The 52,724-nt window shown below is 71.6% G+C and carries 42 protein-coding genes and 4 pseudogenes; 20 read left to right on the forward strand and 26 right to left on the reverse strand.

Going from position 1 to position 52,724, the window contains the following annotated elements; all coding sequences use genetic code 11:
• Positions 1-44: 44 nt before the first annotated feature.
• Positions 45-539, reverse strand: coding sequence for an LURP-one-related family protein (locus ABZ441_RS24070; RefSeq protein ID WP_358977709.1), 495 nt, complete (start codon positions 537-539; stop codon positions 45-47).
• A 64-nt stretch (positions 540-603) separates the two neighbouring features.
• On the opposite strand from ABZ441_RS24070, the gene ABZ441_RS24075 reads away from it, so the two are divergent.
• Positions 604-2,415: an NHL domain-containing thioredoxin family protein gene (locus tag ABZ441_RS24075; RefSeq protein WP_358977711.1), complete on the forward strand. Its 1,812-nt coding sequence runs from the start codon at positions 604-606 to the stop codon at positions 2,413-2,415.
• Positions 2,416-2,420: 5 nt separating this feature from the next.
• Here the strand turns inward: ABZ441_RS24075 and ABZ441_RS24080 are convergent.
• From ABZ441_RS24080 to ABZ441_RS24100, 5 genes and pseudogenes are all read right to left on the reverse strand, one after another.
• A pseudogene (locus ABZ441_RS24080) lies at positions 2,421-2,495 on the reverse strand (DUF4232 domain-containing protein); the annotation flags it as partial.
• 1 nt (position 2,496) lies between these two features.
• A pseudogene (locus ABZ441_RS24085) lies at positions 2,497-2,808 on the reverse strand (winged helix-turn-helix domain-containing protein); the annotation flags it as partial.
• Between the two features lie 128 nt (positions 2,809-2,936).
• Positions 2,937-3,158, reverse strand: coding sequence for a DUF6458 family protein (locus ABZ441_RS24090; protein ID WP_099173346.1), 222 nt, complete (start codon positions 3,156-3,158; stop codon positions 2,937-2,939).
• A gap of 105 nt (positions 3,159-3,263) precedes the next feature.
• Positions 3,264-4,562, reverse strand: a complete 1,299-nt coding sequence (locus tag ABZ441_RS24095; RefSeq protein ID WP_358977713.1) for a M18 family aminopeptidase — start codon at positions 4,560-4,562, stop codon at positions 3,264-3,266.
• Between the two features lie 145 nt (positions 4,563-4,707).
• Positions 4,708-6,534, reverse strand: coding sequence for an acyl-CoA dehydrogenase (locus tag ABZ441_RS24100; protein ID WP_358977715.1), 1,827 nt, complete (start codon positions 6,532-6,534; stop codon positions 4,708-4,710).
• Positions 6,535-6,703: 169 nt separating this feature from the next.
• Between ABZ441_RS24100 and ABZ441_RS24105 the strand changes: the two genes are divergently transcribed.
• The 3 genes from ABZ441_RS24105 (at position 6,704) to ABZ441_RS24115 (ending at position 9,778) form a co-directional block, all read left to right on the forward strand.
• Positions 6,704-7,144, forward strand: a complete 441-nt coding sequence (locus ABZ441_RS24105; RefSeq protein WP_073750539.1) for an SseB family protein — start codon at positions 6,704-6,706, stop codon at positions 7,142-7,144.
• A gap of 213 nt (positions 7,145-7,357) precedes the next feature.
• Complete coding sequence (locus tag ABZ441_RS24110) at positions 7,358-8,314, forward strand: pirin family protein (protein WP_358977717.1); 957 nt, start codon at positions 7,358-7,360, stop codon at positions 8,312-8,314.
• A gap of 387 nt (positions 8,315-8,701) precedes the next feature.
• Positions 8,702-9,778, forward strand: a complete 1,077-nt coding sequence (locus ABZ441_RS24115) for an AI-2E family transporter (RefSeq protein ID WP_358977719.1) — start codon at positions 8,702-8,704, stop codon at positions 9,776-9,778.
• On the opposite strand, the gene ABZ441_RS24120 is transcribed toward ABZ441_RS24115, so the two are convergent.
• Complete coding sequence (locus ABZ441_RS24120; RefSeq protein WP_358977720.1) at positions 9,773-11,887, reverse strand: SpoIIE family protein phosphatase; 2,115 nt, start codon at positions 11,885-11,887, stop codon at positions 9,773-9,775. The genes ABZ441_RS24115 and ABZ441_RS24120 overlap by 6 nt on opposite strands.
• Positions 11,888-12,073: 186 nt before the next feature.
• Between ABZ441_RS24120 and aspS the strand changes: the two genes are divergently transcribed.
• Together aspS and ABZ441_RS24130 are read left to right on the forward strand one after the other, a co-directional pair.
• Complete coding sequence (gene aspS, locus ABZ441_RS24125; RefSeq protein WP_358977722.1) at positions 12,074-13,891, forward strand: aspartate--tRNA ligase; 1,818 nt, start codon at positions 12,074-12,076, stop codon at positions 13,889-13,891.
• A gap of 313 nt (positions 13,892-14,204) precedes the next feature.
• Positions 14,205-14,966: a hypothetical protein gene (locus ABZ441_RS24130; protein WP_358977724.1), complete on the forward strand. Its 762-nt coding sequence runs from the start codon at positions 14,205-14,207 to the stop codon at positions 14,964-14,966.
• Positions 14,967-15,048: 82 nt separating this feature from the next.
• Here the strand turns inward: ABZ441_RS24130 and metG are convergent, their stop codons facing one another.
• The gene (metG, locus tag ABZ441_RS24135) at positions 15,049-16,662 is read right to left on the reverse strand and encodes a methionine--tRNA ligase (protein WP_358977726.1); all 1,614 of its coding nucleotides are present in this window, start codon (positions 16,660-16,662) and stop codon (positions 15,049-15,051) included.
• 147 nt (positions 16,663-16,809) lie between these two features.
• Here metG and ABZ441_RS24140 point away from each other — a divergent pair.
• Positions 16,810-17,088 (forward strand): annotated as a pseudogene (locus tag ABZ441_RS24140) (response regulator); the annotation flags it as partial.
• A gap of 83 nt (positions 17,089-17,171) precedes the next feature.
• Positions 17,172-17,427 (forward strand): annotated as a pseudogene (locus ABZ441_RS24145) (ATP-binding protein); the annotation flags it as partial.
• Here ABZ441_RS24145 and ABZ441_RS24150 read toward each other — a convergent pair.
• Positions 17,361-18,983 carry a VWA domain-containing protein gene (locus ABZ441_RS24150; protein ID WP_358977728.1) on the reverse strand — a complete coding sequence of 541 codons (1,623 nt, stop codon included), beginning with the start codon at positions 18,981-18,983 and terminating at the stop codon, positions 17,361-17,363. The pseudogene ABZ441_RS24145 and the gene ABZ441_RS24150 overlap by 67 nt on opposite strands.
• Before the next feature lie 291 nt (positions 18,984-19,274).
• On the opposite strand from ABZ441_RS24150, the gene ABZ441_RS24155 reads away from it, so the two are divergent.
• Both ABZ441_RS24155 and ABZ441_RS24160 read left to right on the forward strand, forming a co-directional pair.
• Positions 19,275-21,335 carry a PhoX family protein gene (locus ABZ441_RS24155; RefSeq protein WP_358977730.1) on the forward strand — a complete coding sequence of 687 codons (2,061 nt, stop codon included), beginning with the start codon at positions 19,275-19,277 and terminating at the stop codon, positions 21,333-21,335.
• A gap of 377 nt (positions 21,336-21,712) precedes the next feature.
• Entirely contained in the window at positions 21,713-22,132 is a 420-nt protein-coding gene (locus ABZ441_RS24160) for an RNA-binding S4 domain-containing protein (RefSeq protein WP_358977732.1), read from the forward strand.
• A 46-nt stretch (positions 22,133-22,178) separates the two neighbouring features.
• Here ABZ441_RS24160 and ABZ441_RS24165 read toward each other — a convergent pair whose 3' ends face one another.
• Together ABZ441_RS24165 and ABZ441_RS24170 are read right to left on the reverse strand one after the other, a co-directional pair.
• On the reverse strand, positions 22,179-23,120 hold the full coding sequence (locus tag ABZ441_RS24165) for an NADP-dependent oxidoreductase (RefSeq protein ID WP_358977734.1): 942 nt from the start codon (positions 23,118-23,120) through the stop codon (positions 22,179-22,181).
• Positions 23,121-23,208: 88 nt separating this feature from the next.
• Positions 23,209-24,090 carry a hypothetical protein gene (locus tag ABZ441_RS24170; protein ID WP_358977865.1) on the reverse strand — a complete coding sequence of 294 codons (882 nt, stop codon included), beginning with the start codon at positions 24,088-24,090 and terminating at the stop codon, positions 23,209-23,211.
• A gap of 127 nt (positions 24,091-24,217) precedes the next feature.
• Here ABZ441_RS24170 and ABZ441_RS24175 point away from each other — a divergent pair, with 127 nt between their 5' ends.
• From ABZ441_RS24175 to ABZ441_RS24185, 3 genes are all read left to right on the forward strand, one after another.
• Entirely contained in the window at positions 24,218-24,628 is a 411-nt protein-coding gene (locus ABZ441_RS24175) for a hypothetical protein (protein WP_358977736.1), read from the forward strand.
• A 255-nt stretch (positions 24,629-24,883) separates the two neighbouring features.
• Positions 24,884-26,017: a MerR family transcriptional regulator gene (locus ABZ441_RS24180; protein WP_358977867.1), complete on the forward strand. Its 1,134-nt coding sequence runs from the start codon at positions 24,884-24,886 to the stop codon at positions 26,015-26,017.
• 65 nt (positions 26,018-26,082) lie between these two features.
• Positions 26,083-26,220 (forward strand): hypothetical protein, encoded by a 138-nt coding sequence (locus ABZ441_RS24185; RefSeq protein WP_358977738.1) that lies wholly within the window; start codon positions 26,083-26,085, stop codon positions 26,218-26,220.
• Positions 26,221-26,312: 92 nt separating this feature from the next.
• Here ABZ441_RS24185 and ABZ441_RS24190 read toward each other — a convergent pair whose 3' ends face one another.
• The 3 genes from ABZ441_RS24190 to ABZ441_RS24200 form a co-directional block, all read right to left on the reverse strand.
• On the reverse strand, positions 26,313-26,735 hold the full coding sequence (locus ABZ441_RS24190; protein WP_358977740.1) for a universal stress protein: 423 nt from the start codon (positions 26,733-26,735) through the stop codon (positions 26,313-26,315).
• A gap of 94 nt (positions 26,736-26,829) precedes the next feature.
• Positions 26,830-27,489 carry an FMN reductase gene (locus ABZ441_RS24195; RefSeq protein WP_358977742.1) on the reverse strand — a complete coding sequence of 220 codons (660 nt, stop codon included), beginning with the start codon at positions 27,487-27,489 and terminating at the stop codon, positions 26,830-26,832.
• 5 nt (positions 27,490-27,494) lie between these two features.
• Positions 27,495-28,589, reverse strand: coding sequence for an LLM class flavin-dependent oxidoreductase (locus tag ABZ441_RS24200; protein WP_358977744.1), 1,095 nt, complete (start codon positions 28,587-28,589; stop codon positions 27,495-27,497).
• Positions 28,590-28,965: 376 nt separating this feature from the next.
• Between ABZ441_RS24200 and trpS the strand changes: the two genes are divergently transcribed.
• Positions 28,966-30,024, forward strand: coding sequence for a tryptophan--tRNA ligase (trpS, locus tag ABZ441_RS24205; protein WP_358977747.1), 1,059 nt, complete (start codon positions 28,966-28,968; stop codon positions 30,022-30,024).
• Between the two features lie 108 nt (positions 30,025-30,132).
• Here the strand turns inward: trpS and ABZ441_RS24210 are convergent, their stop codons facing one another.
• The 4 genes from ABZ441_RS24210 to ABZ441_RS24225 form a co-directional block, all read right to left on the reverse strand.
• On the reverse strand, positions 30,133-32,139 hold the full coding sequence (locus tag ABZ441_RS24210; protein WP_358977749.1) for an NAD-binding protein: 2,007 nt from the start codon (positions 32,137-32,139) through the stop codon (positions 30,133-30,135).
• A gap of 17 nt (positions 32,140-32,156) precedes the next feature.
• Positions 32,157-37,043 carry a DNA repair ATPase gene (locus ABZ441_RS24215; RefSeq protein ID WP_358977751.1) on the reverse strand — a complete coding sequence of 1,629 codons (4,887 nt, stop codon included), beginning with the start codon at positions 37,041-37,043 and terminating at the stop codon, positions 32,157-32,159.
• Between the two features lie 162 nt (positions 37,044-37,205).
• On the reverse strand, positions 37,206-39,368 hold the full coding sequence (locus ABZ441_RS24220; RefSeq protein WP_358977753.1) for a flotillin family protein: 2,163 nt from the start codon (positions 39,366-39,368) through the stop codon (positions 37,206-37,208).
• 99 nt (positions 39,369-39,467) lie between these two features.
• Positions 39,468-40,106, reverse strand: a complete 639-nt coding sequence (locus tag ABZ441_RS24225) for a hypothetical protein (protein WP_358977755.1) — start codon at positions 40,104-40,106, stop codon at positions 39,468-39,470.
• Between the two features lie 296 nt (positions 40,107-40,402).
• Here ABZ441_RS24225 and ABZ441_RS24230 point away from each other — a divergent pair, with 296 nt between their 5' ends.
• Complete coding sequence (locus tag ABZ441_RS24230; protein WP_358977757.1) at positions 40,403-41,470, forward strand: helix-turn-helix domain-containing protein; 1,068 nt, start codon at positions 40,403-40,405, stop codon at positions 41,468-41,470.
• A gap of 105 nt (positions 41,471-41,575) precedes the next feature.
• Here ABZ441_RS24230 and ABZ441_RS24235 read toward each other — a convergent pair whose 3' ends face one another.
• A complete protein-coding gene (locus ABZ441_RS24235; protein ID WP_031090594.1) occupies positions 41,576-42,031 on the reverse strand; it encodes a TerB family tellurite resistance protein in 456 nt (151 codons plus the stop codon).
• 136 nt (positions 42,032-42,167) lie between these two features.
• On the opposite strand from ABZ441_RS24235, the gene ABZ441_RS24240 reads away from it, so the two are divergent.
• Together ABZ441_RS24240 and ABZ441_RS24245 are read left to right on the forward strand one after the other, a co-directional pair.
• Entirely contained in the window at positions 42,168-42,644 is a 477-nt protein-coding gene (locus ABZ441_RS24240) for a BlaI/MecI/CopY family transcriptional regulator (protein WP_358977760.1), read from the forward strand.
• A gap of 11 nt (positions 42,645-42,655) precedes the next feature.
• Complete coding sequence (locus ABZ441_RS24245) at positions 42,656-43,609, forward strand: M56 family metallopeptidase (RefSeq protein WP_358977762.1); 954 nt, start codon at positions 42,656-42,658, stop codon at positions 43,607-43,609.
• Between the two features lie 18 nt (positions 43,610-43,627).
• Here the strand turns inward: ABZ441_RS24245 and ABZ441_RS24250 are convergent, their stop codons facing one another.
• The 3 genes from ABZ441_RS24250 to ABZ441_RS24260 form a co-directional block, all read right to left on the reverse strand.
• Positions 43,628-44,884, reverse strand: coding sequence for a cation:proton antiporter (locus tag ABZ441_RS24250; RefSeq protein WP_205019031.1), 1,257 nt, complete (start codon positions 44,882-44,884; stop codon positions 43,628-43,630).
• Between the two features lie 2 nt (positions 44,885-44,886).
• Positions 44,887-45,357, reverse strand: a complete 471-nt coding sequence (locus ABZ441_RS24255; protein ID WP_031090600.1) for a TrkA C-terminal domain-containing protein — start codon at positions 45,355-45,357, stop codon at positions 44,887-44,889.
• A 189-nt stretch (positions 45,358-45,546) separates the two neighbouring features.
• Entirely contained in the window at positions 45,547-45,963 is a 417-nt protein-coding gene (locus ABZ441_RS24260; RefSeq protein ID WP_358977765.1) for an ATP-binding protein, read from the reverse strand.
• A gap of 645 nt (positions 45,964-46,608) precedes the next feature.
• Here ABZ441_RS24260 and ABZ441_RS24265 point away from each other — a divergent pair.
• Complete coding sequence (locus ABZ441_RS24265) at positions 46,609-46,950, forward strand: MerR family transcriptional regulator (protein ID WP_358977767.1); 342 nt, start codon at positions 46,609-46,611, stop codon at positions 46,948-46,950.
• Between the two features lie 187 nt (positions 46,951-47,137).
• Here the strand turns inward: ABZ441_RS24265 and ABZ441_RS24270 are convergent, their stop codons facing one another.
• The 3 genes from ABZ441_RS24270 to ABZ441_RS24280 all read right to left on the reverse strand — a co-directional run bounded on the left by ABZ441_RS24270 (position 47,138) and on the right by ABZ441_RS24280 (position 49,773).
• Positions 47,138-48,577 carry an SPFH domain-containing protein gene (locus ABZ441_RS24270; RefSeq protein WP_358977769.1) on the reverse strand — a complete coding sequence of 480 codons (1,440 nt, stop codon included), beginning with the start codon at positions 48,575-48,577 and terminating at the stop codon, positions 47,138-47,140.
• Positions 48,578-48,660: 83 nt separating this feature from the next.
• Positions 48,661-49,182 carry a hypothetical protein gene (locus ABZ441_RS24275; protein WP_358977771.1) on the reverse strand — a complete coding sequence of 174 codons (522 nt, stop codon included), beginning with the start codon at positions 49,180-49,182 and terminating at the stop codon, positions 48,661-48,663.
• 105 nt (positions 49,183-49,287) lie between these two features.
• A complete protein-coding gene (locus ABZ441_RS24280; protein ID WP_358977773.1) occupies positions 49,288-49,773 on the reverse strand; it encodes a peroxiredoxin in 486 nt (161 codons plus the stop codon).
• A 162-nt stretch (positions 49,774-49,935) separates the two neighbouring features.
• Between ABZ441_RS24280 and ABZ441_RS24285 the strand changes: the two genes are divergently transcribed.
• Both ABZ441_RS24285 and ABZ441_RS24290 read left to right on the forward strand, forming a co-directional pair.
• A complete protein-coding gene (locus ABZ441_RS24285; RefSeq protein WP_358977775.1) occupies positions 49,936-50,679 on the forward strand; it encodes an alpha/beta hydrolase in 744 nt (247 codons plus the stop codon).
• 76 nt (positions 50,680-50,755) lie between these two features.
• Entirely contained in the window at positions 50,756-52,450 is a 1,695-nt protein-coding gene (locus tag ABZ441_RS24290; protein ID WP_358977777.1) for a SpoIIE family protein phosphatase, read from the forward strand.
• On the opposite strand, the gene ABZ441_RS24295 is transcribed toward ABZ441_RS24290, so the two are convergent.
• The gene (locus ABZ441_RS24295) at positions 52,444-52,677 is read right to left on the reverse strand and encodes a hypothetical protein (RefSeq protein ID WP_358977779.1); all 234 of its coding nucleotides are present in this window, start codon (positions 52,675-52,677) and stop codon (positions 52,444-52,446) included. The two genes, ABZ441_RS24290 and ABZ441_RS24295, sit on opposite strands and share 7 nt — an antisense overlap.
• Positions 52,678-52,724 lie beyond the last annotated feature (47 nt).

Below are 52,724 nucleotides of genomic sequence, written 5' to 3' on the forward strand. Positions count from 1 at the left end.
GTCCGGTTTCACGTGAAACCGGACCACCGGGGCGCGTCCGTCCCTCAGTCCTCCCCGTTCTCCTTGTCCGCCAGGACGATCACGCACACCGCCACCGCGAGGAGCAGGGGCACGTCGGCGTCCTCCCGCACGATGTCGACGCCGTAGGTGTCGCGGACGGTCAGCCAGCGCCGGGAGATCTGGGCGAGCAGCTCACCGTCGTAGTCGATGGCGAACTCGCGGTCCAGGATCTTGCCGCTGACGTCCAGCTCGGTGCCGTCCACCAGCGTCACCCGGTAGTGGTTGCGCAGCAGCGACAGGCGCTTCCGTTTGATCTTGGCGAGCTCGTCGCCGTCGCGTTCGATGAGCATGGTGTCGCGGAGGCTGATCAGCTTCTGGCGGATCTCCACCAGCACCCGGCCGTCGGTGTCCTTCAGCTCGAAGGTGTCCCGCAACCGCATGGCCTTGCCGTCGACGAGGAAGAGCTTCCGCCCGTCGGCGTCCTCGATCCAGTAGTCGTCACCGATGCCGAACACGCGCTCACGTACGAGAAGTCTCATGGATCACAGGTTCCCCGACGTTCTGCCGGAATGCGGGCAGGCCACGGTGCTGTTGACTGGTGGCATGACAGCACGTGCACGTGTCCGCGCCCCCGAACTGATCGGCAAGGGCGGCTGGCTCAATACAGGCGACCGGCAGTACACCCTGGCTGACCTGCGGGGACGCATCGTCATCCTGGACTTCTGGACGTTCTGCTGCGTGAACTGTCTGCACGTGCTCGACGAGCTGCGTGAGCTGGAGGAGAAGCACCGCGACACCGTGGTGATCATCGGTGTCCACTCGCCGAAGTTCGTGCACGAGGCGGAGCACCGGGCGGTGGTCGACGCCGTCGAGCGGTACGAGGTGCACCACCCCGTCCTCGACGACCCCGAGCTCGCCACCTGGAAGCAGTACGCCGTCCGGGCCTGGCCCACGCTCGTCGTCGTGGACCCCGAGGGTTACGTCGTCGCGCAGCACGCCGGTGAGGGGCACGCACACGCCATCGGGAAGCTGGTCGAGGAGCTGGAGTCCGAGCACGCGGCGAAGGGAACTCTGCGTCGCGGCGACGGTCCGTACGTCGCTCCGGAGCCGGTCGCCACACACCTGCGGTTCCCGGGCAAGGCGCTCGCCCTGCCCGACGGCGGGTTCCTTGTCTCGGACACCACCCGGCACCGCCTGGTGGAGCTGGACGCCGACGGCGAGACCGTACGGGGCCATTTCGGCGCCGGTGAGCGGGGATTCGCGGACGGGGGCCGCGAGGAGGCCCGGTTCAGCGAGCCGCAGGGCCTCGCTTTCCTGCCCGACGGCCGGATCGCCGTCGCGGACACGGTCAACCACGCGATCAGGGCGCTCGACCTCGCGACGGGCGTGACGACCACGCTCGCCGGGACCGGACGGCAGTGGTGGCAGGGCTCCGCCACGAGTGGACCGGCCGCGGAGGTGGACCTGTCGTCGCCGTGGGACATCGCCTGGTTCGGCGGCCGGCTGTGGATCGCGATGGCGGGCGTGCACCAGCTGTGGACGTACGACCCCGAGCAGGGCACGGTGCGGGTCGCCGCGGGAACGACCAACGAGGGCCTGGTCGACGGGCCCGCGGACGACGCCTGGTTCGCGCAGCCGTCCGGCCTGGCCGCGGCCGGCGACCGGCTCTGGGTCGCCGACTCCGAGACCTCCGCACTGCGCTACGTGGACCTGGAGGGCGCGGTCCACACCGCCGTCGGTACCGGTCTCTTCGACTTCGGCCACCGTGACGGCCCCGCCGGGCAGGCACTCCTCCAGCACCCGCTGGGTGTCACCGCGCTGCCCGACGGATCCGTCGCGGTGAGCGACACCTACAACCACGCGCTGCGGCGCTACGACCCGGAGAACGGTGAGGTCACCACGCTGGCCACGGACCTGCGGGAGCCCAGCGACGCGGTGCTGGTGGAGGGCGACCTGGTCGTCGTCGAGTCCGCTCGCCACCGGCTGACCCGGCTGAGGCTTCCCGAGGAGGCCGTGCGGGTCGCGGGCCGTGCTCACCGCACGCAGCGGGCGGCCACCGAGGTCGCCGCCGGCACGCTGCGGCTGGACGTGGTCTTCCAGGCGCCCGCCGGTCAGAAGCTGGACACCCGGTACGGTCCCTCCACCCGGCTGCTGGTCTCCTCCACCCCGCCGGATCTGCTGGCCGCGGGATCGGGGCCGGGTACGGACCTGAGCCGTGATCTGCTCCTGGCGGACGGGGTCACGGAGGGCGTCCTGCACGTGTCCGCGATGGCGGCGTCCTGCGACGACGACCCGGCGAACGAATACCCGGCCTGCCATGTGCACCAGCAGGACTGGGGCGTCCCCGTGAGAGTCACCGCCACAGGGACGTCCAGGCTTCCGCTGGTGCTGGCCGGGATGGACGAGCAGGGCTGACGGGCTCAGAACTCGTCGGCGCCGTTGCGCAGCTCGGGTGTCCAGTAGCCGGTCGCCCACTTCGCCGGGTCCACGGCGATGCTGGTAGTCCAGCAGGGTTTCCGGGACACGGAGCACGTAGGCGTCGTCGAGTGTGAGCAGTTCCACCCCGCACGCCTCCGCCTCCGCACCGGCCATGAGGGCGCGGAGGCGTGAGACGTGCCCCTGGATGACGCCACGGGCGCTCGGCGGGGATGCCTCGCCCCACAGGGAGTCCGTCAGCCGGGCGACCGGCACGGGGGTGTTGGCCGACAGCAGCAGGGCGGCGAGCAGGCCGCGCCTCTTGGCGGGCCCGAGCGGCAGCGGCCCGGTGCGGGTGTCGACGGAGACCGTGCCGAGCAGCCGGAACTCCACGAGCGGCATTCCTTCCGGGCAGGACGCACCCGGATGGGGGCACGGACAGGTGCCCAGAACATCGGGCCCACGCCGAGCCGACACGCGGTCACGGTCCGCCCGCGGACGGGGGCCGACCCGCCGTCAGGTCACCGGTAGCGGCGCTCGTCCTCCGATACGACAGTGGTGGTGGGCGGCACGACCATGCGGCGGCGACGCGCGATGCTCACGTAGACGAAGACCCCGACGAGGCCGACGAGCATCATGATCCAGCCGACCAGGTCGACGTTGACGGTATCCATCTCCCAGTCGGTGGCGAACGCCAGAATCGCCCCGGCACCTATCAGGAGAATGCATCCTCCGAGCCCCATGATTTCCGCCTCCTCGACGGCCCGGTGAATCCGGGCCGGTGTACGGGTCGCGTACCCGGCCCGGCAACAACCATGTCCGTGCGGGCGGTTGGGACGGTGGTGGGATCAGCCGGCGAGGAACGCCGCGAGCGCGTTGGCCAGGAGATACGGGTCCTCGGCGCCGCAGAGTTCGCGTGCGCTGTGCATCGAAAGGATCGCCACACCGATGTCGACGGTCCGGATGCCGTGCCGTGCCGCGGTGATCGGGCCGATCGTCGTGCCGCAGGGCATCGAGTTGTTGGAGACGAACGTCTGCCAGGGGACGCCCGCCTTCTCGCAGGCGGCGGCGAACACGGCGCGGCCGCCGCCGTCGGTCGCGTAGCGCATGTTGACGTTGACCTTGAGGATCGGCCCGCCGTTGGCCACCGGGTGGTGCGTCGGGTCGTGCCGCTCGGCGTAGTTGGGGTGGACGGCGTGGCCGGTGTCCGAGGAGAGGCAGACGGTTCCGGCGAAGGCCCGGGCGCGGTCCTCGTACGATCCGCCGCGGGCGAACACGGAGCGCTCCAGCACCGTGCCGAGCAGCGGGCCGTCGGCGCCGGTGTCGGACTGCGAACCGTTCTCCTCGTGGTCGAAGGCGGCCAGCACGGGGATGTACGGGATCTCGGCGTCCGGCTGCGTGCTCACGGCTGCGAGCGCGGCCGTCGCGGCGTGCACGGAGAGCAGGTTGTCCATACGGGGGCCGGCGAGCAGCTCGCGGTCCCGGCCCAGGTAGGCCGGAGGCTCGACGGGGTGCGGCATGAGGTCCCAGCCGGTGATCTCCGCGGGGTCGACACCCGCCTCCTCGGCGACGAAGCGGATGAGGTCGCCCTCCTCGACCTCGCCGAGCCCCCAGATCGGCTGCATGTGCTTCTGACGGTCGAGCTTCAGACCGTCGGGGTTGGCCGACCGGTCCAGGTGCACGGCCAGCTGGGGAACCCTCAGCAGGGGCCGGTCGATGTCGATCAGCCGGTGCGTGCCGTCACGCAGGGACAGGCGGCCGGCGAGACCGAGGTCCCGGTCGAGCCAGGTGTTCAGGAGCGTCCCGCCGTAGATCTCTACGGCGATCTGGCGCCAGCCGTAGGCACCCGTGTCGGGCAGCGGCTTGACCCGCAGGTTGGGGGAGTCGGTGTGGGCCCCCACGATCCGGAACGGGGTGTGGGCGCCGGCGCCCTCCGGCACGTACCAGGCCACGATCGCACCGCCCCGCAGGACGTACTTCCCGCCCTCGGAGCCGTCCCACGCATCCGTCTCCTCGACCTGCCGGAATCCGGCCTTCTCCAGGCGCGCGGCGGCCGCGGCGACGGCGTGGTACGGGGAGGGCGCGGCCATCAGGAAGGCCATCAGATCGTCGGTGTGCCCGCGGTCGAAGCGGAGGGGAGAGCTCATGTTCCTCACTGTAACGACGGCGGGCAGGGGCGATTCACTGTGTACGGCGGCCTCCCGCGGTCCGTGTCCGGAAAGTTGCCCCCGACCACGACGACGCCGCCGCCCGGAGGGTTCGGGACGGCGGCGTCGTGGTCGGGCCGAGGGGCTAGAAAGCGGCCTCGTCCAGCTCCATCAGTGAGTTGTCGACGGTCTCGGCCAGCGCGCGCTCGCCGGAGACACCCGGCAGGATGTTCGTGGCGAAGAACTTCGCCGCGGCGATCTTGCCCTGGTAGAAGGCCGCGTCCTTGGCCGAGGCGTTGCGCAGCTTCTCGGAGGCCACGACCGCGCCCTTGAGCAGCAGGTAGCCGACGACGACATCGCCGGAGGCCATCAGCAGGCGGGTGGTGTTGAGGCCCACCTTGTAGATGTTCTTTACGTCCTCGCCGGTCGCGGTGAGGTCGGTGATCATCGTGCCGACGATCGCCTCCAGGTCCACCGCGGCCTTGGCGAGGTTGTCCAGCGCGCCGGACAGTTCCTCGTCGCCCTGGGCGCCCGCGAGGAACTTCTTGATCTCCTCGGAGAGGGCGTTCAGCGAGGCGCCCTGGTCCCGGACGATCTTCCGGAAGAAGAAGTCCTGCCCCTGGATCGCCGTCGTGCCCTCGTACAGGGTGTCGATCTTGGCGTCACGGATGTACTGCTCGACCGGGTACTCCTGGAGGTAGCCGGAGCCGCCGAAGGTCTGGAGCGACTGCGCGAGCTGCTCGTAGGACTTCTCGGAGCCGTAGCCCTTCACGATCGGGAGCAGCAGGTCGTTGAGGCCGTTGAGCGCCTTGGCGTCCCCGCCCGCGGCTTCCTCGGCCTGGATCGCGTCCTGGACCGAGGCCGTGTACAGCACGAGGGAGCGCATGCCCTCGGCGTACGCCTTCTGCGTCATGAGGGAGCGGCGCACGTCGGGGTGGTGCGTGATGGTGACCTTGGGGGCGGTCTTGTCCATGAACTGCGACAGGTCGGTGCCCTGGACGCGCTCCTTGGCGTACTCCAGCGCGTTGAGGTAACCCGTGGACAGGGCCGCGATGGCCTTCGTGCCGACCATCATGCGGGCGAACTCGATGATGCGGAACATCTGGCGGATGCCGTCGTGCTTGTCGCCGATGAGCCAGCCCTTGGCGGGGTGCTGGTCGCCGAAGGTCATCTCGCAGGTGTTCGACGCCTTGAGGCCCATCTTGTGCTCGACGTTCGTCGCGTACACGCCGTTGCGGTCGGCGAGCTCGCCCGTGGTCCAGTCGAAGTGGAACTTCGGGACCATGAAGAGCGACAGGCCCTTCGTGCCCGGTCCGGCACCCTCGGGGCGGGCCAGCACGTAGTGGATGATGTTCTCGGACATGTCGTGCTCACCCGAGGTGATGAAGCGCTTCACACCCTCGATGTGCCAGGAGCCGTCCTCCTGCTCCACCGCCTTGGTGCGGCCGGCGCCGACGTCCGAGCCGGCGTCCGGCTCGGTCAGCACCATGGTCGAGCCCCACTGCTTCTCGACGGCGATCTCGGCGATCTTCTTCTGCGCCTCGTTGCCCTCGTCGAAGAGGATGCCGGCGAAGGCGGGGCCGGAGGAGTACATCCAGACGGCCGGGTTGGCGCCGAGCAGAAGCTCCGCGTAGCCCCAGATCAGGGAGCGCGGGGAGGTCGTGCCGCCGATCTCCTCGGGAAGGCCCAGGCGCCAGTACTCGGAGTCCATGAACGCCTGGTACGACTTCTTGAAGGAAGCCGGGACCGGCGCGGTGTTGGTCTCGGGGTCGAAGACCGGCGGGTTGCGGTCGGCGTCGGCGTACGAGTCGGCGAGCTCGTTCTCCGCGAGGCGGGTGACCTCGTCGAGGATGCTCTTCGCGGTGTCGACGTCCATCTCCGCGAACGGACCGGTGCCGTACAGCTTGTCGCGCCCGAGGACCTCGAAGAGGTTGAACTCGATGTCGCGGAGATTCGACTTGTAGTGCCCCATGGGAAGGCTCCGTAATCAATAGCAGTGGCGCGGCAGCGCCCCGTGGAGGGAGGTTCGGGCGACGGACGGCCTGGCGTGGGTATATCACCTGACCCCCACGATGATGCTACCCGTCAGTAATAAGACGCAACCCCTCAAGGCACAGATGTGTCCGATTACTCTTTGCCGCATGTATGGCTACGACCAGAACCCGGGTGCACAGCAGCAGATGGGCGGCGGCTACGGCGAGCAGCCGTTGTACCCCGAGCCCTCGCCGCCGTCCCTGGCCGACGCGGTACGGGCCTTCACGACCGGTTCGCTGTCCGCGGAGGACTTCCAGCAGATCTTCGCCACGGCGAAGGTCTACTGCCCGCGCGGTGACAACCCCGGCTTCCTGGCCCTCCACAACACCCAGCAGCCGGTGATCCCCATGTTCACCACGCTCAAGGAGCTGCGGAGCTACGCGGGCAAGGAGTCCAAGTACTTCGTGATCACCGGGGCCGAGGTGATCGACCTGCTCCCGACCGGCTACGGCTTCGTCCTGGACATGGAGGGCGACCACCGCATGGTCTTCGACGCCAAGGCCGTGGAGCAGATGGTGGACTTCGCGATGCGCCGTATGTACGGCTGAGGAGCGTCCGCGCCCCCGGGGCCGCCCGTCCGGATCGGGCCGGGCTCGCGTGCCCCGTCTGATCCAGCCGAAAGACGCCGCCTCGTCCGAGGGCCCGCACCGTGCCGGTGCGGGCCCTCGTCGCTGTCCGGGGGCACCGGGAATGAATGTCGCCTTGCGAGATGTTCATCGTTCAACTAAATTGGGATCAGAAGACTCCCGGAGGTGGCTCCCATGCCCGCAGTGACCGTCGAAAACCCGTTGACCCTGCCGAAGGTCGCGGTCCAGGCCGAGGCCGTGGCCCGTCCCGTTCTGACCGTCACGACCGCACCGAGCGGTTTCGAGGGTGAGGGGTTCCCGGTGCGGCGCGCCTTCGCCGGGATCAACTACCGGCACCTCGACCCGTTCATCATGATGGACCAGATGGGCGAGGTGGAGTACGCCGCAGGCGAGCCGAAGGGGACTCCCTGGCACCCGCACCGCGGCTTCGAGACCGTCACGTACATCATCGACGGAAGCTTCATCCACCAGGACAGCAACGGTGGTGGTGGCTCCATCGAGAACGGCGACACCCAGTGGATGACGGCCGGCTCCGGCCTCCTCCACATCGAGACGCCGCCCGAGGCCCTCGTCATGTCCGGCGGCCTCTTCCACGGCCTCCAGCTCTGGGTGAACCTGCCTAAGTCCGACAAGATGATGGCGCCGCGCTACCAGGACATCCGTGGCGGTCAGGTCCAGCTCCTCGCCTCCCCGGACGGCGGCGCGCTGCTGCGCGTCATCGCCGGTGAGCTCGACGGCCACGAGGGCCCGGGCATCACGCACACCCCGATCACCATGGTGCACGCGACGGTCCGGCCGGGTGCCGAGGTGACACTGCCCTGGCGCGAGGACTTCAACGGCCTCGCGTACGTCCTCGCCGGGCGCGGCAGCGTCGGTGCGGAGCGCCGCCCCGTGCACACCGGCCAGACCGCTGTCTTCGGAAAGGGGTCCTCGCTGACCGTCCGCGCCGACGAGGCGCAGGACGGCCACACGCCGGACCTGGAGGTCGTGCTGCTCGGCGGGCGGCCGATCCGTGAGCCCATGGCGCACTACGGACCGTTCGTCATGAACACCCAGGACGAGCTCAAGCAGGCGTTCGAGGACTTCCAGAAGGGTCTGCTGGGCACCGTTCCCGCCGTGCACGGGATGTAGCGGGGCTCGGGGCGCGGACGGCTGCCGCACGTGAAGCGGCAGCCGCCCCCCGCGGCAGGTGACCGAGGCGGCGGGTGACCGAGGCGGTGGACGCCGCCCACGCCGCCCACGGGGATCACCACCGTGTCCGTGCTCCCCCACCGGGTGGGGGCGTACGGCGCCGGAGGGTGGCCGGTTCCGCTCAACCCCGACGTCGCGCACAGGTGTTGACCGCGGTGACGTCGCGTCGGGCCCGCACCCTGCGGGACCGACGCGTCCGGGATACTCCCGGACGGCGGGGCGAGCTGTCCCGTCGACCAGCGCGTGTGACGAGGCGTCCGGCGGGCGACGTCACCCGTACGCCCGTGGGGAAGGGACACCACTCCCGGCCCGTGATCGGGTGGGAGGGTGCCTACCCGCAAGCCCCTCCTGCCCGACGTGGCGCGGCGGACGGCCGCCTGGTGCGGCGTCCTCCTCCTGGCCGCCGGTGTCGCGGCGGTGGCCATCTGGCTGTGCGTCGCGCTCAAGACGGCTGTCACCCCCGTCCTGCTGGCGCTGCTCGGCACGGCGCTGCTCGGCCCCGTCCAACGCTGGCTGACCGCCCACGGGGTGAACCGGTCGGTGGCGGCCGGACTCACCTGCGCCGCGCTCGTCGCGGTGGTCGGGGGCGCCGGCTACATCGTCGTCACCGCGCTGGTCAACAGCGGCGACCAGATCGTGGACTCGCTGAAGGACACCGCGCAGTGGGTCATCGACCACTTCGACATCGCGGGCGTCGCCGATGTGGACGATCTCGCGGACAACGCCAAGAACCTCGTCGGGAAGTTCGGCGCCAGTGCGGCGGGCGGACTGCTCAGCGGGATCAGCCTCATCGGGTCGCTCGTGGCCACGAGCGTGCTGGCGCTGCTGCTGACCTTCTTCTTCCTCCGCGACTCCGACCGGGCCGCGCACCTCGCCCACAGCATCGCCCCGCGCGGCACGGGTGACCTCGTGGAAGCCATGGGGCGCAGGGCCTTCGAGGCCGTCGAGGGGTTCATGCGCGGGACCACCTTCATCGCACTGATCGACGCGCTGTGCATCACGGTGGGCCTGCTGATCCTGCGGGTGCCGGGTGCGGCCGGGCTCGGTGCCCTGGTGTTCGTCGGCGCCTACATCCCCTACCTGGGGGCCTTCCTCTCCGGCGCCGTCGCCGTGCTCGTCGCGCTCGCGGACCGTGGCTTCGTCATCGCGCTCTGGGTGCTGGGCGTGGTGCTCACCGTGCAGGTGCTGGAGGGCCATGTGCTGCAGCCCGTCATCCAGAGCCGGACCGTCCAGATGCACCCCGCCATGATCATGATCGCGCTGACCGCGGGTGCGAGTGTCGCGGGGCTGCTGGGCATGCTGCTGGCGGTGCCTCTGTGCGCAGCGGCCGTCGGGGTGATCGGCGAACTCCGCAAGGGGTACGAGGCCGGCGGCGACGGGCCCGCTGTCCCCGGGGGTTCATGAGCCGACGAAGACACCCGGCTCCGCCGACTCGTAGAGCTCGAACCAGATCGACTTCCCCTCGCCCCTCGGGTCCACCCCCCACGCGTCGGCGAGCATCTCCATCAGCAACAGCCCGCGGCCGCTGGACGCCATCTCCCCCGGCCGCCGCTTGTGCGGCAGTTCGTCGCTGGCGTCGGCCACCTCGACGCGCAGCCGCCGCTCGCCCCGCTCACCCGTCACCTCCGCCACGAGCAGCGCGTCCCCGTCCGTGTGCACGAGCACGTTCGTGGACATCTCGGAGACCATCAGCTCCGCGGAGTCGACCTGCTCCGCGTCGGCCCAGTCGTGCAGCAGCTCCCGCAGCTGCTGCCGGGCGGCCGCGACGCGCTCGGGCTCCGCCTGGGCGATGGTCATGGCCGAGCGCCGCCCCGGGGTCCTGCGCGTGCGCAGTCCGTCGCGGCGCAGCAGCAGCACGGCGATGTCGTCCTCCCGGCGGTCCACCAGCGGGCCGGTCGTGTAGTGCGAGCCCGGACCGTGCACCGCCTGTACGAGGGCGTCCGCGAGCTCCTCCAGATCCTCGCCGTGCTTCTCCAGGACGGGCTTGAGCCTGGTCCATCCGGTCACCATGTCGTGTCCGCCGGTCTCGATGAGCCCGTCCGTGCACAGCATGATCGTCTCGCCGGGCCCCAGGACGACACGGGTCGTCGGGTAGTCGGCGTCCTTCTCCACGCCCAGGGGCAGCCCTCCGGCCGTCTGCCGGATCACCGCGGTGCCGTCGACGCTGACCACCACAGGGTCGGGGTGGCCCGCCCGGGCGACGTCGAGGGTCCCGGTCTCGGGGTCGGCCTCCGCGTAGAGGCAGGTCGCGAAGCGCGTCGCGTCGGACGGCTCCTCGCCGTCGGCCAGGTCGTACGTCTCCGTCAGCCCCGACAGGAAGCGGGAGGCGCGGGAGAGCACGGCGTCGGGGCGGTGACCCTCGGAGGCGTACGCGCGCAGCGCGATCCGCAACTGGCCCATCAGGCCCGCCGCCCGCACGTCGTGGCCCTGGACGTCACCGATGACGAGGGCGATACGGCCGTTGGGGAGCGGGATCGTGTCGTACCAGTCGCCGCCGACCTGGAGTCCGCCCCCCGTCGGGACGTAGCGGGCGGCGACCGCCAGCCCGGGCACTCCGGGGCCCAGGGACGGCCTCATCGCCCTCTGGAGGCCCAGCGACAGCTCACGCTCGGTCTCGGCGGCACCGGCGCGGGTCAGGGCCTGGGCGAGCATCCTGGCCACCGTCGTCAGCACGGAGCGCTCGTCGGGCGAGAAGGCCACGCTGTGCCGGAACCCGGCCATCCAGGCGCCCATGGTGATGCCCGAGGAGATCAGCGGCAGGAAGGCCCAGGAGCGGCGGCCGAAGTCACGTGCGAGGGGCCAGGTCGCCGGGAAGCGCTGACGGTACTCCTCGGGAGACGCCAGATAGATGGGCTGCCCGGTGCGTACGACCTCGGCGGCCGGATAGTCCGTCCGCAGGGGCATGTCGGTGAACGGCTTCTCGTCCCCGACGTTGTGCCCGTGGTGCCCGACGACCGTCAGCCGCTCTCCCGAGACCCCGAAGACGGCGAGCCCGTCGGGCGAGAAGCCGGGCATGGAGAGTGAACCGGCGACCCGCAGGACCTCCTCGGTGGACCCCGCCTCGGCCAGGGCCCGCCCGGCGTCCAGCAGGAACGCCTCGCGCGACCGCCGCCAGTCGCCCGTGAGAGGGGTCTGCGCCGCCGAAGCGTCCGGGGGCTGGGCGACCTCCTGGAGGATGCCCATCAGTACGTACTGGTGGCGGCCGGGCGAGTCGACCGGGACCGGCTTCGACCGGCTGCGCACCGTCCGCACCACCACGCCGTGTTCGTTCACGATCCTCAGGCGGGCCTCGGCGACGGTGTCCTCGGCGACGGCGAAGTTCACCACGCCGTCGATCTCGTTCCAGTCGGCGGGGTGGAAGCGGGGGCGCACCTCCTCGCCGGGGCGTACGACGGGCTCGGCGGGCAGTCCCAACAGCCGGGCGGCCTCGGCGTCGAGCGAGACCGTGCCTGCGGAGCTGTCCCAGCTCCACAGACCCGTTCCGATCGCAGCCAGGATCTCCTCGGTACGCATTGCCCCACTTTAGGAAGATGTTCTCGGCGGTCGCCACCGAGGGAGGGCCTCCGGAGGCGGTCCTCCGGAGGACGCCGGGCGCGTCGCGGAAGGCCGTGCGGCAACAATGGCAATGAAGCGGTGCGTCCACGGGCGGTAGCCTGGGGTGTCAATCCACCCCGAACCGCGAAGACTGGATGAACGACGATGCATCGGTACAGGTCCCACACCTGCGGCGAGCTCCGCGCCTCTGACGTCGGCTCCGACGTCCGGCTGAGCGGCTGGCTGCACAATCGCCGAGACCTGGGCGGCATCCTCTTCATCGATCTGCGCGACCACTACGGTCTGGTGCAGCTCGTCGCCCGCCCGGGCACCCCCGGCAACGACGCCCTGTCGAAGCTGACCAAGGAGACCGTCGTCCGGATCGACGGCAAGGTCTCCGCGCGCGGCGCCGACAACGTCAACCCGGAGCTCCCGACCGGTGAGATCGAGATCGAGGTCACCGAGGTCGAGGTGCTGGGCGAGGCCGCCCCGCTGCCCTTCACGATCAACGCCGAGGACGGGGTCAACGAGGAGCGGCGCCTGGAGTACCGCTTCCTCGACCTCCGCCGTGAGCGGATGCACCGCAACATCATGCTGCGCTCGTCCGTCATCGCCTCCATCCGCTCCAAGATGGTGGCCCTCGGCTTCAACGAGATGGCGACCCCGATCCTCGCCGCGACGTCGCCCGAGGGCGCCCGCGACTTCGTGGTCCCGTCCCGGCTGAACCCGGGCAGGTTCTACGCGCTGCCCCAGGCGCCGCAGCAGTTCAAGCAGCTGCTGATGATTTCCGGCTTCGACCGCTACTTCCAGATCGCTCCGTGCTTCCGCGACGAGGACGCCCGTGCGGACCGCTCGCCCGGCGAGTTCTACCAGCTCGACGTCGAGATGTCGTTCGTCGAGCAGGAGGACATCTTCCGGCCGATCGAGAAGCTGATGACCGAGCTCTTCGAGGAGTTCGGCAACGGCCGCCACGTCACCTCGCCGTTCCCGCGCATCCCGTTCCGCGAGTCGATGCTGAAGTACGGCAACGACAAGCCGGACCTGCGGGCCCGGCTCGAGCTCGTCGACATCTCCGACGTGTTCGCCGACTCCGGGTTCAAGGCCTTCGCCGGCAAGCACGTCCGCGCCCTTCCGGTACCCGACACCGCGGGCCAGTCCCGGAAGTTCTTCGACGGCCTCGGCGAGTACGCCGTCGAGCACGGTGCCAAGGGCCTCGCCTGGGTCCGCGTCGGCGAGGACGGCACGCTGGCGGGACCGATCGCGAAGTTCCTCACCGAGACGGACGTCAAGACCCTCACCGAGCGGCTGTCCCTGGCCCCCGGCCACGCGGTCTTCTTCGGCGCCGGCGACTTCGACGAGGTCTCCAAGATCATGTCCGCCGTGCGTGTCGAGGCCGCCAAGCGCGCCGGCCACTTCGAGGAGGGCGTCTTCCGGTTCTGCTGGGTCGTCGACTTCCCGATGTACGAGAAGGACGAGGACACCGGGAAGATCGACTTCTCGCACAACCCGTTCTCCATGCCCCAGGGCGGCATGAAGGACCTGGAGGAGAAGGACCCGCTCGACATCCTGGCGTGGCAGTACGACATCGTCTGCAACGGCATCGAGCTGTCCTCCGGTGCCATTCGTAACCACGAGCCCGAGGTCATGCTGAAGGCCTTCGCGATCGCCGGTTACGAGGCGGAGACCGTCGAGAGGGAGTTCGCGGGCATGCTGCGCGCGTTCCGCCTCGGCGCCCCGCCGCACGGTGGCATCGCCCCGGGCGTCGACCGCATCGTGATGCTGCTGGCCGACGAGCCCAACATCCGCGAGACGATCGCCTTCCCGCTCAACGGCAACGCCCAGGACCTGATGATGGGCGCCCCGAGCGAGCTCGACGAGACCCGCCTGCGCGAGCTGAACATCCAGCTCCGCAAGCCCGTCGCGACGACGAAGGACAAGGCGGAGGCCAAGGACTCCGTGGCGAGGGACACCGGCGCGAAGTAGGCGTCGGCGGTTTTGCTCCGGTTCCACGTGAAACAGTCCCCGGCCACCCGGCCGGGGACTGTTTCGCTTTCCGGCGCGTTCCTGTGGCCATGTCATGCACACAGGAACGCACAGCAGGGCGCGGACGCGTGGCGGACCTCCGGGACGGTTCCGGGTTCTTCCTGCGTACGGGTGGACCATGCGGAACTTTGCGGACCTCGGGCACCCGAACCGGGTACATCCCGATGGCCCCCGGTTCCGGTTCGGCTCCGTCGGGCCAGGCAAGGGCGGGCACGGGACGTGCTCGTCCGCCCTCACCGAGGAGTTCCGCACCGTGTCCGTCACGCGTCGCCCGTACGCCCTGCTCGTCGTTCTGTTCCTGCTGGTCATCGGCTGTTCCGCAGGAGCGGTGCAGACTTCCGACCCGGCCGGGCCCCGCGCTGCGGCGGGTCCAGGACCCTCGGCCGCGCAGCCTTGGTCCGTGGAACCCCTCCGTCATCCTGCGGAGATTCCGGATATCGGTCCGCAGACCCTGGCACAGATCCCTGCGGAGGCCCGGCAGGCCGTCGTGGTGACCGGGCAGGGACCCGATTCGAACCGCTCCACGGTGGTGCTCTACGACCTCGACGACCCCGCCCTCGGCTGGAGACCAGGGGCAGGCCCCTGGCCCGCCCACAACGGCATGGAGGGCTGGACGGACCACCATCTCGCGGACGACCTCCGGTCCCCCGCCGGGGTCTTCGGCCTCACCGACGCGGGCGGGCGACTGCCCGACCCGGGCTCGCTGCTCCCGTACGACGAGCAGTCCCGCTTCGCGGTGAGCGGCGAGGGCTTCCTGGGGGAGCCCCTCGAAGGCTCCTTCGACTACGTCGTCGCCATCAACTACAACCGCACCCCCGGCACCAGCCCGCTGGACGGTACCCGGCCGCTCGGCGCCGAGCGGGGCGGCGGCATCTGGATCCATGTGGACCACGGCGGCCCCACCCAGGGATGCGTCTCGCTGACCGAGGACCGGATGCGCGAGCTGCTGCTCACCCTGGATCCCGCGAAGTACCCCGTGATCGTGATGGGGGACGCCGCTTCGCTGGCCCGGTGAACCGGGGAACTCGCACCGGAACGTGCCAGGAGCCCGGGCCCCGATGTCTCCGGGGCCCGGGCTCCTGCGCCGTGTGCGCCGCTTACGCGGGCTTCTCCTCCAGGCGGGGGAACAGCACCGCGCCCTTCGTCACCGTGGAGCCGACCGGCAGCCGGCCCCAGTCGCCCGCGTCCTGCACCCGCTGGTCGGCCAGGGCGCCCAGGGACGCCTCGGCGCCCAGGGAGTCCCACAGCTTCTGCGAGGTGTCCGGCATCACCGCGTTGAGCAGGACCGCGACGCCGCGCAGCGACTCGGCCGCCGTGTACAGGATGGTCGCCAGCCGGGCCTGGCCCTCGGACGAGGTGTCCTTGGCGACCTTCCACGGCTCCTGCTCCGTGATGTAGCCGTTGACCTGCTTCACGAAGTCGAAGACCGCCAGGATGCCGCCCTGGAAGTCCAGCTCCTCGCCGATCTTCTGATCGGCGGAGGCGACCGCGCGGGCCAGGCCCTCCTGGACCGCGCGCTCGGCGTCACCGGCCGCCGTGGCCTCCGGGAGCGCACCGCCGAAGTACTTGCCGACCATGGCCGCGACGCGCGAGGCGAGGTTGCCGTAGTCGTTGGCCAGCTCCGAGGTGTAGCGGGCGCTGAAGTCCTCCCAGGAGAACGAGCCGTCGCTGCCGTACGCGATGGCCCGCAGGAAGTACCAGCGGTACGCGTCCACGCCGAAGTGCGAGGTCAGGTCCTGCGGCTTGATGCCGGTCAGGTTCGACTTGGACATCTTCTCGCCGCCGACCATCAGCCAGCCGTTGGCGACGACCTTGCCGGGGACCGGCAGGCCCTGCGCCATCAGCATGGCCGGCCAGATGACCGAGTGGAAGCGCAGGATGTCCTTGCCGATCAGGTGCACGTCCGCCGGGAAGGTGCCGTCGAACTTCTCCTGGTTGGCGCCGTAACCGACCGCCGTCGCGTAGTTGAGCAGCGCGTCGATCCACACGTAGATGACGTGCTTCGGGTCCCACGGCACCGGGACGCCCCAGTCGAACGTGGAGCGGGAGATCGACAGGTCCTGCAGACCCTGCTTCACGAAGTTCACGATCTCGTTGCGGGCCGACTCGGGCTGGATGAAGCCCGGGTTGGCCGCGTAGAACTCCATGAGCTTCGGGCCGTACTCGCTCAGCTTGAAGAAGTAGTTCTCCTCCTTGAGGAGCTCCACCGGCTTCTTGTGGATCGGGCACAGTTTCGTGCCGTCCTCGGACTCGATCAGGTCGCCGGGGAGCTTGTACTCCTCGCAGCCGACGCAGTACGGGCCTTCGTACCCGCCCTTGTAGATCTGGTCCTTGTCGAACAGGTCCTGCACGAACTCCTGCACACGGTCGGTGTGCCGCTTCTCCGTGGTGCGGATGAAGTCGTCGTTCGCGATGTTCAGGTGCTCCCAGAGGGGCTTCCAGGCCTCCTCGACGAGCTTGTCGCACCAGGCCTGGGGCGTGACGTCGTTCGCCTCGGCCGTGCGCATGATCTTCTGACCGTGCTCGTCCGTGCCGGTGAGGTACCACACCTTCTCGCCGCGCTGGCGGTGCCAGCGGGTGAGCACGTCGCCTGCGACGGTCGTGTAGGCGTGGCCCAGGTGAGGAGCGTCGTTGACGTAGTAGATGGGGGTCGATACGTAGAAACTCTTCACGCCGTCGCCCCCTTGCTTCTCGGATCCAGTGGCCGCCATGGTCGAAATCCTAACGGTCCGTGGAAGATCCACTCACATCGGCAAGGGCCGCCCCGGCCGCGGAGAGCTTTGCGAAACATGCCTTCCCGTACCAAAGACGCATCCTGGGAGGAGTGGGCACGCGTGCACGAGGCAGGGGACAACACGATGCGGGTACTGGTCGCCGAGGACGAGGAGATCCTGGCGGAGCCGGTGGCGACCGGGCTGCGTCGGGCGGGATTCGCCGTCGACACCGTGTACAGCGGGGACGCGGCGCTCGCCTGTCTCGGGCTGCACGACTACGACGTCGTCGTCCTGGACCGTGACCTGCCCCGGGTGCACGGCGACGACGTGGCCCGCAGACTCGTCTCCACCGGGTCGCGCACCAGGATCCTGATGCTCACCGCCTCCGGGACCACGGAGGACCGGGTGGAAGGGCTCGGCCTACCCGGGACGGGTGGGACCTGGACCTGTGGCCGAAAAAAAGTTCACCGTGCTGCAGCTGCAGCTCGAGGCCGACGGCGGCACGGGTGGCCGAGGGGGACATAGCCCTGGTTCTTCCAGCCGTTCCGGCGCGGCGAGGGGCGGGACCGGATGGGGCAGGGCTCGGGGCTGGGCCTGTCGATCGTGCGTTCCATCGCGGTGGCCCACGGCGGTACGGCCACGGCGGCACCCGGCCCGGAGGGCGGGCTCGCCGTGACCGTACGGCTGCCGGTGGATCAGTCCTCCGCGACGAATCCTCGGGCGGTGGCCCAGGCGGGGAGTCCGGCGAGTACCTCGCGGTAGAACGTCGCGTCGGGCACCTCGCGCGGGGCGGGGCCCGCGTGGAAGAAGCCGGCGTTCTCGACGTCCAGCCTGCGCAGGAAGTCGAAGCCCTTCGCGTCCTCGTCGCCGAACGCGACGAACTGGAAGAACAGCGGCAGCCGCGCCGCGTCCGCCAGGGCCTGCTTGGCCGCCACCTTGGCGTCCGGGGCGCCGTCCGTCTGGAAGACCACCAGGGCCGGGCCCGTGGCACCGGACTTCTCGTAGTGGGCCACGATCTCCTCGACGGCCCGGTGGTAGTTCGTACGGCCCAGGCGGCCGAGGCCCGCGTTCAGCTCGTCGATCCGGCCGTCGTGGGCGGTGAGGTCGATCGCCCCGGTGCCGTCGATGTCGGTCGAGAAGAAGACGACGGGCACGGTCGCGGCCGTGTCCAGGTGCGCGGCCAGCGCCAGGGTGCGGTCGCCCAGGTGCTGGGCGCTGCCGTCCTTGTAGAACGGCCGCATGGACCCGGACCGGTCGAGCACCAGATACACGGCGGCACGCAGCCCGGTCAGCCCGTGGGCCTTGAGTCCGGCCTGAGCGGCCTTGTACGGGGCGACGAGCCCGGGCGCCGCCGCCTTGACCCGGGCGAGGTCGACGGCGGGCTTCCCGGCGGGGGCGGCGGCCTCGGGTGCGGCTACCGGCTCGGCGACGGTGGAGGCCGGCTCGGCGACGGGCTGGGCGGTGGCTACCGGCTCGGGCGCGGTGACCGGCTCGGCGACCGCGACGGGCTCGGCGGTCGCGGGCTCGGGCGCGGCCGGCGGTTCGGCCTTCGGCGCCTCGGGCACGGCTTCCGGCACGGCTTCCGGCTCGGGTGCGACGACCGGCGCGGCGACGGGCTCAGCGACGGTCTCGGCCTTCGGCTCGGCTGCCGCCTCGGCGGACGCTTCAGCGGCGGGCGCCTCAGTGGACGGAGCCTCAGTGGCGGCAGGCTCCTCGACCGCGGGTGACGCCGTGACGGACGTGACCGTTTCGGTTGCGGCCTCCGGCGCTGCGTCGGAGGCCGGAGTGGTCTCGGCCGCGGCCTCCGCCTCTTCCCTCGCGGGCCCGGCCTTCTCCGCCGCCGGCTCGACCGCTGCGACAGGTGCCGCGACGGACGCCGTCCCGGCCTCCGGCTCCGGGTCCATGTCGATCGTGATCGGCGCCGCGACGACCGGCCCGGTCCCGGTGGCGGTCCCGGCGGCCGTGTCGCTCCCGGCGTCCGCGGTGTCCGCAGGCGCCTCCGGGTCCGACCCCTGGGCCGGAACCCTCGGCGCGGCTGTGGCCCCCGACGTGGCCGCGGAGGTTGCTGTCGACTTGTCGAAGGCCGCAGCCACCAGGTCCGACGCCTGGCCGCTGTCGTGCTCGGCTCCGGCCGAGCGGTCCGAGGAGGAGGCCGGGGCCGGTACCGAGGCCTTCGCGGGCTCGGCCGCCGAAGTGGCGGTCTCCGGTTCCGTCTCCGTGGGCTGGGTGCGCTCGGCCTGGGGCGGGACGGTGGCCGTGGTCGGCTCGTCCTGCTCCGTCCGGCCGAACACCTTACGCAGCAAGCTCCGAATGCCCATGGGCGAGGCCTTTCGCATGAGTTGGTTGCAATAAATGTCCGTACTGCGGGAATTGATCCCTGGCCAGGGCGGATACGTAAGGTTAGCGGCCGGATCCGGCCGTTCGGTGGCGCGGCCCGCCCCTGTGTCAACCGAGCTCCAACCGAGTCGTCACCGAGTCCTGGGCGGCGGCCCGGACGGCCGGGAGCGCATCGGTGTCCCGGACTTCACCCTCTGTTCACCGGCCGTCCCACGTACCGCGTGGATGCGCACCTACCGTCACGCGTGACACACAGACGGAGGGACGAAAACGTGCGCGATCTGCTGCCGCTCATCGGCTCGCACCCGGGCGGGCGCTCTGCGCTGACCTGCCGCTACCGCTGCGGTGACGCCTGCTTCCAGGAGGTCCCCAACACCAGCGACAACGAGTACGCCGGCGACATCATCGCCGGTGCCCTGTCACGCCGTTCGCTGATGCGCGCCGCCGCCGTGGTCACCGTGGCCACCGCCGCCGGGACCGCCGCTCTCGCCGGCCCGGCGGCGCCGGTCGCCGAGGCGGCGCCGCTCGCCGGCCGTCCCGGCCGCAAGCCGAAGCCCACCCCTTCGGGTGCCCGGGGCCTGCGCTTCACGGCCGTGGCGCCCAACAAGGACGACCGGGTCACGATTCCCGACGGCTACGGCCAGAACGTGGTCATCCGTTGGGGCGAACCGATTCTGCGCGGGGCTCCCGCCTTCGACCCGGACAAGCAGTCCGCCAAGGCACAGGCGGGCCAGTTCGGTTACAACAACGACTTCCTCTCCCTGCTCCCCCTCCGCGGGGAGCGTGGCCGTCAGGTTCTCGTCGCCAACCACGAGTACACGGACGAGATCCTGATGTTCCGCGGATACGATCCGGCCAGTCCGACCCGTGAGCAGGTCGAGATCGCCTGGGCGGCGCACGGACTCTCCGTGGTCGTCGTCCAGGAGGAGAACCGCACCGGCAAGCTCGCGCCGGTCAGCCGTCACCCGCTGAACCGCCGTCTCACCGCGACCAGCGAGTTCCGGGTCACCGGCCCGGCCGCCGGCAGCCCGCTGCTCCGCACCTCCGCCGACCGCACCGGACGCAAGGTGCTCGGCACGCTCAACAACTGCGCCGGCGGCACCACGCCGTGGGGCACCACGCTGCACGGCGAGGAGAACTTCAACCAGTACTTCGCCAACGGTTCGAGCGACACCGACAAGCGGTACGGCATCGGCACGGCCGCGACCGAGCGCAAGTGGGAGCGGTTCGACAAGCGCTTCGACCTGGCGCAGGAGCCCAACGAGGCGCACCGCTTCGGCTGGGTCGTCGAGCTGGACCCGTACGACCCCGACTCGACGCCCCGCAAGCGGACCGCGCTCGGCCGGTTCAAGCACGAGGCCGCGCAGCCCCGGCTGACCGCCGACGGACGCCCGGTGGTCTACATGGGCGACGACGAACGGTTCGACTACTTCTACAAGTTCGTCTCCAGCAAGCGGATGAGGAAGGGGAACTCGAGGGCGGACAGGGAGCACAACCTGACGCTGCTGGACGAGGGGACGCTGTACGTCGCCAAGCTGACGGGCGACTCCCCGGCCGAGGAGTTCGACGGTACGGGCAAGCTCCCCTCGGACGGCGAGTTCGACGGCAGCGGCGTCTGGATCCCCCTCGCCACGGGCACCACCTCGCACGTGCCGGGCATGACGGCCGAGGAGGTGTACGTCTTCACCCGGCTGGCCGGTGACAAGGTCGGCGCGACGAAGATGGACCGCCCCGAGGACGTCGAGCCCTCGCCGCGCACCGGCCGGGTCTACGTCGCCCTGACGAACAACACCGACCGCGGCAAGGCGGGCAAGGCCGGCGCGGACGAGGCCAACCCGCGCAATGCCAACAAGCACGGCCAGATCCTGGAGCTCGCGGAGCACTGGGACGACCCGGCGGGCGACGGGTTCGCCTGGCGGCTCTTCCTCGTCGCGGGGGACCCGGAGGACCCGGCGACGTACTTCTCGGGCTTCCCCAAGGAGAAGGTCAGCCCCATCTCCTGCCCGGACAACGTGGCCTTCGACGACCACGGCAATCTGTGGATCTCCACGGACGGCAACCAGCTCGGCTCGCACGACGGGCTGTTCGGCGTGGCGACGCAGGGCGAACGACGCGGGGAGCTCCGGCAGTTCCTGACCGTGCCGACCGGGGCGGAGACCTGTGGGCCGGTGATCCAGGACCGCCGCGTGCTCGTCGCCGTGCAGCACCCGGGCGAGGTCGACGGCGCCTCCGTCGAGAAGCCGGCGAGCACCTGGCCCGACGGGCCGGGCAGGATCGTCCGCCCTTCGGTCGTCGCCGTCTGGCGCAAGGACGGCAGCGACATCGGCGTCTGAGCCGGAATCCCTCCTGCGGCCTGTGTCCGTGCGGTGCGTGCCCGACGGGCGTCCGATGGGGGCGTCCGAATGTGCCCGGGCCGGCCGCCGTGCGGCGCCGGCGTGAACGGCCGGTGTGTCTGGCGATAAGTCAGGCGCGCCGGCTGATCCGTGGAACAGCCACGAAGGGCCCGGTACGACGTGGCTCGTCGGCAACCCGAAGATCCTTGAGAGCTCGTTCGGCCCCGAGGACCTGTACCTCGCGCACGGGCGGGGCCACACGGGGTCGCACCGAAGCTGTGGTCGCTCAGGTCAGCGGCTTCGGCTGCTGAGCCTCCGAAGGCACCTCGTCGGACGAAGACCGTCCGTCAGCGGGGGGACGGTCTAGAGTCGTACGCATGGTTTCCGGTGAGGCGCCTCAGGCGGAGGGAAGCGTCCGGGTCGACGCCTGGATCTGGGCGGTCCGGCTGACGAAGACGCGGTCGCAGGCGGCCGCCGCCTGCCGTGCGGGCCACGTGCGGGTCAACGGGGACCGGGCGAAGCCCGCCCAGTCCCTGCGTACGGGCGACGAGGTGCGGCTGCGGCACACGGGCCGGGACCGGATCGTCGTCGTTTCCAGAATCGTGAAGAAGCGGGTGGGGCCTCCGGTGGCGGCCGAGTGCTTCGTCGACAACAGCCCGCCCCCGCCGCCCCGGGAGGCGGTTCTCCAGGTCCCGGTCCGCGACCGGGGCGCGGGCCGCCCGACGAAGCGCGACCGCCGTGAGATGGAACGCCTCCAGGGCACGCGGACCCCGCACGATCCGGACGAGCGGCCCTGACCTGACTCACCTGGTTCTGTCACGAGCCTCTCCGGGGCGTCGTCGTTCAGACGGTGAAGACGGTCTTGCCGCGCGCCCCTCCGGCGCGGTTCTGGGCGAGTGCCTGCGGGGCCTTCTCCAGGGGGAGTTCCATGTCGATGGGCACGGTCAGCTCCCCGCCGGCCGCCGCCGAGGCCAGCTCGTCCAGCAGCGCGGCGGTCGGTGCGAGCCGGAAGTCCGCCCAGGCGATGCCCCTGGGCGCGGCGACGCCCCGTGTGGTGACGGCGACACCGCCGTCGCGCACCAGTGCGGCGTACGCGGCGAACGAGGCGGTGTCCGTGGAGACGAGGTCCACCAGGGCGTCGACGCCGTCCGGGTAGAGGTCCCGCACAGCGGTCTCCAGCGCTTCGGGGCCGGAGGCCGTATCGACGGTGGCGATGGCGCCGAGTGCCCTCATCCGCCGTCCCTCGTCGCCCCGCACGGCGGCGACGACCGCTGTCCCGCGGGCAGCCGCGAGCTGGGTCAGCAAGCTGCCGACGCCGCCCGTCGCCCCGACGACCAGCAGGGTCAGCCCGCTGCGTACGGCCGTGCTCGAAAGGATCTGTGCGGCCGTCGAGCCGGCCGTGGGGAGCGCCGCGGCGACCTGGAGCGGCAGGCCGGACGGGACCAGGGCTATCGGGGAGTCCTGGGGGACGCAGACGTATTCGCCGTACGCCCCGCAGCGCCCGAGGGGTGGTGCCGTCACCCGGCCGAACACCGGGTCACCGACCCGGAAGGTGTTGTCGCCACTTCCGATCATGTCCACGCGGCCCGCGAAGTCGGTGCCCAGGACGAGCGGGAACACATGCGGGACGGTCTCGTCCCGAGCGCCGTCCCCGGTCTGCCAGTCGAGCGGGTTGAGCGCCGCGTACTCGACCTTCACCCGTACCTCGCCCGCCGCGGGGCCGGGCTTCGGCACCTCGACGAGACAGGGTTCCGCACCGAACGTGCTGACGGCGATGGCTCGCATCGGCAGACCTCTCGCTTGCCCCCTGCTCTCACGCATCCCACTGTCGCCCGGCCCACCCACCCGCGCACGTCGGGCCCCGGGCGCGGTGTCAGCCGTGGTGGGGGCGCCCGGCCCGGCCGCGCCCGGGTGCCAGGACCCGGCCCACCAGGCCGCCGACCGCCAGGACCGCCCCCACGAGGAGCACGACCCACACCGTCGTCCGCAGTGGGGCGGTCAGCGCGTCGTAGACCGCGGCGGCCCCCTCCCGGTCCGTTCCGGGCACCTGGTCGAGGACCCGTGCGCGGCCCACGGCGACGGCGATCCGCAGCAGGGCCGTGCCGAGCAGCAGCCCGGCGCCGGCCACGGCCGCGGTCGTCAGGCAGGCCCGCAGGCCACCGCGCAGGAGCGTGAGACCCAGCACGAGGACGAGCAGCACCACCGTCCCGACCGCCGGCCAGATGCTGCAGTACCGCAGCCACCGGAACGAGGACCGCAGTTCGTCGGCGCGGTCGGGGGACAGCACGGTGATGGAGGTCTCCCGGACCGGGATCCGGTCGGCGAACGGGACTCCGTTGCCGACCAGCTCCTTCTTGACCTCCTCGATCACCGGCGCCAGATCGATGGTCACCGCCTGACCGTCGTCCCCGTGCAGCGCGGCGGTCACCTCCCGGTGCGCCGCCCGGTTCGCGCTGTCCCAGGCCCGCCGGAACGCCTCGGTCGTGGTGAACGACAGCGCGGTCTCGTGCAGGAACTGCCCGACGGTCTCCTGGAGCGGCCCGACGTCGATGTTCTTCATCGCCTCGTCCCTGACCAGTGTGGCCACGGTGCTCCGGACGTCCGGGTCGGTGGCCAGAGGGGATACGGCGGCGAGATAGCGGTCCGTGTCGTCGAGTTCGAGATCGACCCAGGCCGAGAGCGCGCTCACCGGGACCAGCACGGTGAGCAGGACGAGCAGTACCGCCGACAGAGCCGCTGAGAGATAGGTCCGCACAGGCACCAGCCAATCCCGTACGGCATCGGCGCGCTCCGGGCCGTACGCCGTTCGAGTTGCCGGGCGGCCCGCCCGGGTGTGCGCTGGAGGAACACGGGGACGGGGGCGACGGAAGGGACTGTGCGCCATGGCCACACACGCAACGATGCCGACGCGCCGCCGGACGCAGGCGCGCACCCCGGCCCGGCGGGCGCACAGTGCGCTCGCCTCGGCGACGCCCCTGGCGCTGGGCGTGATCCTCGGCTTCTGGGCCTTCTTCATCAAACGGGACGGTGGAGCGACCACCGCCGGTCAGATCTGGCTCGGTGTGGTCTCCGGTGTGGTCTTCGCCGCGCTCTGCTTCGCACTCGCGCGGATCAGGTGGGCGCTGCCGCGCGAGCTGCGCGCCGGGGCGTTCGGCGCGCTGACCGGGGGCGCGATCGGCTTCCTCTACAGCCTGCACGACAACAGCGTGCTGTCCTCGTCCCTGCTCGGGCTGGTGCTCGCCGCGGGGACGGCCGCAACGATGTTCTACGTCTACTACACCCGCGAGGACTGACCCGGCCGTCCTCCGGGACCCGGCAGAGGCGTGGCCGCCGTGTGCGATCCGGCGGCCGCACCCGTGTTCCGTCGCGTCGGCGGTGTTCGTGACGGTCTTCGGCGCGGTGACGACGAGGCTGTACAACCGGAGGTGAACGCCGGCGGCCCGACACCCCGGCCGCGGCACCGGGCGCCGCGGTGGTTGACCTTCCCCGCGGGGGAAGCCCCAGCATCGGCGGGGCCGGGCGCATCCGTCCGGCGCGAGGAGGCCGTGGTGGGAGACGAAGGCGGGGCGCCGGGGCGTGCGGGGCTGGTGACGATCGGGGAGTTCGCCCGGCTGTCCCGGCTCCCCGCGAAGGCCCTGCGCCGCTACGACGAACTGGGGCTGCTCCGTCCCGCACTGGTGGATCCGGTGAACGGATACCGCTACTACGACCGGACGCAGGCGGAGGCGGCACGACTGGTGGCATGGCTGCGCCGGATCGGCATGCCGCTCGCCCGGATCGCCGAGGTGGTGGCGCTGGACGACGGCGCGGCCGCCGCGGAGGTCCGTGCCTACTGGGCGGGGGTGGAGGCCGAGACGGCCGCCCGCCGGGAGCTCGCGGTCTTCCTCGCTGGGCACCTTTCGGAGAAGGAGAACACCGCGATGTCGAACGGCAACGAGAGGGGCCGGGGGCCGGCCACCCTGGGAATCCGCTACGCGGCACTGGCCCACCCGGGTGCGGTGCGCACCGATCAGCAGGACACGGCGTACGCGGGGGCGCGGCTCCTTGCCGTGGCGGACGGCTTCGGGGCGGGCGGCGCCGGGGCGAGTGCGGCGGCGGTCGACGCGCTGAAACCGGCCGCACGCGGGGCGGTGAACGCCGCGGACCTGCTCGGCGTGCTGCACGACGCGGCGGAGTCCGCCGCGCGGGCGGTACGCGAGGCCGTGGGAGGTGACGGGACCCCGGCCGAGTCCGGCACCACGCTCACGGCGCTGGTGTGGACCGGTGAGCGGCTGGGCCTGGTGCACATCGGGGACTCCCGGGCCTATGTGCTCCGTGGCGGCGAGCTGTTCCGGATCACGCACGACCACACCCTGGTGCAGTCGATGATCGACGACGGCTCGCTGACCGAGGAGGAGGCGGCGTCGCACCCGCAGCGCGCGATGCTGCTCAGGGCCCTGGCGGGCGGTGCGCCGGCACAGCCGGCCCGCCCGGACGTACGGCTGCACGACACGCTTCCGGGGGACCGCTACCTGCTCTGCTCGGACGGGCTGTCGGCGGTCGTGGACGAGGCCGACGTGACCCGCACGGTCATCGCGGCGGACGGCCCGGACGCGGCCGTGCGCGCACTGGTCGCCCTGGCCGGTGACGCGGGCGGCCCGGACAACGTGTCCTGTGTCGTGGCCGACGTCGTCGCCCTCTGACATCGCGCGCCCGCCGGAGCCGGGCCCGGACCGGAGGGGGGACGGAGACAGGCTCCGGAAGAGCCGTGACGGCAACGACAGGGAACGACACGCCCGTTGCGATCCGGCCCGACGAGGCGGAGCCGCGCAGGAGGGAGATCGGTGGTGACCTGGCGACGACGGAGTTCGACCGGGTGATCGTTCACATCACGTACCAGGGCTGACGCACCACCGACGGGCGGGACCTCCGTGTGAGGGGAGGGCCCGCCCGTTCGCGTACGGCAAGGACAAGGACGAGGGCCGGGGGCGGTTCGGCTCAGTCGCGTACGACGGTGACGGGGCAGGTGGCGTGCTGGGTGACGTGCAGGCTGACCGAGCCGAGGAGAGTCGCCTTGAAGCCGCTGTAGCCGCGGGCGCCGACGACCAGCAGGTTCGCGCCCCGGGAGCGTTCCAGCAGTGACAGGGCGGGATTACCGATCACGACGATCTTCTCCACCGCCGCCGCGCCCTCGGCACCGAGGGCCTCCTCCAGGGCCTCGTTGAGCGCGACGGTCGCCACCGCCTGCGGGTCGAAGTCCTCCGGCATGCCCGGCATCAGTGATCCCCAGCTGGTCGCGGGGTACTCCCAGCTGTTGACGGCCTCGACGGTGTCGCCGGTCAGTTCGGCCTGGCGTACGGCCCAGCGCAGCGCCTTGATCGACGCGTCCGATCCGTCGACGCCCACGACGATCCTGCCCATGTCTGCCTCCAGTGTGTTCGAACAGGTACGGCATACAGGGATCAACTGTATCCAAGCAGGACATCGGCGGGGCCGGGTGGCCCCGCCGCTGTGGTCAGCCGACCCGGAGGTCCGCGAGCTGCTGGGCGAACGGGACGAGGGCGTCCTCACCGTCGTCGAGGGTGGGGGTCCGCGTGGCGCCCGAGACCGTCCGCCCCATGACGGCGGAGGCGAGCTCGCCGCCCGCGCGCCGGATGCGGGAGGGCAGTCCCTCGGTGTACTCGTCCCCCTGCGAACCCCAGTCCTCCGACGCCGCGTACACGGACGTGGGCAGGACGACGGCCCTCAGGTAGGCGAAGAGCGGGCGCATGGCGTGCTCCAGGACCAGCGAGTGCCGGGGCGTGCCGCCGGTCGCCGCGATCACGACGGGCTTGCCGGTCAGCGCGGTGTTGTCGACCAGGTCGAAGAAGGACTTGAACAGCCCGCTGTACGAGGCGGTGAAGACGGGTGTCACCGCGATCAGGCCGTCCGCCCCGGTCACCGCGTCGAGCGCCTTCCTCAGGCCGGCCGGCGGGAAGCCGGTGACCAGGTGGTTGGCGATGTCGACGGCCAGGTCACGCAGCTCGACGACCTCGACCTCGACGCGCCGGTCCTGCCCGGCCGCCAGCGCCTCGCGGGCGGCCCCTGCGAGCCGGTCGGCCAGCAGCCGGGTGGACGAGGGGCTGCTGAGCCCGGCCGCGACGGCCACGATCTTCAGGGGAGCGGTGTCGAACACGGTACTCAGATCTCCTTCGAGGCGGCGGCGGCGCGGGCGGCGGCGACCGCGGGGTGGACGGGGGCGTCCGGCACTCCGGCCGGCCGGAGGTTGGCGAACTCCTTGCGCAGCACGGGCACGACCTCCTCGCCCAGGATGTCGAGCTGCTCCAGGACCGTCTTGAGTGGCAGTCCCGCGTGGTCCATCAGGAACAGCTGGCGCTGGTAGTCCCCGACGTCCTCACGGAAGGACAGGGTCCGCTCGATGACCTCCTGCGGGGAGCCGACGGTCAGCGGCGTCTGCTGGGTGAAGTCCTCCAGTGAGGGCCCGTGGCCGTAGACCGGTGCGCTGTCGAAGTACGGGCGGAACTCCCGTACCGCGTCCTGCGAGTTCTTGGCCATGAACACCTGGCCGCCGAGGCCCACGATGGCCTGCTCGGCGGTGCCGTGCCCGTAGTGGGCGTAGCGGCGCCGGTAGAGGGCGACCATCTTCTTGGTGTGCTCCATGGGCCAGAAGATGTTGTTGTGGAAGAACCCGTCGCCGTAGTAGGCGGCCTGCTCGGCGATCTCCGGGGAGCGGATGGAGCCGTGCCAGACGAACGGCGGGACGCCGTCCAGCGGGCGCGGGGTAGCGGTGAAGGACTGCAGCGGGGTACGGAACTTCCCCTCCCAGTCGACGACGTCCTCGCGCCACAGCTTGTGCAGCAGCGCGTAGTTCTCGGTCGCGAGCGGGATGCCCTGGCGGATGTCCTTGCCGAACCAGGGGTAGACCGGCCCGGTGTTGCCGCGGCCCATCATCAGGTCGACACGGCCGTCGGCCAGGTGCTGGAGCGTGGCGTAGTCCTCGGCGATCTTCACCGGGTCGTTGGTGGTGATCAGCGTGGTGGAGGTGGAGAGGATCAGGTTCTCGGTGCGGGCGGCGATGTAGCCGAGCGTGGTCGTCGGCGAGGACGGGACGAACGGCGGGTTGTGGTGCTCACCTGTCGCGAAGACGTCCAGGCCCACTTCCTCGGCCTTGAGCGCGATCGCGAGGGTCGCCTTGATCCGCTCGTTCTCGCTCGGTGTCGTACCGGTCGTGGGGTCGGTGGTGACGTCCCCGACGGTGAAGATCCCGAACTGCATGGCGCCCGCCTCCAGAAGTGTCGTGCCGCTGAGCAGATGGTTGAACGTTGAACTATGTGAACACACCCTACAACGGAGCGCCCCGCTTCTCTATTCCGCCCGCCCCCGACAGGCCACGCCCCCGACAGGCCACGCCCCCGACAGGCCACGCCCCCGGCAGGCCCGCCCCGGAAAGGTCCGTGCCGGAAGACCGGTGCGCGTTACACTCGGCGCCATGACCTACGTACCGTGCCGGAACCGGTGGCGCTCCTCCTAGGAGCGGCCACCCCCATCTGCACGGAACCAGGGCCGTTCGATCTTCGGACGGCCCTCATCTGTGCCCCGGTGCCCCGCGACGGGCCGTCCTCCACGCATACACCGCAGCGAGGAGAGCCCCATGACCCTGACCACCGACCTGCCCGTCGGTCCCGCCGAGCGCCGCAGTGCCGAACTGGAGGAGCAGCTCGCCCTGGACCCCGGCCGTTTCCGCGTCCTCACCGGCGACCGGCCGACCGGGGCCCTGCACCTCGGGCACTACTTCGGCACCCTCCACAACCGGGTACGCCTCCAGGACCTCGGCGTGGACGTCTTCGTGCTCATCGCCGACTACCAGGTCCTCACCGACCGGGACGTCGCCGAGCGGCTCGACGAGTACGTGGAGGGGCTGCTCCTGGACTATCTCGCCATCGGGATCGATCCCGCCCGTACGACGGTCTTCAACCACAGCGCGGTCCCCGCCCTCAACCAGCTGCTGCTGCCGTTCCTGTCCCTCGTCTCCGTCGCCGAGCTCGGCCGCAACCCCACCGTGAAGGACGAGATCGCCCACTCCCGGCAGTCCGCCGTCAGCGGCCTCATGTACACCTACCCGGTGCACCAGGCCGCGGACATCCTGTTCTGCAAGGGCAACCTCGTGCCCGTCGGCCAGGACCAGCTGCCGCACCTGGAGATCACCCGTACCGTTGCCCGGCGCTTCAACGACCGGTACGGAGACGTCTTCCCCGAACCCGACGCGCTGCTCTCCGGCGCGCCCCTGCTGCTCGGCACCGACGCCACCAAGATGAGCAAGAGCCGCGGCAACTCCATCGCCCTGGGCGCCGACGCCGACGAGACGGCCAGGCTGATCAAGGGCGCCACCACCGACGCCGACCGGCACATCACCTACGACCCCGGGTCGCGGCCCGGGGTGTCCAGCCTGGTGCTGCTGGCGGCGCTCTGCCTCGGTCGTGACCCGCACGAGGTCGCCGAGGAGATCGGGAACAGCGGCGCGGCCGGTCTGAAGCGGACCGTGACGGAGGCCGTCAACGCTGCCATGGCCCCGATCCGCGCCCGGCGCGCGGAGTACGCGAAGGACATGGGTCACGTGCGTGACGTGCTGCGCGCCGGCAACGAGCGGGCGAACGCCGTGGCCGAGGCGACCCTCCAGGAGGTGCGGGAAGCAATGGGGATGTTCCGCTAGCCGCTAGCCGCTAGCCGCGAGCCGATCGGGCCCGGTGCCGCGCCGCCCGTCACCGGTCCGTCCGGCCCGGTGACGGATGCCCGCGCCCGCTCCGACGGGCGCCGCGGCTCAGCGGCGGGATGCCGAGTGCTGCCTGCGCAGCAGTTCGGCCAGCCCGCGCCGGGTCGCGGCGATCACCACCCGGTCGTCCCGACGCAGCACATACCCCGGGTGGAGATCCCAGACCAGCCCGGAGGGCCGGTCCTGGGCTCCCGGCCCCTCGGGGGCGAGGGGGTCGTAGGGCGGTGCGGCGGCCAGGTCCGGGAGGCGGTCGGCCGGCGGGGTGGCGTCCAGGGCCAGGACCCGCCAGAAGCCCGCCCGGAACGCCTGGTCGACGGTCCGCCCCTCCAACTGGGGGTGTCCCGCCACCTCCAGTGCCGCGAAGAGCATCACCTTGCGCTCCACCGGGACCGCGCCCAGGATCTGTCGGCCCATCATGGCGACCGCGAACGACGGCGCCGCCAGATGGGACACGGAGCGGGAACGGGTCAGGGCGCCCGGGTGGGCCGTGCGCAGCGTGCGGTAGACGGCGGTGGCGAACTCGTCGTCGTACAGGCGCAGGGCCACCCGCAGGTCCGGTTTCACCGAGCGGGCGTACAGCGCGGCTTCGAGGTTCGTCGTGTCGATGCTCGTGAGGGCGAGCAGGGCACGGGCCCGGCGGATCTTGGCCGCCTCCAGGACGCCCTCCTGGGTCACGTCGCCCAGGACCGTCGGTACGTGCAGACTGCGCGCCAGCGGGATGCCGCGCGCCTCCGGGTCCTCCTCGACGACCACCACGGGGATGTCCAGTTCACGGAGCCGCACCAGGACCCTCGTGCCGATCTTGCCGAGCCCCAGCAGGACCACATGGCCGGACAGGCCGCGCGGCGGGCGGCGCAGCGAGGAGGCGGTGCGCAGGGTGCCGAACGCCTCCAGGACGGCGGCGACCAGCAGGGGCAGCAGCAGGAGCCCGGCCGTGCCGGAGAGCAACTGGATGACCTGGCGGGAGTCGGAGTCGGTGTCCTCGACCGCCGGGTCGCCCATCGCCAGCAGGTCCAGCATCGTCAGGTAGGCGGCGTGCAGCGGGCTGTCGCCCGTGGTGATCACCGAGGCGACGGCCAGGGCGACGACGGCGGCCGCGACGCCCAGGGCCGACCAGCGGAGCCGCCGCGAGAAGACCTGGCCGAGCGGTGCTCCCCTGCCTCCCATGCGGGTGGGCGCCCGGTCGGGGCCGGCCTGGCTGATGGCCTCCAGGACGATCGTGCCCCGGCCCGTGGCGGCGTTCACGGTCGCCAGGTCGGGCAGCAGTTGAGGGCCCTCGTCGCCGCTGCTGTCCGAGCCCTCGGCGCCGGCCGGGTCCTGGCTGGTGGAGGAGAGCAGCGCCAGGGTGCACAGCCCGGGGTCGGCGAGCTCGCCGGGCCGGGGCGGGGTGCGTTCGACGGCGCGCAGGAGCAGGCCCTCGGCCTGGATGACCTTGCTGCTGCCGGTCAGCGCGGTGGCCGCCAGGGCGGGGGCAGCGGTGTCGGCGTCGGACAGGACGGTGGTGGAGGCGTCTATCGCGGCCGCGTCCAGACCGGGCATGGAGACGGCGGCCGCCTGGTCGAGCAGCGTCTCCAGGTGCTGTCCGAGCTTGCGGTTGTAGAGCCGGATGACGAGGCGCAGGCGCGGATTGAGGCGGCGGGCCGTCAGGGCGGCGCGGATGTTGAGCTCATCGTCGTCGTAGACGAGTGCGAGCGCGGCGGCCCGGTCGACGCCCGCCTCCGTCAGCACGTCGTCGGAGGGCTCGCGGGCCTCCATGATGCGCACGGCCTCGACCCCGGCGTTCGTGTCGCCGCCGCCGTCGGCCGCCCCGTTACGGCTCATCGCCGCCGACATCCGCCCGAACAGGGTCCCGGCGCGCGCACGTTGGGTCAGCGGCAGGTCGGGCCCGGTGGTGTCGGGTCCCGGCGGGACGAGCAGGGTGACCCGCTCCCCGTACACGTAACGCAGCTCCACGGCGAGCCGGCGGGCGAGGGTGTCGTCGCCGCAGACCACCATGTGGCTGTTGACCGGGGGGCGTTGGGGCTGTTGAGGAAGTGATGACACGTAACCCAGCATGCCTTGGTCCCTCCGCTTCAGTCGGGCGTGTCGGTGATCATCGCGTGTCGGGGGTGTGCACCCGCGTCCGGGTGGCGGGGGCCTGCGGCCCGCTCGATGGCCGCCTCGACCGCCGCGATCCGGTCCGCCAGCAATCCGAGCGCCCCGACGGCACGGGCGGCGGGGTCGCCATCCGGTCCGCCGAGGGCCTGGGCGCGCACGTAGGCGGAGTTGACCGCTGCCCGGCGCTCCGCCTGCGCCGGGGTGAGCGTGCCCCGCAGGGCGGCCAGTTTCAGCAGGTTGGACTCGGCGCCCGTGGTGAGCGTCTGGGCCTCGCCCGTGTAGTGGTCGTCGATGACGGCGGTGAGTTCGGCGTCGTTCATGACGGGCACGATCCGTTCCGCGATCTTGTTCATGTCACGGTACGAGCCCTGCAGGCGGAACGGCGGTTCGGTGCGCGCCGAGTCCGACTGCGCGGCCGACGCGATGTACGCCGCGTTCACCGCGAGGACGGTGTCCCTGGCGGTCAGCAGATGCCGCAGGACGCCGGTGATCCGGTCGAGTTCGGCGGGAGCGTAGGAGTGTTCCAGACGGTTGGCGGGTGCCGGGGGGCCCGTGCCCGACGCGAGGCGGACGAGCAGGTCGAGGTCGCTCCGGGAACGGGCCGCGAGCGGGGCCAGCACCGGGTTGGCCGCCAGGGCGTTCTCGACGAAGCTCAGTGCGAAGACCTCGTCCCTGCCACTCAGGACCTCGCCGAGGTTCCAGACGTCCGCCCGGTTGGCGAGCATGTCCGGGATCCGGAAGCGGTCGCCGGACTCGGTGTACGGATTGCCCGCCATCACCACGGCGAACCTCTTCCCCCGCAGGTCGTAGCTGCGCGGCTCGCCGTCCCGCACGCCCTCGACCCGTCGGGTGGCGTCACAGAGCGGAATGAACTTCTGGAGCAGCTCGGGTGAGGTGTGCTGGATGTCGTCCAGATACAGGACGGTGTTGCTGCCCGACTCCAGCGCGAAGTTGATCTTCTCGACCTCCTGGCGCGCGGTCGCGCTACGGGCCTGCGCCGGATCGAGGGACGTCACGTCATGGCCGAGGTTCGGCCCGCTGACCTTGACGAGGACCATGCCGAGCCGTTCGGCGACGTACTCCATGAGCGTCGTCTTGCCGTAGCCGGGCGGCGACACGAGGAGCAGCAGCCCCTGCGAGTCGGTGCGCCGGTCGGCGTCGGCCGTGCCGAGCTGCTTGGCGAGGTTGTCGCCGATGAGCGGCAGGTACACCTCGTCGAGCAGCCGGTTGCGGACGAACGCGGGCATGACGCGCGGCCGGTGGTCGTCCAGCCGCAGCCGGGTGCGCTCCGCGGCGACCAGCGTGGTGCGCAGCCGCTGGTACGCACGGAAGCCGGGCACGGTACCGGTCCGGAACGCGGCCGTACGCGCGAGGAGTTCGTCCAGCCGCACCGGCAGCTTTCCCCCGTCGGTACGCGGGTGATCGCCGAGGAGCCCTTCGACCGTGGCGGTGAGGGGGGCGTCGCAGTCGTACCGCTCCAACTCCGGGCACAGCTCCACGGCGACGGCCTCCGTGAGGTCCCCGTCGTCCGCGTCGGAGCCGCTCGCGGCGGCGTACGAGGTGAGCCAGCCCTCCACGAGCCGCCGCCGGGCCGGGAGGTCCGTGGAGAGGGCGGTCAGATCCTCGTCGTACGCCGAGGTGCCCACCGTGCGACGGAACTTGTCCAGGAGCGTGCGGACCGGGGCGCTCGTGACGAACCCCGCGGGGCCACTGGTCAGCTCCTCGAAGAGGTACTCGGCGACGCCGTCCGGCGCCCCCATCGCGGCCGCCCACTCGCCCTGGAGCACGGCGACGGCGGGGGCGAGGCCGAAGGTGTCGCGGGCGCGCGCCAGCGACCGGGCCTGACGCCGCCAGGACGCGCGCAGGGCATCGTCGGCCTCGTGCGCCCAGAAGAGCTGCGCCGCCGCGCGCACCGGGGGCGGGAAGCGCAGCAGGCCCGCGCCGGAGCGGAGCCGCAAAAGGGCGGTGAGGATCGCGGTGGCGTCCTCGTCGTGCACACCGCGCCGGTAGCCCTCGTCGTACGCGGACGCCGCCGCCTCCCGTACGAGCGCGGCGAGGTCCGGCACGTCGCCGAGGGCGTCGGCGCCGTGCTCGTCGAGGAGCCGGGCGGCCAGGTGCTCGGCGCGGTAGACGGCCGCCGTCTCGGAGGGCAGCAGCTGGTCCCAGTAGGGGCGGGTCGCCGCGAACTCCGGGTCGGTGACAGGGGCCCGGTAGTCCGTGCCGGTCAGCGCGAAGGCCAGCCGGTCGCCGGACGGGACCAGGGTCAGATCGAACGGCTGGGTGTTCACCGCGAACCTGTGCCGGCCCAGCCGGATCACCGACCCGCCGTCCGCGTACAGCTCGCCCCGGTCACGGAGGGCGCGCCCCGCCTCCTGCCGGGCCGCCTTCAGCCGTCCCTCCAGCTCCTCCGCGCGGACCGGGTCGCCGAGCGCGCGCAGCTCGTCGGCGGTGCGCCGGACCTTGGCGACCATGGGGTCGGAGGCGAAGTACGTGTGGACGGCGTCCAGGTCCTCCAGCCCCGCCAGCCGCCGGGAGACCGTCTCCATGACCCGGGCCGCGGAGTCCGCGAGCCGCTCCGCACGCCGGGCGCGGGCGTCCTGAAGCATCTCCTTACGGCCCGAGAACGCCTCGTACACCTCCGTGCGGCGCTCGGCCAGCCTGGCCAGGAAGTCGTCGGACTCCGCGAAGCGGGACTCCAGGTCCTCGAGCCGGAGCATCACCCGGGCCAGCTGCTCGTCACAGGCCCCGGGGGAGTCCGCCGAGGCGAGCGCCCCCGTGACGGCCTGCCCGAGCAGGGCGAACTCGGCGGCGAACTCGGCCTGCCCCTCCCGGGCCACCAGCTCCCTGCGCCTGGCGGCCAGAACCGCGCGGGCGCGGTTGGCACTGCCCAGGACCTCGGCGATCCGCTCCAGGACCGACGTACGCACGGTCGCGTCGCCCATGTCCAGGCCGGTGACGACGTCCGTGACCGTCCCGAGGCCGTCCGTGATCTCCGTCAGCCGGTCCCCGGCCGAGGAGGCGTCGGCGACGGTGTCCAGTCCCGCGGCGTCGTCGGTGATCCGTGCGAGGTCCTCGTGGTAACCGGCGAACGCGTCCTCGCGGGCGAGGAAGGCGACCGCCCGCTGAGCGGCCGACGCCAGATCCCGTTCGGTCTCCTCGCGGAGCGCGGCGACGCGGTCCGTGTCGGCGTACCGCATTTCGGCGAGGGTGGCCAGATGGCCGTGTGCGCGGCGCAGTTCGGTGAGCCGGCCCACCCAGGCGGCCGCCGAGCGCGGGGCCTCGCCGCGGATGCGACGGACCAGGGCGGTGAGCCCGGTGGCCGCCTCGTCGAGCGCTTCGGCGGCCTGCCCGGTCAGTTCCTGGACCGTTTCGAACTCGGTCAGGACCTGCACCGCGGTGGCCCGCAGCGCGTCCAGCGGCTCGGCGAGCGCGCCCAGCCCGGGGTCGGTGAGCCAGTGGTAGCGGTCGCCTGCCCGGCCGCAGTCGGCGACGAGCCGGTCGTGGACGGCGGCGGTCGGTGGCATGTCCCGTACACCGTGCGCCAGGGCCAGGCAGTCGGAGATCCCGCGCACCAGGTCGGCGTTGCCGGTGCGGGCGAGCGGGCCCGTTCCGGCGGGGCGGGAGGCGGCGTGGGTGTCGGACACGTAGGGGGTCGCCCAGCGCTGCAGCGGGTGGACCCGCCCCGGCCCGTCGGCACCGTCCTTGAGCAGCACCAGGGTGCCGTCGTCGAGGAGGGCGTGTCCCCGGCCGGCCAGTGGGGTGTCGACCTCCTGGCGGATCAGGTTGTAGGGGAGCAGCAGGGTGCGGCTCCCGTCCCGGGACCGGAAGACGTACAGCACGTCCTCGCCGTTCGGGGAGCGGACCGCGTCCTCGAAGACGGGATCGCCGAGCTCCCCGGCGGTGTCGAAGGTCCTGGCCGTGCCGGTCGTGAGGTAGTAACCGCCGGGAAAGATGATCCCCTGGTCCTCGGGCAGCCGGCGGCAGGACGGGCCGATCGCGTCGAGGCGCAGCACCGTGGACAGCAGCGTGTTGAAGACCAGGTGACGCCAGGCCTCCTCCTTGTACGGGCGGACCCGCAGCAGGATCAGCGGCCCGGCCACCGCGTACTCGACGGCGGCGTCCGCCAGGGACTGCAGCGGCTCGTCGACGGGCTCCTCGTAGATCCCGTCGGGCGACTCGGTGCCGCCGGTGGTCCTGATGGTGAGGGTGCCCCCCATCGTGTCCAGGAAGACCGTGTCCAGGACGGCGATGTGCGGGTGCCGGCCGGGCACGTGGGCGTCGCGCCCCACGGGGATCCAGTCGAAGTCGTGCGACGGCGGGAAGACGTGGTCGCGGTCGCCCCGGGCGTCCAGGAAGGCCCCGGGCGCCCCGTCGGGGCCCAGCGCCCAGCGCAGGACACGGATGTCCTCGGCGGTCTCGCCGGTACGGAAGACGGCGAGCAGCCGGCCGTTGACGCGCCGCAGCCGGAGCAGCCGGGCGTCGCGGTAGTAGCGGTGCAGGCCGGTGAACTCCCGTACGAAGGCCTCGTCGTCCAGCAGCCCGGCCCGTGCTTCACCGAGGCCGGGCTCGCGGAGGGCGAGCACGTCGGAGACCCCGGCGTCGGCTCGCGCACCCGGACCACGCTCGAAGCCGAACAGCAGGCGCCCTCCCACGGCGACCAGGTCGCGGGCCACCGAGGCGTGCTCCGTGTGCACCTGTTCGGTGGCGAGCAGGCGCAGCCCGGTGGAGCCGAACTCCTCCGTCCGCCTGCCGTTGAGCTCCTCGGCCCGCCGGACCAACTCGTCGGCCTGCTCGCGAAGCCTTCGCCGGAGCACCTCGTAGGCATCCGCATCGGCATCGGTGAGGGTGATGTCGCGGTCCATGCGTAAGGCTCCCTACGAGATGACGTTCGACAGACCGGGCCGCCCGCCGCCGGCGGCCCCCTTCTCATGGCGGTCCCGCCCCGGTGGCCGCAGGCAGACCGGTCCGGTGCCACCGTCCGGTGGGCCGAGGACCTCCTCACCCACCGGACGGGCACAGGCACCTCAGACGGCGGCGCTCCCGTTACGCGAGGCCGTCGTGTTCGCCGGGAGCGCTCCCGGCCCGTTCGCCGAGGGCGCCGCCGTCGTGTTCGCCGGGGGCGTTCCCGCCGGGGAGGTGACCGTCATCCCCGCCAGCCCCAGCTCCTCCGCCGCGGCGAGCAGCTGCTCGACCTGCCCCGAGGCCGCCCCCGACGACCGCATCAGCTGCATCAGGAGCGCCGACACCGTCAGGTTCTGCACGTCCCCCGTGGAAACGGAACCCAGCACCCGCGTCAGGTCGTCCGTGAACGACCCCCGCCCGTCGAGCCACGGCCCTGCCAGCGCCTGCGCGGTCTTCGAGTTCTCGACGAACCCGTCCACGCTCCGGCCCAGGGAGACCGACGACACCAGCCGGTCGAAGAAGACGGAGTCGCCTCCGACGATGTCGATGTCCGCGTTCTCCAGTCCCGTCGCCAGCACCTTCGCCTGGGCCTCCGCGACCTGCCGCTGGACGTCGAACTCCGCGAGCCGGATCTCCTTCTCCGCGTCCAGCCGCAGCCGGTACTCCTCGTGCCCGCGCGATGCCTCGTCCAGCGCGGCCATCGCCGCCGCCTTCTGCGTGAGCCCCTCCGCCTCGGCCTTCAGCTTCTCGCCGATCACCGCCGCGTCGGCCGTCGCCTGGGCCCGCGTACCCTCCGCGACCGCCAGTGCCTTGACCCGTGTTCCTTCCGCCTCGGCCTTGAGACGGGCCTCGGTCGCCTGCGCCTCGGCGAGGCCGGCCTTCTCGGTGACCTCGGCCTCGGCCTCCCGGACCTGGACGTCGGCCAGTCCGGCCGCGGCGCTCTCCGCCTGCACGCCTTCCGCGAGCCGCAGCTTCGCCTGCGCGTCGAGGTCGGCGGTCTTCAGCCTGGCGTCCGCGAGCGTCAGCTGCTCGGCCGCCAGGTGGACCGCCGCGGCTTCCGCGGCCTCCGCCGCCTTGATGTCCTTGACCAGCTTCTCCTGGGCCTCCGCCTCCGCCGCGATGATCACGGACCTGCGGGTGCGCTCCGACTCCTCGACGGCGCGCAGGGTCAGGATGGACTCCTCCTGCTCGGCGACCGTACGGTCCACCGCGATCCGCTCCCGGATCACGTCCGCCACCTCACGGCGCTCGGCCTCGACCTCCTTCGTCGCGGCGATCCGGTTCAGCTCGGTCTCGCGCTCGCGCCCGATGACCTCCAGGAGCCGGTCCTTCTCGATGCGCTCGTTCTCCACCGCGATGACCCGCTCGCGGTTCTTCTGCGCGACGGCGACCTCGCGCGCCTGGTTCTCGCGCTGGATGCCGAGCTGCTCCTCGGTACGGATGAACGCGCCCTGCGAACCGAGCCGCTCCTCCTCCTGCACCCGGGCGGTGGCCGACTCCTCCCTGGCCCGCAGCGTCTCCACCTCGCGGCGCTGCTTGATCTCCGCCTCGGCCTGACGCCGCTCCAGCTCCAGGATGGTCTCGCGGGCGTCGACGTCCTGGCGGGTGATCTCCTTCTGCTCCGTGCGCTGGAACTCGTTGGTCCGCACGTGCTCGATCGACGTCAGTTCGGTGATCTTCCGGATGCCCTGCGCGTCCAGGATGTTCGCGCCGTCGAGCTGCGCCATCGGCGTCTGCTCGAGGAAGTCGATCGCGGCGTCGTCGAGGTGGTAGCCGTTCAGGTCGGTCCCGATGACCCGGATGATCCGGTCCCGGAACTCCTCACGCTTGGTGTACAGGTCGACGAAGTCGAGCTGCTTCCCGACGGTCTTGAGCGCCTCGGAGAACTTCGCGGCGAAGAACTCCTGGATGGCGACCTTGTCGCTCGCACGCTCGGTGCCGATGGCCTGCGCGACCTTGATGACGTCCTCGACGGTCTTGTTGACCCGGACGAAGAACGTGATGTGGATGTCGGCGCGGATGTTGTCCTGGCAGATCAGGCCCTCGCGCCCGGTACGGCGGATCTCGATGGTCTTCACCGAGATGTCCATGGTCTCGGCCTTGTGCAGCACGGGCAGGACCACCGCGCCCGTGAAGGTGACATCGACCTTCTTGGTCTTCGAGATGATCAGCGCCTTCCCCTGCTCGACCTTGCGGAAGAGGCGGGTGATGACGAAGACCAGGGCGATGGTGATGAGCAGGACGACGGCGACGAGCACGCCGATGCCCCAGGAGATTGTTTCCATGACAGTCCTTGCCGGCTGGTTGGACGTACGAAGACGAGGGCGCGCCCGTGTGACGGCGCGCGGAACCACGGGCCCGGGGCCCGGGGGTGGGAAGGCGGGTCAGACGGCCTTGCGCGGCAGCGGGCGCGGAGCGAGCGCCGCGTCGTAGGGCGAGACCCAGAAGAACTCGCCGTCCGCGTCGTAGGCGTAGAGGAGCCCCGTACTGCCGTAGGTGAACACGTCACCCGGAGCGGACTGCCTCAGCGGCTGCCGTACCTGCACGATCGCGGTCGATCCGTCGACGGCCGCGACCTCGGCCTGCCCGAAGTCGGCACCGACGGATCCCGTACGGATCGTGCAGACCTGACCCACGAAGTCCTCCCGCGATGGAGGAGGTTCTGCGGGGAAGTACCTGCGGAACCGGCGTACGAGCATGCGGATCACCCCCCAGGCGATCAGGAACGCCCCCGCCAGGACGGTGAGGTGGAGAACGGCCCGCAGGGTGCCGGTGGCTCCGCTCCGGAGCACCAGGACGGAGCCGGTCAGACAGGCGAACCAGGAGACGACGACGAACAGCGACACCGAAACGGAGACGGGCACCCCGCCGAAGCCGACGGCTTCGGTGTCCAGGTCGGAGTCGAACGAGTCGTGTCCGGCCGCTCCGGTGAGCACCAGCAGCCAGAAGCAGACGACGACCACCAGGGCCGCGGCGAGGATGACAGCGGGGAACGTGACCGCAGCGGAGAGGAATGCGCTCATCCGGCCCTGCCCCCGTCCCACCTGACGCCCTGCGCTTCGGGAGCCCGGGCGGCGGCTGGGCGGGGCGCCGGTGCTGCGACACCGCGAACGGTCCGCAGCAGCCGGTTCCTTCCCCCGTGATCCCCCGTGATCCCCCGTGCTTCCCCCGTGTGTTGCTGGGTAGATCGTGCCAGCCGGGGCCGCTCGGGTGCATTGCCGGAATCCGGCAGGCTTCGCCGGTCCCGCCTGCCGGGCACCGGCACAGGTCCTCGTGCGTTGGTGAGGTGACAGTCGATTCGGACGTGGAGGAGTGTGCGGTGGCGGAGCCCGAGATCCCCGAGAGGTTCCTGGGGGGCTATACCCGCATCCTGTCCGAGGTCGCGGAGACCGGCCGACGGCTCACCAGGGACGAGCTGGAGACGCGGCGCACCCTCGGCCGTGAGGCCGCGGAGGCCGGACATCAGCTGCGGGCCCTGGTGCGGCGCCATCTCTCGGAGACGCGTACCGCCTGGCCGCGCACCGCGCGGGACGCGTCGGCCGGCGACGCCGTGCTGGGCGCCGTGGAGCAGGCGGTCGACGCCTTCGCGGAGGGCTTCGAGCGGGCCCAGCGCCTCACCGTGCGGCGGGAGGAGGCGGCGCGGCGGGAGTTCATCGACGACCTGTTGTACGGGCGCAGTGACCTGGGCAGGCTCGCGGAGCGCGCCACCCGGTTCGGGCTGCGGCTCTCCCGTGCCCATGCCGTGGCGGTGGCGGCGGGCCCCGAGGCGTACACCGAGTCCGACACCGTGCCCCGCAGTGTGGAGGCGGCGCTGCTCGCGCGTTTCAGCGGCCGGAAGATCCTGCTCACGACGAAGGACGGGCGGCTCGTCTGCATAGCCCCCGGCAGTCAGCCGGACGTTCTGCGGTACTTCGCCAAGCAGGCCCACGCCGCGACGGACGGGCACCAGGTCGCGGTCGGCCGCCCGCACCGCGGTCCCGGCGGAGTGGTCCACTCGTACGACGAGGCGCTCGAAGCCCTCGATCTCGCCGAGCGCATGAAGCTCGACGATCCGGTGCTGTACGCCGCCGACCTGCTGGTCTATCCCGTGCTGACCAGGGACCGGCAGGCGATGGCCGATCTGGTGCGCAGCGAGCTTGGCCCGCTCAGGGAGGCGAGGGGCGGCGCGGAGCCCCTCCTGCAGACACTGTCCGTGTACTTCGACGCGGGATGTGTCGCCGCCGAGACGGCCCGCCGGCTGTCGTTGAGCGTGCGCGCGCTGACGTACCGGCTCGAGCGGATACACCAGCTGACCGGCTCCGACCCGTCCGATCCGGCGCACCGCTACGCGCTGCAGACAGCGGTGATCGGCGCCCGGCTGATGGACTGGCCGGCGAAGGAGCTCTGACACCGGCCGACCGCGCGCGGAGGCCCGCCGAGGAGGGCCGTACGGCGAAGTCCCGCCGTACGCCCGGCGGGCGTCGCGGGGCGGGCGGGACGTCGCGGACGTCTTCTACAGGTCGAACTCGTGCGGCGGCAGGTCGAGCGCGAAGCACGCCTCGCGCACGACGGCCTGCTCCGACTTGTCGAAGTCGCCGTCCGCGCCACCGATCACGATGCCGATCTGGATGACCGCACGCGCCTCGGAGGGCTTCTTCTTCGCCTTGGCGATCTCCTGGAGGACGCTGACCTTGCCGAAGGCGAAGTCCGCGGTGAGCTTGTTCACGTAGTCGTTGAAGCGGCGCTGAAGATCGTCCGCGGGGAAGTTCTGCAGCACGTCGTTGGTGGCGATCAGCGAGGCGACGCGCTGCCGCTCGGACGGGTCGATGGTGCCGTCCGCTGCGGAGACCAGGGCGCACATGGCCATGCTCGCGTCCCGGAACGCCCCGCTCTTCAGGTCGTTCTTCTTCGCCTCCAGCTGCGTCTGCATCGTCGACGCGGATTCCTTGATCCGATCCCAAAGGGCCATGACGTCTCCATACGTTGCGTTGCCTGTGGTGCGGGAACCAGTCGAACTCTACAGTTGTGTAGAAGAACCGTGGGCGGCCGTGGGCAGCACGGCGGCCGACGGGCCCGTGACGCGGCCACTCAGTAGGATGCGGCGGATGAACAGGCCCACAGGTACGGACGACGGCGGGACCCGGGACGGCCGGCGGCTGCCCAGGCGTGGACAGGGACAGCTGGAGTCCCAGGTCCTGGCCGTGCTGCGCTCGGCCGGCGGACCCGCGACGGCCGGCTGGGTGCAGGAGCACCTCGACGGCGGCCTGGCCTACACCACGGTCATCACGATCCTCTCCCGCCTCTACGCGAAGAAGGCCGTGACCCGCACCCGGCAGGGCCGTTCCTACGCGTGGACCCCGGCCTCCGACGAGGCGGGCCTCGCCGCCCTGCGGATGCGCCGTGTCCTGGACGGTGAGGACGACAGGGAGGCGGTCCTGGCCCGCTTCGTCTCCGCGCTGACCCCGGGCGACGAGGCCCGGCTGCGCGCACTGCTCTCCCGCGCGGCCGACGGCCCGGACGACGCTTCCGGGCGTCCCGGCGACGCCGGCCGCCCCGACGACGCCACCGCTCAGGAAGGCTGAGAGCCACCACGATGGGCGTCTTCGTCTACCTGCCACTCGTCCTGCCGCTGACGGCACTGCCCATGGCCCGCCTCGCCGAACAGCACCTGCACCCCAGGAGCGCCACCCGGCTGCTGGCCGCCGTGGGCTCGACGCTGGCCCTGTGCAGCACGCTGTGCCTGGCCCTGCTCATGGTGGTGGGCACCGCCCAGCTCCCCGGAAATCCGCTGCCCGACGGCTGGTCGGACCCCGAGGTGCGCGCCGCGGTTCCGTACGAGGAGAAGGCGGGCCTGATCGCGATCGGCGTCCTGGGAGCGGTGCTGGTGGCCTGGGGCGGCACTCTGCTGAGGCACACCAGGACCCGTGCCCTCGCAGCCCGCGCCCTGCCCCCGTCCCCGGGCGACGGTGCGGCGGACGGCCTCACGCTGGTCCCGTCCCCCGACCCGTACGCGTACGCCCTGCCGGGGCGGCGCGGGCGCGACGGCCGGGTCGTCGTGTCCACCGCGATGATGGACTGCCTGGACGCCCGCGAGCGCCGCGCGCTCGTCGCCCATGAACGTGCGCACCTGGCCGGCCACCACCACCGCTATCTCCTGGTGACGCAACTGGCGGCGCGCGCCAACCCGTTCCTTCTGCCCCTGCGCACGGCGGTGGCGTACAGCACCGAACGCTGGGCCGACGAGGAAGCGGCGTACGAGGTCGGCAGCCGACGGGCCGTGGCCACGGCGGTCGGCAAGGCGGCGTTGTTCTCGCACCGCCCGCCGGGTCCCGCCGTGCTCCCCGCCTTCGCGGCCGCGGGCCCGGTGCCGCGCCGGGTGGCCGCGCTGCTCGACCCCGAACCCTCGGCCGGGCTCTGGCCCCCGGCCTCCGCACATCTGGCCCTGGCGGCGGTGACCGCGACGGTGGGGACGGCGGCCTCGGCGCTCTCGTCGCTCAACGCGACGGTGACGCTCGTCGGCATCCTCCACGCGGCCACCCCGCTCTGACCCGCCGGCGACGGCCCGTCAGCCGGAGTCGCGGGAGTCGCGCCCGGCATGCTCCGGAGTGAGGTCGTCGTGCGACGGCATCGGCTGATCGGCCGCGACGGCCGGCTTCTTCCGCTTGCCCGCGAGCAGCGCCTGCAGCTTCGAGGCGACCGGCTCCGTCCACCGGGCGGTGAGCGGACCGACGATCACCAGGATCAGCACGTACGCCGTCGCGATGGGCCCGATGCGCGGTTCGGTCGCCACCGCGAGACCCGCGATGACGATGGAGAACTCGCCGCGCGCGACCAGTGTTCCGCCCGCCCGCCAGCGGCCCCGCGGCCCGATCCCGGCCCGCCGGGAGGCGTACCAGCCGGTGCCGATCTTCGTGAAGACCGTGACGACCGCCAGCAGTGCCGCCGGGAGCAGCACGGGCGGGATCTCCGCCGGGTCGGTGGACAGCCCGAAGAACACGAAGAACACGGCGGCGAACAGGTCCCGCAGCGGCGTCAGCAGCTTGCGCGCGCCCTCCGCGACCTCGCCGGACAGGGCGATGCCCACGAGGAACGCGCCTACGGCCGCCGAGACCTGCAGCTGCTGGGCCACCCCGGCCACCAGGACGGTGAGTCCGAGGACGACGAGCAGCAGCATCTCCGGGTTGTCGGAGGACACCGCGCGGCTGATGAGCCGGCCGTGGCGCAGGGCCAGGTACAGCACGAAACCGACGGTGCCGAGCGCGATCAGCAGGGCGATGCTGCCGCCGGCCAGACCGACACCGGCGAGCATCGCGGTGAGCAGCGGCAGGTAGACGGCCATGGCCAGGTCCTCGATGACGAGGACACCGAGGATGACGGGCGTCTCGCGGTTACCGAGCCGGCCCATGTCGGTCATCACCTTGGCGATCACGCCCGACGACGAGATCCAGGTGACCCCCGCGAGCGCGACGGCTCCCACGGGCCCCCACCCGAGCATCAGGCCGGCGGCGGCGCCGGGTGTCGCGTTGAGTACGAAGTCGACGGCCCCCGACGGGTACTGCGTCTTGAGACTGGTGACGAGCTCGGACGCGCTGTACTCCAGCCCGAGCAGAAGCAGCAGGAGGATGACGCCGATCTCCGCCCCGATGGCGGTGAACTCCTCACTGGCGCCGAGCGGCAGCAGACCGCCCTCCCCGAACGCGAGACCTGCCAGCAGGTACAGGGGGATCGGCGAGAGGCCTATCCGCCCGGCGAACCTGCCGATGATGCCGAGCCCCAGAATGACGGAGCCCAGCTCCACCAGCAGTGCAGTCGTGTCGTGCACGGTCAGCCCTCCGCAATGATCTCGGAGAGCGTGTCGACGCCCTCACGCGTTCCTACAACGACGAGCGTGTCCCCGATGGCCAGCCGGAAGTCCGGACCGGGCGACGGGTGCGCGCTGTGCGTACGCAGCACGGCCACGATCGAGGCCCCCGTCCGCGTCCGCGCCCGGGTGTCCCCGAGCAGCCGGCCGCCGTAGGGGGAACGGGCCCCGAGCGGAATGTGCTCGGTGACCAGGTCGATGCCCTCGGTCCGCACGGCGTCGATCGGCGCCGCGTCGATGAGATGCGCGAGCCCCGTGGCCTCGGTGGTGGTCAGGGGTACGGAGAGCACGCACGAATCTGGGTCGTCCTTCTCGTAGAACCCCAGGAACCGCCGCCCGTCGTGGTGCACGACAACGGAGATGTGCTGCCCCGATTCGGTGGTGTAGTCGTACTGCACGCCGACTCCTGGCAGCGATGTGCGGTGGGTTCCCATGGCTTCCTCCGAGGAGCACGCGACGGCGGTGCGACGCTTTTGATCATCTCTTTAGTCGCCCATTACCTTATCCGGCCGCGAAAATGCGCAAGGGGGCTTCCACGTGAGGAGACGCGGAAGCGGCGCTGCTCCTGTCACGGGCGGCCGGAACGGACCGTGACAGGAGCAGCGCCGCCTCGTGAGGCCGGGCTACCGGGCGAACTGGGCGCAGACCGTTTTCCCGGCGCCGGGACCGGGGGTGATGGTCAGGGCCTGGGTGAGGCGGTTGACCATGTGCCACCCGAAGCCACCCGTGGCGCCGTCCAGGTCGGGGGTCCGCCCGCGCGGGCGTGCCGGACTGGGGTCGCTGACCGCGGCGGTCACGGTGCCGGGTCCGGCGGACAGGCGGAGGATGAACCGGCCTCCGCCGTGGCGCAGCGCGTTGGTGGCGAGTTCGGAGACCACGAGCACGAGGGTGTCGGCCAGGTCCGGGTCCGGCGCCGGGGAGAGGCGGTCGGTGAACGTGCGGGCCGCTTTGCGGGCCCAGTGGATGCTGTCTGTGCTGGCGCCCCGCACCACGGTCCGCGCGGGTGCCGTCGAGGTACTGGGGATCATCGTGTCGCTCATGGGCTTGCACCCCACCTTGCTTGGTTGATCCGCTTTCGCCTGGACGGTTCACCTGCCCACTCGAGCGGCCTTTACTACTCCGGCACGCGATCCGGTGGAGATTTCGAACGATTGGCGCAGCAGAACAGCGCTCTCCCGACGCACAGAAAATCTGTCGTGGTGGGAGTAGACATCCGCGCTCTTCAGGATTAACGTCTTCCTCGTGGCCAGAGCAGAGAAGGTCCGGCAGGGAAGAACTGCCGGTCGGTCACGCGCAGTTCGCAGGACGGTGCGGTGGTGGAGTTCCGAAGCCAGTGGTCGAAGGACGGTGACGGGACTGGCGACCGGACCGGGTGGCCCGCAGTGATCAGGGGCCGCCATCAGCAGTACAGGCAAGCAAGTGACACAGAGGGAAGAACGGAGGAGTTGACCACCATCAGGATCGCCCGGGCGGAGGAATCCGAGCCGGGTACCGCAGGACATCGACAGGCAGGTGGTCTCCGGTCACGCATATGCGATCCCCGCATCCCCGACCCCTTCGAGGGCGGCCGTGCGGACACAGAAGGCCGGCGCGGTGATCGGCCGGCAGATGGTGTAGCAGTTTCCTTCGGGGCCTTGGTGCCGTACGGCACCAAGGCCCCTCCAGTGCGTTTCGAGAGAGGTTAAATGCCCGCAGACGATTCCTTCCGGCGTCTGGACGACGACGATTTCCCTGCCTACACCATGGGCCGCGCCGCAGCGATGCTCGGCACCACGCCCGCGTTCCTGCGCGCACTCGGCGAGGAGCGCCTGATCACTCCGCTGCGCTCGGAGGGCGGACACCGCCGGTACTCCCGCTACCAGCTGAAGATCGCCGCACGTGCCCGCGAGCTCGTCGACCAGGGCGTCGCCGTCGGCGCCGCCTGCCGCATCGTCATCCTCGAGGACCAGCTCGAAGAGGCCCAGCGCATCAACGAGGAACTGCGCAACTCACCGTCCGGGCTCCCTTCCTCCCGGGTCGGCGCCTGAACGGTGCGAGCGCCGCGAGGCGCCCGCACCTCCGCCCTTCCGGGCCCGTCGGGCACTTCCTCCCGCCCGTGTGCGCCCACCCCGTCGAGGCCGACGCCCCGCGCCGCCGTCCGGGCGGCGGCATCGGACATGCGCGTGCCCGGCCGGTCAGGGAACACCGGCCGGGCACGTGAGGACGGGCCGGCGGTCAGTCCTTGATCTCGATCTTCTCGCCGTCGGCCGCGGGAGCGGGGGCGGGGACCACCGGTGTGGAGCCGCCCGCCTTGCCCTGCAGATTCCGGAGCAGCGAGCCCAGGTCGACGCCGGTGGTGGAGCTGAGGAGCTCCAGGCCCTGGGCCACGTTGTCGGTCACCGTGCGGGACAGCTGGCTGGCGCCGTCCGTGGAGATGACCGTCATCTTGTCGATGGCGCTCAGCGGCTCGGACGCCTTGGCGACGACCTGCGGGAGCACCTCCACCAGCATCTGGAGGACGGCCGCGTCGCCGTACTGCGCGAAGGCGTCGGCCTTCTTCTGCATGGCCTCGGCCTCGGCGGACCCCTTCGCGGCGATGGCGGCGGCCTCGGACTCGCCCTCGATGCGTACGGCGTCGGCGAGGGCCGAGCGGTGGAGCTTCTCGCCCTGACCGGTCAGCCGGGAACGCTCCGCGTCGGCCTCCGCCTCCTTGACCTGGGCGATACGGCGGGCCTCGGCCTCCTGCTCCGCGCGGTAGCGGGCGGCGTCGGCGGGCTTGCGGACCTTGGTGTCGAGCTCGCGGTCGGTCAGGGCGGCCTGGCGCTCGGCGACCTTCTCCTGCTCGGTGAGGACTTCCTGCTGGCGGGCCGCCTCGGCGAGCGGGCCCGCGGCGTTCGCCTTGGCCGCGGCGGCCTCGGTCTCGGCCTTGATCTCGGCCTGCTTGAGGTAGAACGTCCGTTCGGCGATGGCGATCTCCTCGGCCGCCTTCAGCCGGGCCTGCTCGGAGGCGCGCCGGGCGATCGCCTCGGCGATGTCGGCCTCCTGCTTGGCGCGGGCGGCCTCGGGCCGGCCCAGGTCCTCGAGGTAGGAGCCCTCGGTGGTGATGTCCTGGATCTGGAAGGCGTCCAGGATCAGGCCCTGGCCGGAGAGGCTGGCCTCCGCCTCTTCGGCGACCTGCCCGGCGAACGCGGCGCGGTCGCGGATGATGTCCTCGACGGACATGCGGCCGACGATGGCGCGGAGCGCTCCGGAGAGCACTTCCTGGGTGAAGCCGACGATGCCGTTCTGCTGCTGGAGGAAGCGCTGGGCCGCCGCGCGGATCGCGTCCTCGCTGCCGCCGACCTTGACGATCGCGACGCCTTCGAGGTTGGACTTCACCCCGCGCAGTGTGACGGCGCCGCGTACGGCGACGGGAATGTGGCGGCTGGAGAGGTCCAGGGTGAACTTCTGCTGGACGAAGGGCACGACGAAGACGCCGCCACCCACGACGACCTTCTGGCCGCTGTTGTCGATGCTGGTACGGCCGGTCACCGGATCGGTGGACTTCTTGCCGCGGCGCCCCGTGATGATGAAGGCCTGGCTGGGGCCCGCGACCTTGTACCGGGTGACCACGGCGAGGGCCAGGAGCACGAGAAGTACGACAATGCCGATGACGGCGATCACTACTGGACTCATGAGAGGTGTCCCCCCTGCCCTCCCGACGGGACGGCAGTGTGTTCGGTTGTACGGGTTTCGGACAGGCGTAGGGCTCGGTGTGGTCAGCGCTCGACGGGGCGGACCGTGACCGAGGTGGTCGAAAGCGTGGCCTCCACCCAGATCTCGGCGCCGCGTTCGACCGGAACGGCGCTCTTCGCGGAGAACTTCACGGTCTGGCCGGCGAGGCGCAGGAGCACCTCGCCGTAACCGTCGGCCGGGATCGGGGTGACGACGGACCCCGAGGTGCCGACGAGGTCGTCGCCGCGCGGTGTGGCCGTGGTCTGATCGCGCATCAGGGCCTGGCTGAACTTCCAGGTCAGCCAGGCCGCGACGAAGCCGGCCAGGGTGCCGGCCGCGAGTGCCACGGGGAGGCCGGCCCCGGTGGTGCCGAGGACGATCGCACCCCCGAAGCCGAGCATGGACAGGAAGCCGGCGATGACGGGCAGCGAGAGCAGGCCGTCGAAGAAGCCGTTCAGCAGCCCGCCGAGTGCGTCGCCGAGGAGCCCTTCGAGGATGCCGTCGAAGACCAGGGAAAGGGTGAGAAGCACGATCCCCGCAATGCCGAGACCCAGAAGAACGGTCACGTGATCACTCCCCCGGTGTGTGCTGTCCCCCGACAGGTTTCCGTCGAACTGCCTGAATGGTCCCACGGCGGACCGCCCGGGGGCACTGCCGGAGTCCGGCAGTCTTCACGGAGTTCGGATGCCGGAAAGCTGCTGGGCGAGCGTGTCGAGGGACTGGAAGGTGGCGCCGAGCAGGGCGACGTGCTTCCACCGCAGCACACCGTCCGGGCCGATCAGGAAGACGGAACGGCGTACGCCGATGCCGGGTGCGGCGACCCCGTAGGCCCGGGCGGTCTCCCGGCCCTCGTCGGCGAGCAGGGGCATGCGCAGGCCGAAGCCGCGGGCGAAGGACTCGTGGCTGTCCACATCCTGTGGGCTGATTCCCCAGACCTCGGCGTCGAGGCCCTCGAAGGTCTCGAATCCCGAGGAGTAGGAGCAGAGCTGCTTGGTGCACACGGCCGTGTTGTCCCCCGGGTAGAAGGCGAGCACGACGGCCCGGCCCCGCGCGGCCGAGAGCGTGTGGTCGCGCCGCTCGAAGGTGTCGTCGGTGAGAGTGCCGCCGGGAAGGGTGAAGTCCGGTGCGGGACGGCCGATCTGGGGTCCTGACGCCATGTCGGAGGCTCCTTGGGTCGCGTGCGGGAAGGGTCTGTGCCTCGTACAGTGAACGGCACTTCCCACGCATCGACACGTCCGGCCCATCCGGACGCCCTCCGGCACCGAACATGGGGTGAGTGCGCGGGCACCGGCCCCGCACCCCTCGACCCGGAGGTACGTGTGGCCGAAAGACCGCCCTCGGCAGCGGTGCTCATCCTGCACGGCGGCTACGAGACGGGCCTGGCGGCGCCGGCGCCCGGCGTCCTGAACCTGCCCGGTCTGCGGATGCTGCCGGTCTCGCGCGTGGTGTCCCGTGCGGTGCGCGGCGACTCCGAGGTACGGGTACAGCGGGTCCGGTACACGCACCGGGGCTGGAACGGAACCCGCAAGGACCCGCTGCACGACGCCCTGCGGGTGCTGGACGGCCTGCTGCGCGAGGCGGGCGAGATCCCGGTGGTCCTCCTCGGCCACTCCATGGGCGCCCGCGCCGCCCTCCACGCGGCCGGGCACCCGCTGGTCCGATCGGTGGTGGGCCTCGCCCCGTGGTGCCCGCCCGGTGATCCGGTGACCCAGCTGGCGGGCCGCGACGTCGTTCTGCTGCACAGCACCGAGGACCGGGTGACCAGCCCTCTGGCGTCACAGTCGCTGACGGCCAGGGCGCGCCGTGCGGGTGCCCGCACCTGTCTGGTGACGATTCCGGGCAGCGACCACGCGATGATCCGCCGGGCGCCGGCCTGGCACCACCTGGCAGGGCTGCTGGTGACGGGACTGCTGGGGCTGGCTCCGGTTCCGGGACGGGTCGAGGCGGCGTTCGGACTGCCGCGGGGGGCGGCGGCCTCCGAGGGGACGCTGTCACTGGACGGTCTCGGCGCCGGAAGGCCGGGCGCACGGAGATGCGGGGCGGGGCGGGGCGGCGGACGATGAGGTTCCGGGTGCCCGGTGGCCCGTGAGGACCGGCCGCGCCGCACCCCCGCGGGGCACGCACCCTCTGGAGGCTCCGTTGCAGGCCGAAGAGCACGACGACCCGGTACCCGTCGACGTGGCGGTGCTCGCCGGGCTGATCGGCAGCAGCCCGGCCGGGATCGCGGTCTTCGACACGGAGCTGCGCTATCTGTACGTGAACACGGCACTGGAACGGCTCAACGGTCTTCCGGCCGCCGCGCACCTGGGCCGGACCGTCGCAGAGGTGCTGCCCGAGGTCGACATCAGGCTCGACATCATGCGCCAGGTGCTGGCCGACGGCCGGCCCCGCGAGATCACGACCACCGGGCAGACCTGGGCGGATTCCGTCATGACGCGGCGGTTCTGGCGCGGTGCCTGCCACCGCCTGGAAGCGGGCGAGCGGCCACTGGGACTGGTCGTGATCGTCCAGGAGGTCACGGCCACCCATGACGAGCGGGCGGAACTGCTGAGGGCGAGGAGCTATCTGACACTCCTGGACAACGCCGCCGTCAGCGTGGGGACGACGCTCGACCTGGAGACCACCTGCCAGGAGCTCGCGGACTTCGTGGTGCCCGTGATGGCCGACGTCGCCGTCGTGGAGATGATCCGCGAGGACTACGGGCACGACCGCCGCGAGCCGCCGCCCGGAGCGCTGCGGCTGAGGCGGGCCGGTATGGCCGCCGTCCCGGAGCTCGCCGACGAGATCGCCCGGTTCGGCGGGCCGGGAACGGACATCGACTACCAGGAGGACGCGTCCGTGCCCCGCTGCCTGGCCGTCGACGCCCCGGTGATCGAGAACCTGTGGGGCGACGAGCAGATCGGCCGCGCGGCTCCCACCCCCGAGCGGGTCGCCGCCTACCGCTCCATCGGTCTGCACTCGGCGGTGGTCGTACCGCTCACCGCCCGAGGGCGCCCGCTGGGAGCGCTCAGCCTGCTGCGGGCCGGGGGCTCGCCGCCCTTCACCGAGGGGCTGGACGTCGTCGTCGCCCGGACCCTCGCGGGCCGCGCCGCGATCGATGTGGACCATGCCAACCGCTACGCGCACGAACACCACGTCGCCCGGGAACTCCAGCGGTCCCTGCTGTCCGAGCCGCGGGTGCCCGACCCGGGCATCGAGATCGCCTCCCTGTACCTCCCCGCGGGCGAGGGCGCGGTGGTGGGCGGTGACTGGTTCGACGCCATCCCTCTCAAGGGGGGACGGCACATGAAGGTGATGGGCGACGTGATGGGCCACGGGGTGGAGGCGGCCGTGGCCATGAGCAACTACCGCTCGATGCTGCGCATCATGGCCGATGACGACCAGCCGCCGCACCGCGTTCTGGAGCGGCTCGACAGGGCGGTCGAACAGTCCGGCCTCGACCGTGCCGCGACGTGCCTGGTCGCGGTCGTCGACCGGCGGCGGGGTGTCTGCGAGGTGGCCAGCGCGGGTCATCCGCCGCCGGTGTTCCTCGACCCCGGGGCCACCGGGGCGCGGGTGGCGCGACTGCCGGTGGGGCCACCCCTGGGCACGGGCTTCGGCGGCTACCGGACGACGGTGATGCCGTGCGGACCGGGGACGGTCCTGTTCATGTACACCGACGGACTGGTGGAGCGCCGTGACGAGGACATCGACGTGTCGATCGCGAGGCTCGCGCAGCTCACGATGCCGCCGAGCGGAAGGCTGCAGGACCTGCTCGACGAGATCGTGGACCGGTATGCCGACACGGCTGAGGACGACATCGCGGTGCTCGTCTCGCGCAGCCGCCTCTACTGACCGCCCGCCGCGCGTGAGCGCCGCGCGGAGCGTCCGCGCAGCCGGCGCAGGACGAGCAGGGCCGACGTGATCAGAGGCAGAAGCCCCGCCACGGTGTCCGCGGTGGTCAGCCCGTCCCGGGTGCCGCGTGTCCGGCGCATCTGCTTGAGGGTCCGTACGACGGCGATCGCGCTGCCTCCCAGGCTCAGGAGCAGGCCGGCCTTGGAGCTCGAGGTCTTCCTGGGCATCCGTGCGCCTCCCGTCATCGCTGCGCGTCCCCTCCGTCCACGTAACC

Origin of the sequence: Streptomyces sp. NPDC005752 (genome assembly GCF_040630715.1) — a bacterium.
Taxonomy (GTDB): domain Bacteria; phylum Actinomycetota; class Actinomycetes; order Streptomycetales; family Streptomycetaceae; genus Streptomyces.

What these genes read in the sequence shown, in the direction of transcription:
- ABZ441_RS24070 (WP_358977709.1), bottom strand. Translation starts at nt 539, where the DNA reads ATGAGACTTCTCGTACGTGAGCGCGTGTTCGGCATCGGTGACGACTAC.
- ABZ441_RS24075 (WP_358977711.1), top strand. Translation starts at nt 604, where the DNA reads ATGACAGCACGTGCACGTGTCCGCGCCCCCGAACTGATCGGCAAGGGC.
- ABZ441_RS24090 (WP_099173346.1), bottom strand. Translation starts at nt 3,158, where the DNA reads ATGGGGCTCGGAGGATGCATTCTCCTGATAGGTGCCGGGGCGATTCTG.
- ABZ441_RS24095 (WP_358977713.1), bottom strand. Translation starts at nt 4,562, where the DNA reads ATGAGCTCTCCCCTCCGCTTCGACCGCGGGCACACCGACGATCTGATG.
- ABZ441_RS24100 (WP_358977715.1), bottom strand. Translation starts at nt 6,534, where the DNA reads ATGGGGCACTACAAGTCGAATCTCCGCGACATCGAGTTCAACCTCTTC.
- ABZ441_RS24105 (WP_073750539.1), top strand. Translation starts at nt 6,704, where the DNA reads ATGTATGGCTACGACCAGAACCCGGGTGCACAGCAGCAGATGGGCGGC.
- ABZ441_RS24110 (WP_358977717.1), top strand. Translation starts at nt 7,358, where the DNA reads ATGCCCGCAGTGACCGTCGAAAACCCGTTGACCCTGCCGAAGGTCGCG.
- ABZ441_RS24120 (WP_358977720.1), bottom strand. Translation starts at nt 11,887, where the DNA reads ATGCGTACCGAGGAGATCCTGGCTGCGATCGGAACGGGTCTGTGGAGC.
- aspS (WP_358977722.1), top strand. Translation starts at nt 12,074, where the DNA reads ATGCATCGGTACAGGTCCCACACCTGCGGCGAGCTCCGCGCCTCTGAC.
- metG (WP_358977726.1), bottom strand. Translation starts at nt 16,662, where the DNA reads ATGGCGGCCACTGGATCCGAGAAGCAAGGGGGCGACGGCGTGAAGAGT.
- ABZ441_RS24150 (WP_358977728.1), bottom strand. Translation starts at nt 18,983, where the DNA reads ATGGGCATTCGGAGCTTGCTGCGTAAGGTGTTCGGCCGGACGGAGCAG.
- ABZ441_RS24160 (WP_358977732.1), top strand. Translation starts at nt 21,713, where the DNA reads ATGGTTTCCGGTGAGGCGCCTCAGGCGGAGGGAAGCGTCCGGGTCGAC.
- ABZ441_RS24165 (WP_358977734.1), bottom strand. Translation starts at nt 23,120, where the DNA reads ATGCGAGCCATCGCCGTCAGCACGTTCGGTGCGGAACCCTGTCTCGTC.
- ABZ441_RS24175 (WP_358977736.1), top strand. Translation starts at nt 24,218, where the DNA reads ATGGCCACACACGCAACGATGCCGACGCGCCGCCGGACGCAGGCGCGC.
- ABZ441_RS24190 (WP_358977740.1), bottom strand. Translation starts at nt 26,735, where the DNA reads ATGGGCAGGATCGTCGTGGGCGTCGACGGATCGGACGCGTCGATCAAG.
- ABZ441_RS24200 (WP_358977744.1), bottom strand. Translation starts at nt 28,589, where the DNA reads ATGCAGTTCGGGATCTTCACCGTCGGGGACGTCACCACCGACCCCACG.
- trpS (WP_358977747.1), top strand. Translation starts at nt 28,966, where the DNA reads ATGACCCTGACCACCGACCTGCCCGTCGGTCCCGCCGAGCGCCGCAGT.
- ABZ441_RS24210 (WP_358977749.1), bottom strand. Translation starts at nt 32,139, where the DNA reads ATGCTGGGTTACGTGTCATCACTTCCTCAACAGCCCCAACGCCCCCCG.
- ABZ441_RS24215 (WP_358977751.1), bottom strand. Translation starts at nt 37,043, where the DNA reads ATGGACCGCGACATCACCCTCACCGATGCCGATGCGGATGCCTACGAG.
- ABZ441_RS24220 (WP_358977753.1), bottom strand. Translation starts at nt 39,368, where the DNA reads ATGGAAACAATCTCCTGGGGCATCGGCGTGCTCGTCGCCGTCGTCCTG.
- ABZ441_RS24225 (WP_358977755.1), bottom strand. Translation starts at nt 40,106, where the DNA reads ATGAGCGCATTCCTCTCCGCTGCGGTCACGTTCCCCGCTGTCATCCTC.
- ABZ441_RS24235 (WP_031090594.1), bottom strand. Translation starts at nt 42,031, where the DNA reads ATGGCCCTTTGGGATCGGATCAAGGAATCCGCGTCGACGATGCAGACG.
- ABZ441_RS24240 (WP_358977760.1), top strand. Translation starts at nt 42,168, where the DNA reads ATGAACAGGCCCACAGGTACGGACGACGGCGGGACCCGGGACGGCCGG.
- ABZ441_RS24245 (WP_358977762.1), top strand. Translation starts at nt 42,656, where the DNA reads ATGGGCGTCTTCGTCTACCTGCCACTCGTCCTGCCGCTGACGGCACTG.
- ABZ441_RS24255 (WP_031090600.1), bottom strand. Translation starts at nt 45,357, where the DNA reads ATGGGAACCCACCGCACATCGCTGCCAGGAGTCGGCGTGCAGTACGAC.
- ABZ441_RS24260 (WP_358977765.1), bottom strand. Translation starts at nt 45,963, where the DNA reads ATGAGCGACACGATGATCCCCAGTACCTCGACGGCACCCGCGCGGACC.
- ABZ441_RS24265 (WP_358977767.1), top strand. Translation starts at nt 46,609, where the DNA reads ATGCCCGCAGACGATTCCTTCCGGCGTCTGGACGACGACGATTTCCCT.
- ABZ441_RS24270 (WP_358977769.1), bottom strand. Translation starts at nt 48,577, where the DNA reads ATGAGTCCAGTAGTGATCGCCGTCATCGGCATTGTCGTACTTCTCGTG.
- ABZ441_RS24280 (WP_358977773.1), bottom strand. Translation starts at nt 49,773, where the DNA reads ATGGCGTCAGGACCCCAGATCGGCCGTCCCGCACCGGACTTCACCCTT.
- ABZ441_RS24295 (WP_358977779.1), bottom strand. Translation starts at nt 52,677, where the DNA reads ATGCCCAGGAAGACCTCGAGCTCCAAGGCCGGCCTGCTCCTGAGCCTG.